Origin of the sequence: Streptomyces ferrugineus, from assembly GCF_015160855.1 — a bacterium.
GTDB lineage: Bacteria > Actinomycetota > Actinomycetes > Streptomycetales > Streptomycetaceae > Streptomyces > Streptomyces ferrugineus.
Window position 1 is genome coordinate 8,301,097 of record NZ_CP063373.1, and the last position, 57,671, is coordinate 8,358,767.

Consider the following 57,671-nt stretch of genomic DNA (forward strand, 5'->3'; position numbering starts at 1 on the left):
CAACGGCAAGCGGCTGCGGGTGCTCGACGAGGGGCTGCGGCCCGTCGCGGACGGGGAGACCGGTGAGCTGTACGCCGCCGGGGCGGGTGTCGCGCTGGGCTACCGCGGCCGGCCCGGGCTGACCGCCGAGCGGTTCGTGGCCGATCCCTACGGGCCCGCAGGCGAGCTGATGTACCGCACGGGGGACCTGGTGCGGCGGCGGGCGGACGGGGTGCTGGAGTATCTCGGGCGGGCCGATGACCAGGTGAAGATCCGCGGGTTCCGGGTGGAGCCCGGCGAGGTGGAGACGGTCCTGGCCGGGCATCCGGGGGTCGTCCGGGCGGCTGTGGTCGCGCGTCCCGACAGCACGGGTGACAAGCGGCTCGTCGCCTACGTCGTCCCAGGTGATCCGCGGCCGTCCGAGGGCGAGTTGCGCGAGCACGCCGCCCGTGTGCTGGCCGACTATCTGGTGCCGGCCGCCTTCGTGCTCCTGGACGCCCTGCCCCTCACCCCCAACGGCAAGCTGGACCGCGCCGCCCTGCCGGAGCCCGGCCCGATCACCGGCTCGCTCGCCTCGGCGTCCGCGCGGGAGCCGTCGGGCGAGGTCGAGCGGGCGCTGTGCGGGCTGTTCTCCGAGGTGCTGGGGGTGGCGTCGGTCGGTCCCGAGGACGACTTCTTCGACCTCGGCGGCAACTCGCTGATGGTGACCCGGCTGCTGGGCCGGATCCGGCTGACGCTGAGCGCGCCGATCGACGTACGGACGCTGTTCGAGTGCCGGACGCCGGCGGCGCTGGTGCCGCACGTGGCGAGGGCGGAGCGGGACGAACCGGCCGCCGCACCCGCCCCGCCGCCGGACGGGGGCGCGCTTGCCCTGTCGTACGCCCAGCGCCGCCTCTGGTTCCTCGACCGGGTCGACGCCGGTACCGCCTACACCCTCCCGGTGCTGGTGCGGCTGCGCGGCGGGATCGACGCCGAGGCCCTTCGGGCGGCCCTCGCGGACGTGGCCGCGCGGCAGACGGTGCTGCGTACCGTCTTCGAGGAGCGCGACGGTGAACCGGGGCAGCGGGTGCTGAACGGCGACGCGGCCCGGCCCCGGCTCAGGCAGGTCGACGTCGATGCCGGTGAGTTGGCGGGGGCCGTCGCCGAGGCCGCCCGGCATCGCTTCGACCTCGCGGCCGAACTCCCCCTGCACGCCGTGCTGTTCGGGGTCCGGGACCGGCCCGGTGAGCACGCCCTCCTGCTCGTGCTGCACCACATCGCGGGCGACGGCTGGTCGCTGCCCCCGCTGTTCCGGGACCTGTCGCACGCCTACGCCGCCCGGGCCTCCGGTGCCGAGCCGGGGCTGGCCCCGCTGCCCGTCCCGTACGCCGAATTCGCGCGGCGTCAGGCGGAGCGGCTCGGCTCGGCGCACGCGCCGGGGTCGCTCGCGGCGGCCCAGCTCGACTTCTGGCACAAGGCCCTCGCCGATCTCCCGCCCGGCGGGCCGCTGCTCCCCCGCCGCCCGGGGCGCCCCGCCGTGCCGGGCCGGGACGCCGCCACCGTCGTACGGCGGCTGGACGCGGCGGCGCACGCGCGGATCGTCGAAGTGGCGCGGGCACAGGGCGCGACGCTCTTCATGGCGCTGCACGCCGCTCTCGCCGCCGTGCTGGTGCGGGCGGGGGCGGGCGAGGATCTGGCGGTCGGGTCGCCGATCGCCGGGCGCGGGCACGACGGCACGGTGGACGACGTCGTCGGGTTCTTCGTCAACATGCTGGTGCTGCGCACCGACGCCTCCGGCGACCCCACCGTCCGGCAACTGCTCGCCCGCACGCGGGAGACGGCTCTGGACGCCTTCGCCCACCAGGACATGCCGTTCGAGGAGGTCGTGGAGGCGCTCAATCCCGTACGGCCGCCGGGACGGCAGCCGTTCACGGAGGTGGTGCTGGCGTTGCAGAACAACGCCCGCGCCGGCGTGGACCTGCCCGGTGCCCGGGCCGGGGTGGAGCCGTTACGCACCGGCACCGCGCGGTTCGAGCTGCTGGTCGACGTGACGGACGATCACTCCCCGTCGGGGGCGCCGGACGGCATGACGCTGGTCTTCGAGTACCGGACCTCGTGTCTGGAGCCGGAGTTCGTCCAGTGGCTGGCGGACGCGGTCGTCGAGGCGCTGTGCGCGGCGGCCGACGAGCCGGACCGTCCGCTGTCCCGGCTTCCGCTGCCCGAGCCTCCCCGGCGTGCGGACGCGGGCCGGGACACGGTCCGCGCCCCCGCCGTCGCCACCGGCACCCCGGCGGACTCCGCACTGCACCGGGAGATCGCCGCCGTCTGGTCCGACGTCCTCGGCGTCGACGGCGTCGGCCCGCACGACGACTTCTTCCGGCTCGGCGGCAACTCGCTGCGCGCGGTGCGGGTCGCGGCCCGTCTCACCGGCGCCGGGCGCACGGTGACCGCCGCCCAGCTCTTCACCTCGCCCACCGTCGCCGCCCTCGCCGCCGAGCTGGAGCGGGCACCGGCCGACACACCCGCGGCACCGGCGCCCATCCCGCGCCGGCCGCGCGTGCCCCGACAGCCCGGCCGCGAGGGCCGTACCGACACAGGTCAGAAGGAGGTGCCATGGAGCTGAGCGTGATGTTCTTCGGCGCGGACGCCCCCGGCGGGAGCGCGGCCCGCCACAGCGAGGCCTACGACGACATCCTCACCGTCGCCCGGACCGCGGACCGGCTCGGCTTTCACGCGATCTGGACGCCCGAGCGGCACTTCCAGCAGGTGGGGCAGGTGTTCCCCAGCCCGCCGGTGCTCAGCGCGGCGCTCGCGGTGGCCACCGAGCGGATCAACATCCGGGCGGGCAGCGTGATCCTGCCGCTGCACCATCCGCTGCGGATCGCGGAGGACTGGGCGGTCGTCGACAACCTCTCGCACGGCCGGATCGGCCTGTCGGCGGCGACGGGCTGGCACTCCGCCGACTTCGTACTGGCCCCCGACCACTACGAGGGCCGCCGCGAGCGGACCCTGCGGGACATCCCGCTGCTGCGCCGGCTGTGGGCGGGCGAGGCGGCCGAGTTCACCGACGGCACCGGCGCCGAGGTCACCGTCCTGCCGCAGCCCCGGCCCGTGCAGCACACCCTGCCGCTGTGGCTGACCACCTCCGGCAACCCGGCGACCTGGGAGGCCGCCGGAGGTCTGCGCACCGGCGTCCTGGGGGCGACCGTCGGGCAGAGCAGGGAGGAGCTGGCCGAGAAGATCGGCCGGTACCGGGCCGCCTGCGCCGCCGCGCCGGAGCAGGGCGGCACCGACGCGCACGGCCGGGTGACGCTGATGGCGCACACGTTCGTCGGCGCGGACGACGAGGAGGCACGGCGGCTGACGGCCGCACCGCTCAAGCGGTATCTGCAGTCGTACGTACGGCAGACCACGGCGAACCGCACGGCCGACAGGGCGACGGCGGAGCTGACCGAGGAACAGACCGCGCTGCTCGCCGAGTTCGCCTTCCACCGCTATCTGACCTGGGGCAGTCTGCTCGGCTCCGCCGAGAGCTGCCGCAAGATGCTCGCCGATCTGCGCGAGCTGGGCTGTGACGAGGTCGCCTGCTTCGTGGACTTCGGCCTCGGCCGCGACGAGATGCTGGCCGGGCTGCACCGGCTGGCCGAACTCCGGGAGGACGTGGCGTGAGCGGCGCTTCGGGCACGTCGATGGCGGACCGTTTCAGCGCGCTCAGCGGTGAGCAGCGCGTCCGCCTGATGCGGCGGCTGGTGGAGTCCGGGCAGGCGGGGCTGATCCCCGCGGTGGTGCCTCGGCGCGACGGGGACGGGCCGGTGCGGCTCAGCCCGGCGCAGGAGGACCTGTGGGTGTACGAGTCGCTGTATCCCGGCACTCCGGCGCTCAACCTGTGCTGTGCCTACCACTTCGACGACCCGGTCGACGCGGACCTGCTGGAGACGGCGCTGACGCTGGTCCGGGCGCACCACGACATCCTGCGGGCCCGTATCGAGGGCGAGCCGGGTGCGCTGAGCGTCACGTTCCCGCCCGAGGAGCGCTTCCGGCTGGAGCGGGAGGACCTGCGCGGCACCGGCACCACCATCGCCGAGGCCTTCGAGACGTTCCGGCGCCGTCCCTTCGACCTGGCCGGTGAGCCGCTGATGCGGGCCCGGTTCGTCACGGTCGACGACCGGCGGACCACGCTGATGCTGAGCCTGCACCACGTCATCGCCGACTGGTGGTCCTTCGACGTGCTCCAGGCCGAGTTCGCCGCGGCCCACGGGGCGCTGCGCTCGGGTACGGCGGGGACCGCGCTGACCCGGCCCCCCATCCAGTACGCCGATTTCGCCTCCTGGCAGGGCGAGTTGGAGGAGGCCGGGGTCTTCGAGGCGCGGCTGGCGTTCTGGCGCCGCTACCTCGCCGAGCCGCCCGGGCCGCTCACCGTGCCCGGGGCCCGCGCGGGGTCGTCCGAGGAGATCGCCCAGATCCCGTTCCGCGTCGACGCCGACACCGCCCGGGCCGTACGGGCGCTGGCCCGGGAGCGCGGCGCGTCCGTGTACGTCGTGCTGATGGCGGCCTTCGCGGTCCTGGCGCACCGCCTCACCGGCGCCGACGACATGGTGCTCGGCACCCCGACGGCCAACCGGGCCGCCAAGGGCCTGGAGCGGGTCATCGGGTACGTCATGAACGCCATCCCCACCCGCTGGCGGATCCGGACCGGCGACTCCTTCGCCGACGTACTGGCCCGGTTCGCGGCCGACTTCCCCGAGCTGATGGCCAACGCCGACGTGCCGGTGGGGCGGATCGTCTCGGCGGTCGCGCCGGACCGCAGCGCCGGGCGCTCCCCGCTGTTCCAGTGGGTGTTCATGCACCTCACCCAGCAGCGCAGCGTGGCCGCGCTGCGGGAGTTCAGCGAGCCCGAGCGGATCCACACGGGCGGCGAGCACGACCTGGTGGGCATCGTCCGGGACGCCGACGACGGGGCGATGGACGGCAGCTTCGAGATCCGTACGGCCCTCTTCGACGCGGATGCCGTGCGGCACTGGACGGACGCGTACCTGGAGCTGCTGCGGCGCTTCACCGCGGAGCCGGAGGTGCCGCTGGCCGAGGTGGGGCTGGTGCCCGAGGCCGACCGGCGCCGGGTGGCGGAGCTGAGCTCCGGCGGGCCCGCGCCCGAGCCGCTGACCCTGCCCGACCTGGTCGCCCGGCAGGCGGCCCGCACGCCTGACGCGCCGGCGCTGGAGACCGGGGCGCTGGCGCTGACCTACGCCGATCTTGTTACGCGCGTTGATCAGTTGGCCTCCGTGTTCGCCGAGTACGGGGCGGGGCCCGGTGAGGTCGTGGCCCTCGCGTTGGGGCGCACCGGCGCGATGACGCCTGCGCTGCTGGCGGTTCAGCGGACTGGTGCCGCGTACTTGCCGATCGACCCCGACTATCCGCCGGAGCGGGTTTCGATGGCGTTGGCGGATGTGGGGCCGGTGTTGGTGGTTGTGGGGGAGCGGGGGGTGCCGGTCGATACGGATGTGTCGACGTTGATGCTGAGCTCTTCGCTGGAATTGCCACGTGATGCCGTCGATCGGCTGCCGCGCCGTCGTGGCTCGTCGCGCCCACGCGGCGGTAGCCGCAAATCGACAACAGCCCCGCGCCCCTATGGGGCGCCGGCACCCGCGTACGTCATACACACCTCCGGCTCCACTGGCCGTCCCAAGGGCGTCGTCGTCCCGCACACCGGGCTTGCCGCCCTCGCCCAGGGCCTCGTGGATGCCATGGCGCTGACCCCGGACAGCAGGGTGCTGCAGCTCGGCTCGCCCGCCTTCGACATCTCCCTGGGCGAGATGTGCATGGCGTTCGGCTCGGGCGGGACGCTGGTCGTGGCGCCGGAGGGGCCGCTCACCGGGCAGGAGCTGGGTGATGTGCTCACCGGGCGGCGCATCAGTGCCGCCCTCGTGCCGCCCTCCGTGCTCGCGACCGTCCCCGCCGGGCAGTACCCGGAGCTGCGGTCGCTCGCCGTGGGCGCGGAGGTGTGTCCGCCGGAGCTGGTGGCGCGCTGGGCCGTCGGCGGGCGCCGGTTCCACAACGCGTACGGGCCCACCGAGTGCACCGTCGGCGCCACCGTCTCCGGCCCGCTGACCGGCGACGGCACCCGGCCGCCGATCGGCGCGCCGCTCCCGGGCACGCGCGCGTACGTCCTGGACGAGCGGCTGCGGCCGGTGCCGCCGGGGGTGTGCGGTGAGCTGTATCTGGCGGGGCCGGGGGTGGCGTACGGCTATCTGGGGCGGGCGGCGGCGAGTGCCGAGCGGTTCGTCGCCGATCCGTACGGGCCGCCCGGTGAGCGCATGTACCGCACCGGGGACCTGGCCCGCCGCCGGCACGACGGGCAACTCGACTACCTGGGCCGGTCCGACGACCAGGTGAAGATCCGGGGGCTGCGGATCGAGCCGGGCGAGATCGCCGCCGTGCTCACCGGGCATCCCTCGGTGGAGCGGGCGGTGGCCATCGTACGGGAGGACCGGCCGGGCCGGCCGCGGCTCGTCGCGTACGTCGTCGGCGGCGAGGGCGCCGAGCCGGTGCCGGGCGCGCTGCTGGCGTACGCCGCCGGGCGGTTGCCGGCCGCGATGGTGCCGGCCGACGTGGTGGTGCTGGACGCGCTGCCGCTGGCGCCGAACGGCAAGCTGGACCGGGCGGCGCTGCCCGCGCCGGGAGGCGGGCCGAGCGCCGGCGGGCGGGCTCCCCAGGGCTCTCGTGAGGTCGCCCTGTGCGCCCTGTTCGAGGAGGTGCTGGGCGTCGAGGAGGTGGGGGCCGACGACGACTTCTTCCGGCTGGGCGGCGACAGCATCATGGCGATCCAGCTCGCGGGGCGGGCCTCGGGGGCGGGGCTGGGCGTCACGCCGCGTGATGTCTTCACGGCCCGTACGCCCGCGGCGCTGGCGCTGACCGCGCGGGAGGTCGCCGACCTCGGCGCGGACCGCGGCACCGGGCGTTTCCCGCTCACGCCGGTCATGCGCTGGTGGCGTGAACAGGGCGGGGACGCGGCGGCGTTCACGCAGTCGATGGTGTTCCCGGTGCCGTCGGGCGCGGGCCCGGGGCGTGTCGAGGCGGCCGTGCGCGGGCTGGTCGAGCGGCACGGTGTGCTGCGGATGCGGCTGGTGGAGGGCGAGCTGGAGATTCCCGAGGCCGTCCCCGACGTGGCCGTCGAGCGGGTCGAGGTGCCCGCCGGTGCCGATCCGCGCGAACTGGCCGGCGAAGCGGCGGCTTCGGTGCGGCTCGATCCCGAGCAGGGGGAGATGCTGCGGGCCGTCTGGCTCGACCCGGGCTCCGGGCGGCCGGGACTGCTGTTGCTGACGGTGCATCACCTCGCGGTGGACGGGGTGTCCTGGCGGCTGCTGGGGCCCGAGCTGGCGGCCGGGGAGCGGCCGATCCCGGCGCCGGGCACGTCGTTCGCGGGCTGGGCGCGGCTGCTGGCCGAGGAGGCGCTGCGGCCCGAACTGGCCGATGTGCAGTCGGCCTGGTGGGAGCGGATGCTGAGCGGCCCGGACGCGCGGATCGCGGGCGGCCGGGGTGCCGGCGCGCCCCGTGCCGTGCTCACCGTCGAGCTGGCGCCCGAGGTCACCGAGGCGGTTCTGGCCGAGGTGACGGAGGCCTTCCACTGCGGCCCCGACGCGGTACTGCTGACCGCGCTGGCCGCGGCGGCGCTGCGACGCCGGGACGCCGGCACCGGCCTGCTGGTCCACCTGGAGGGCCACGGCCGCGAGGGGCTGTCCCGGCCGGCCGACGTCTCGCGCACCGTGGGCTGGTTCACCACCCAGTACCCGGTCCGGCTGGACGCGGGCGACGCGCTCGGCGCGGACTTCTGGCAGCCCGCGCGGGACGCGGCCGGCGAGGCCCTCAAGCAGGTCAAGGAACAGCTCCGGGCGGTTCCGTCGGCCGGTCTCGGCTGGGGCCTGCTGCGGTACCTCAACCCGGACACGGCCCCGAAGCTGGCCACGCTGCCCGTCCCCGACCTGCGCTTCAACTACCTGGGCCGGTTCTCGGGTGGCGACACCGCCGACGGCGAGCTGCTCGGCATGGCCGCCGAGGCGCTGCCGCTCGGGCACGCCGTGGAGGTGGACGCGGTGGTCGTGGAGCGGGACGCCGGGCGGCTGTGTCTGAGCGCCGGGTTCTCGTATGCGCGCGGGGTGCTCGACGAGGACGAGGTGTCGGAGCTGGCGCGGCTGTGGTGCGAGGCGATCGAGGTGCTGGTCGAGCACGCGCGGCGAGGCGGCACGGGCGGCCACACCAGCTCCGACTTCCCGCTGGTGGACCTGTCGCCGGACCAGCTCGCGCTGCTGGAGGACGACCTGGACCTCGGCCTCGACGACGAAGGGGACGACTGATGGGCGCCCGTATCGCGGACGTGCTGCCGCTCTCCCCCGCCCAGGAGGGCCTGCTCTTCCATGCCCTGCGCGATCCGGAGCGCCCCGACCCGTATCTGGTGCAGGCCCGCTTCCGGGCCGGCCCGGACACGGCGCCCGAGGCGTTACGGGCCGCGGTGAGCGCGCTGCTGGAACGGCACCCCAATCTGCGGGCCTGCTTTCGGCACGCGCACGTCGACCGTCCGGTGCAGGTGATCCCGCGTGCCGTGAAACCGCCGTGGACGGAGATCGACCGCACCGGGCGGACGCCGGTCGAGACGGAGGCGGAGCTGGCGCGTCTCATGGCGAAGGACCGGGAGCGCCGGTTCGACCTGGCCCGCCCGCCGCTGGTGCGGGCCACACTGGTCCGGCACGACGAGGGCGCCGAACTGCTGCTGACCTTCCATCACATCCTGCTGGACGGCTGGTCCCTGCCGTTGCTCGCGCGGGAGCTGGAGGCGCTGACGACAGGGGCCGCCGAGCTGCCGCCCGCCGTGCCGTTCAAGCAGTACCTGGTCTGGCTGCGGGGCCAGGACCAGGAGCGCGCGGAGGCCGCGTGGCGTGCGGCGCTGGGCGGGCTGACGCGGCCCGCGCCGCTGGCGCCGGAGGGCGCCGACGACGGCCCTCAGGACACCCTCGACATCGAGCTGACCCCCCGGCTGACAGCGGCGATCACCCGCCGGGCGGCGGACGCCGGTGTCACCGTCAACACCGTGGCGCAGACCGCCTGGGCCCTGGTCCTGGCCCGGCTGACCGGCGCCGACGACCTGGTCTTCGGCGCGGTCGTCTCCGGGCGGCCGCACGATCTGCCCGGCGTCGAGCGGATGGTGGGGCTGTTCATCAACACCCTGCCGGTGCGGATCGCGCTGCGCTCCGGCGAGGGCATCGACGAACTGCTGGCCCGGGTGCAGCGGGAGCAGCTCCGGCTGGCGCCGTATCATCACGTACGGCTGTCGCAGGTGCAGCGGGCGGCCGGGGCGGGCGAACTCTTCGACACGGTCCTGGCGTTCGAGAACTTCCCGCGTGCCGAGAGCGCCGCCCCGGCCGTCGAGCTGGTCGAGACGCGGGACGCGACGCACTACCCGGTGACGATCGCCGTCGTCGCCGGCGAGCGGATGCTGCTGCGGGTGAGCTGCCGCCGGGGCGTGCCGGCGGCCGCGGTCGGCGCCCGACTGGTGCACGCCTTCGAGGCGCTGACCTGCGCGAACGGCACCCCGGCCGACCGGCTCGACGTCCTCCCCGGGGAGGAGCGACGGCATCTGCTCGCCCTGGCCGACGGACCGGCCCGTCCCCTGTCCGGTGCGCCGGGCATCCCCGGGCGCTTCGCCGAGCAAGTGGCCCGTACGCCGGACGCGCCGGCCGTCGAGTCCGGCGGTGCGGTGCTGACGTACGGCGATCTGGACGCGGCCTCCGACGGGCTGGCGGGGCGGCTGCGGGAGGCGGGAGTGCGGCCCGGCGACACGGTCGCGCTGCCGCTGGCCCGGTCCGTGTCCATGGTCGTCGCGCAGCTCGCGGTGCTGAAGGCGGGCGCGTGCTGTCTGCCGCTGGATCCGACGGCTCCGGCGGAACGGCTGGCGGCGCTGGTGGGGGCGGCCGGTGCGAAGGTGGCGGTCGGGGACGCACGACTGCCGTCGCGGATACGGGTGGTGGACCCCTCCGAACCGGACTCCGCCGCGCCACCGGGCATGCCCGTGCCCGCCGAATCCGCCGCCTACGTGATGTACACCTCCGGCTCCACCGGCGAGCCCAAGGGCATCGTCACCCCGCACCGGGCCGTCGTGGAGCTCGCCGCCGACAGCCGCTTCGCGGGCGGTGCGCACCAGCGGGTCCTGCTGCACAGCCCGCACACCTTCGACGCCGCCACCTACGAGACCTGGGTGCCCCTGCTGAACGGCGGCACGGTCGTGATCGCCCCACCCGGGCCCGTCACACCCGAACTGCTCGAGCGGCTGCTGCCCGAAGCACGTGTCACGGCGCTGTGGCTGACGGCCGAACTGCTGCGCACCGTCGCGGAGATCGCGCCCGGGGCGCTGGGCGCCGTGCGCGAGGTGTGGGCGGGCGGGGACGTGCTGGCGCCCGAGGCGGTCCGGCGGGTGCGCGAGCACTGCCCCGGCACCCGGGTGGTCAACGGCTACGGGCCCACCGAGACGACGGTGTTCGCCACGGCCCACCCGGTGACGGGGGACGTCGGCGCGTCCGTGCCCGTCGGGCGGCCGCTCGACAACACCCGCGCCCATGTCCTCGACCACCTGCTGCGCCCGGTGCCGGCCGGAGCGGTGGGCGAGTTGTACATCGCCGGCACCGGTCTCGCGCACGGCTATCTCAACCGTGCGGGGCAGACCGCCGAGCGCTTCGTCGCCGACCCGTACGGGCCGCCCGGCGCCCGGATGTACCGCACGGGCGACCTGGTGCGCCGGCTGCCCGGCGGCGAGCTGGAGTTCCGGGGCCGGTCCGACGACCAGGTCAAGGTGCGCGGCTTCCGGATCGAGCCCGGCGAGGTGGAGGCCGCGCTGGCCGCGTGCCCCGGCGTGGAGCGGGCCGTGGTCGCCGCGCGCCCCGGGCCGGACGGCGGCAAGAAGCTCGTCGCGTATGTCGTGGGCGGCGACCTGGACCTCGTACGGGAGCATGCGGCGCGCACACTGCCCGCGCATCTGGTGCCGTCGGCGTGGGCCGCGCTGGACGCCGTACCGCTGACCGCGCACGGCAAGGTGGACCGGGCCGCGCTGCCCGAGCCCGGGCCCGAGCGCCCGGGCCGGGGCCACGGCCGGATCGCCCGGCCCGGGCGGGAGCAGCGGCTGTGCGCGCTGTTCGCCCGGGCGCTCGGGACGGACGCGATCGGCCCCGACGCCGACTTCTTCGCGCACGGCGGCCACTCGCTGCTCGCCCTGCGCCTGACCGCGAGCATCCAGGCGGAGCTCGGGGCCCGGGTGTCGCCCGCCGCGCTGTTCGAGGCACCGACCCCGGCCGCGCTCGCCGCCCGGCTCGCCGCCGGGCAGGCCGGAGGGGACGACGAGGACGCCTACGCACCGCTGCTCGCCCTGCGCCGCGAGGGCGACCTGCCGCCGCTGTTCTGTCTGCACCCGGGGCTGGGCCTCGGCTGGGGCTACGCGGCGCTGCTGCCGCACCTCGCCCCCGGCCGGCCGGTGTACGCGCTCCAGACACCGGCACTGCACGGCGAGCAGCTCCCCAAGACGCTGGGCGAACTGGCGGACGACTGTCTGCCGCGCATCCGGGCGGTGCGCCCGCACGGGCCGTATCTGCTGCTGGGCCGCTCCTTCGGCGGGCCCTTCGCCCATGAGCTGGCGGTGCGGCTGCGGGCGGCCGGTGAGGAGGTCGCGCTGGTCGCCGTGCTGGACGCGATGCCGAAGCCGCCCGAGGTGGCGCGGGTGCCGCTGGACCCGGCGGTCGTGGAGCAGGTGGCACTGGGCAACCTGCTGCGCAACGCGCTGCCCGGAGTGCCGGCCGGGCCCGGACCGCTGGACCGCGCCGAGGTGATCGCCCGCGTCCACGCGCACAGCGCGCTCCTCGCCGACCTCGACGAACCGCGCCTCGGCGCACTGCTCGGCGCGATGGAGCGGTACATCGAGATGGCCCGCGCCTGGCAGCCGTCGCCGTACGACGGCCGGGTGACCCTCTTCTCCGCGACCCGCGCCTCGGAGGCGAGCACCGAGGACAAGCGCACGGCCTGGCGCGCCTGCGCGGCCGGGGTGGACGTACACGAACTGGACTGCGAGCACAGCGATGTGCTCACGCCGGGGCCGGTCGGCGAGATCGCCGCGGCCGTCGAGGACGTACTACAGGGGGAACGAACCGTTGGACGCTGAAACGGACTCCACGGCCGAGGAGTACGAGTTCCCGGCCTCCGACGCGCAGAGCCGGCTGCTGGTCCTGGACCGGATGAACCCGGGCACCGCGCAGTACAACGTGCCCGCCGCCTACGCCGTGCACGGCCCGTTCGACGTGGCCGCGTTCGGCCGCGCGCTGGACAGCCTGGTCGCCCGCCACGAGTCGCTGCGCACGATGGTGCGGACGGCGCCGGACGGTACCGCCGTGCAGATCGTGGTGGCCTCGGCACGCGCCGCACTGACCGTCGAACGGGCCGTCCCCGCGAAGGACGTGGGCGACCTGCTGCGCGCCGAAGCAGCCCGCCCCTTCGACCCGGAGACCGGCCCACTGCTGCGCTGCACGGTGTACGCCCTCGACGACGGCAGCCACCGCGTCCTCCTGGTGGCCCACCATCTGGTCTGTGACGGCTGGTCGCTGGGCGTGCTGCTGCGCGAGCTGTCCGCCGCCTACGAGAACGAGACCAAGGGCCTGGCCCACACCCTTCCCGAACTGCCCCTGCAGTTCGCCGACTTCGCCGCCTGGCAGCGCGAACGCCAGGCGAACGGGGAGTACTCCCGCTCCGTGTCCCACTGGGTCGCACAACTGCGCGGCGCCCCGGAGACGGTGGCGCTGCCGCTGGACCGGCCGCGCGGGGCGGTCCGTACGGCGGCGGGCGGCACCGAACGGTTCACGCTGCCGGCCGGGGTGCGTGAGCGGATCGCCGAGACGGCCCGGGTGCGCGGCGGTACGCCGTTCATGGCGGTGTTCGCCGCGTACGCCGCGTTCGTGAGCCGGCTGTCCGGCGCCGAGGACCTGGTGATCGGATTCCCCGTCTCCGGCCGGGACCGCCCCGAGCTCCAGGACATGGTCGGCATGCTGACCAACACCCTCGCGCTGCGCGTCGACCTGTCCGGCGACCCGTCGTACCACGACCTGATCACCCGCCTGCGCACCGCGCTGCTGGACTCCCAGCCGTACCAGGACGCCCCCTTCGAGACGGTGGTGAACGAGGTCGCCCCGGCCCGCGAGATCAGTCACGACCCGGTCGTACAGGTGGTGTTCGGCTACGACGACGACACGGAGTTGACACTGAGGCTGGCTGGAGCGGAGGTGGAGCGGCTTCATGTGGGGCTGGACAGCGCCAAGTTCGACTTCCATCTCCAGGTGGAGCGCTGGGGCGAGGACCTCGCCGCGTACCTGATCTACCGCAGCGCGCTGTTCGACGCGGAGACGGTACGGCGGTGGGTGGGGTGCTTCGAGACGCTGCTGGACGGCTTGCTGGAACGACCCGGGGCACCGCTGTCGACCATCGACATGCTGCCGGCGGATGAGAGGGACAGACTGCTCGCGCAAGGGACCGCGACGCCGCCAAGGGGCGCGGGGCTGTCATCAGACCGCCTCGTACCTGACCTGATCGCGGACCGGGCCGCCGCCCAACCGGACACGACGGCCCTGGTGTACGGCGAGCTACGGCTGACGTACCGCGAACTCCTGGAGCGCGCAGACCACTTGGCGGCCCTCCTGCACAAGCGAGGCGTCCGCCGAGGAGACCGCGTCGGCCTGCTCCTCCCCCGCGGCGCCGACATGGCCATATCCGCCCTCGCGGTGCTGCGCGCGGGCGCCGCATACGTCCCACTGGACCCGGCACATCCCGCCGCCCGCCTCGCCTACATGATCACCGACTCCGGTACGTCCCTCCTGCTGACGGCGAGGGAAACGACGGCCCTGGCCGGAACCGACGTACCGGAACTCCGAGTGGACGAACACACGGAAGCCGCCCCGCCACGCGTCCCCGTGCCCTGCACCCCCGACGACCTCGCCTACGTCCTCTACACCTCCGGCTCCACCGGCGTCCCCAAGGGCGTGGCCGTCGAGCACCGAGCCCTGCGCAACCTCGCGGTGAACGTCCGCCCCGTGTTCCCGGTGACCGGGACGGACCGTGTCCTGCAGTTCGTGTCGTTCGGCTTCGACGTGGCCGTGTCCGACCTGTTCTTCCCGTGGGTCGCGGGCGCGGAGCTGCACATCGCGCAGGAGGACGAGCGGCTGGGCGAGGCGCTGCAGGCACGGCTGCGGGACTCCCGCGTCACGTACGTCTTCCTGCCGCCGTCCGCCGCGATGACGCTCCCCCGGGCACCGGGCGCGCTGCCGGAGCTGCGCACCCTCGCGGTCGGCGGCGAGGCGTGCCCGGCCGAGCTGGTCGAGCGGCTCGGCGAGGAGGGACGGCGGATCGTCAACGCGTACGGCCCCAGCGAGGCGACGGTGTACTCGACCACGGCCGAGCTGCGCCCGGGCGAGCCGGTGGTGATCGGTCACGCGGTCCCCGGCTCCCGCGCCCACGTACTGGACGGCCGGCTGCGGCCGGTCCCGGTCGGCGTGACCGGCGAACTGTATGTCGCGGGCGCCACCCTGGCCCGCGGCTACATCGGCCGGCCCGGCATGACCGCCGAACGCTTCGTCGCCGACCCCTACGGCCCGCCCGGCAGCCGTATGTACCGCACGGGCGATCTATGCCGGATCGACGCGCACGGCGTGCTGCACTACCTGGGCCGGGGCGACTCGCAGGTGAAGCTGCGCGGTTACCGGATCGAGCTGGGCGAGATCGAGGCGCTCCTCGCGGGGCACCCCGACGTCACGGTGGCCGCTGCCGCAGTGCGCGGGGAGGGCGCCGAACAGCGGCTGGTGGCCTACCTCGTCACCACCGCCGACGTGCCGGACACGGCGCTGCGCGCCGACCTGGCCGGCCGGCTCCCCGGCTACATGGTCCCGGAGGTCTTCGTACGCCTGCCGGAGCTGCCCCTGAACCGCTCGGGCAAGGTCGACCGGTCCCGGCTGCCCGAACCGCCCTCCACCCGGCCCGCGTTGAGCGAGTCGTACGCCGCTCCACGTACCGAGGCCGAGTGGCGGGTGGCCCGGGTCTGGCAGCGGGTGCTGACCCTGGACCGGGTCGGCGTCCACGACAACTTCTTCGACCTGGGCGGCAATTCGGTACGGCTGCTGGCCGTGCTCGCCGCGCTCCAGGACCACCCGGAGTACCGGGACCTCACCCTGATCGACCTGTTCCGGCATCCGACGGTCGCCGCCGCGGCGGCGCATCTCGACCGTACGGCCGAGCAGACCGCACCGCACGAGGAGGCGGCCCGGCGCGGCAGCGACCGCCGGGCGGCCGTGCACAAGCTCCGTTCCAGGAAGGGCACGACGCGATGACGACCGAGGAAGCAGCACCGCACGATCTGGAGTCCGCGGTGGCCGTCGTGGGGATGAGCGGACGCTTCCCCGGCGCCCCCGACCTCGACACGTACTGGGCCAACCTGCGCGACGGTGTCTGCTCCATCTCCACCTTCACGGAGAAGGAGCTGCTGGCCGACGGGGCGGACGAGGCGGAGGTGCGCGCTCCGGCGTACGTCCCCGCCCAGGGCCGGCTCGCCGACGCGGACCGCTTCGAGGCGGACCTCTTCGGCTTCAGCGGCAGCGAGGCGGCGGCCCTCGACCCACAGCACCGGGTGCTGCTGGAGACGGCCTGGTCCGCCCTGGAGGACGCCGGGTACGCCCCGCTGAACGCGCCCCGGCACACCGGCGTCTACGTCGGCGGCAGCCCGACCGAACACGCCCTGGCCGCCGGCACCGACCCCGCGCTCGCCGCGTCGATCGGCGCTCTTCAGGTCCGTATCCTCACCGACCGCGAGTTCCTGGCGCCCTGGATCTCCTACCGGCTGGGCCTGGACGGCCCGAGCATGACGGTCCAGACGGCCTGCTCGACCTCCCTGACGGCGGTCCATCTCGCCGTGCAGGCCCTGCTGCTGGGCGAGTGCGACACGGCGCTCGCGGGCGGCGTGTCCATCGGCAGTGTGCGCAGGCAGGGCTATGTCCACTTCCAGGGCGGGATCTTCTCTCCCGACGGCCGCTGCCGGCCCTTCGACGAGAAGGCGGCCGGCACGGTGCCGGGCAGCGGGGTGGGCGTACTGGTGCTGCGGCGGCTTCAGGACGCGCTGGCCGACGGCGACCCGGTGCGCGCGGTGATCCGGGGCACGGCGGTCACCAACGACGGTTCCGGCAAGGTCGGCTTCACCGCTCCGGGGGTGGACCAGCAGACGGCGGCGATCACGGAGGCATGGTCGGCGGCGGGTCTGGAGCCGTCGGCGGCGCAGTACGTGGAGGCGCACGGGACCGGGACGGAGCTGGGGGACCGGATCGAACTGGCGGCGGCGAGCGCGGCGTTCGCATCCGGCGCGGACACCGACATCGCGCTGGGCTCGGTGAAGTCGAACATCGGGCACGCGGACGCGGCGGCCGGGGCGGCGGCGCTGATCAAGACGATCCTGATGCTGGAGCACACGACACTGGCCCCGACGGTGGACGTCACCAGTCCGGTGGCCGCTCTCCAGGACTCACCGCTGCGCCTGGTGACCCAGGCGCGGGAATGGCCGGGCAGACCGGGCCTGCCCCGGCTGGCGGGCGTGACGTCGGTGGGCATCGGCGGCACGAACGTGCATGTGGTGGTGCAGGAGGCTCCGGAGCGCCGGTCACCCGCGAGTGCCGCGCCGCGTCCGGTCGTACTGCCGCTGTCGGCCCGCACAAAGTCACAGCTCGCGCTGGTCGCCGACCGGCTGGCGAGGCGTCTGCGCGACGCGGACGACGCCCCATGCCTGGCCGATGTCGCGCACACCCTGCGCACCGGCCGGGTCGGGATGCCCGTACGCGCCTATGTCGTGGCGGCCGGCGTACGGGAGGCGTCGGACAAGCTGACGGCCCTGGCCGAGGGCCGCCGGGACACGGTGACGGACCCGCTGGGCGAGGCATGGCTGAGGGGCGAGGAGGTGACCTGGCCGGCCCTCGACGGCGCGGTACGGCGGGTGCGGCTCCCGGCGTATCCGTTCGCGGGCGAGAGCCACGGCGCCCTGACGCTGCGCAGGCCGGCGGCGGAGGCGACCGAGCTGCCGTCATCGGCGCCGGAGGACGAACTCGACGCCAGGGTCGCCGCGTTGGTGATCGAGGCGCTGGATCTGGGCGATGCCGCCGCTCTGGAGCGGACGTACTTCGAGGCGGGCGGTGACTCGCTGACGGCCGTTCATCTCGCCGGCAGGCTGCGCGACGAGATGGGCGTCGACGTACCGATCCAGCTGTTCCTGGAGCCGGTCACCCTCAAGGAGATGACGACCCGGATCGTGGAGATGAAGCAGAACGGCGACGCGGACGGCGCTCTGGACGCGCTGCTCGCCGAGTTCGAGGCGGAGTCGTGACCGTCTTCGATGTCCGCACCCGCTGGCTCCGGGGCGTGGGCGCACCCGGCGCGAAGATCCGCCTGGTGTGCTTGCCGCACGCGGGCGGGGCGGCGAGCTCCTTCCACGCCTGGACGGCGCTGACGCCTCCGGAGGTCGAGGTCGTGTCGGTGCAGTACCCGGGCCGCCAGGACCGGCTGTCCGAGCCCTGCCCGGCCACGATGGAGGAGCTGGCGGACGCGGTCACGAACGCCCTGCTGCACGAGCTGACGGACGATCTGCCGCTGGCGCTGTTCGGCCACAGCATGGGGTCGGCGGTGGCGTACGAGGTGGCCCGCCGGCTGGCGGAGATCCCCGGCCGCACCGTCACCCGGCTGATCGTGTCGGGCCGCAGCCGGCCCCGCACGGCGCGGGAGCTGGCGCCGCGCCCGGCCCCGGCCGACGCGGAGATCCTGGACTACGTCCGGGTGCTGGATCCGGGGGGCGCGGCGGTCTACGAGCATCCCGCGCTGCGGGAGGTGATCATGCCGTCCCTGCGGGCGGACTTCGGGATCCTGGCCAGGTACCGGCCGACTCGACTGCACCGGCTGGACGTTCCCGTGACGGCGTGCGGGGGCGACCGCGATCCCGCGTGCGCGGTGGCGGGCCTGTCCCAGTGGGCGGACGTCACGACGCAGGGGCTGGAGATCCGGGCCTTCGAGGGGAACCACTTCTATCTCAACCCGAGGAGGGAGGAGTTGGTCGAGTTCGTCGTGGGGCGTGTGCTGTGAGGCGGTTCTCATTCCGCATGTGCCGGACTTGAGATGGGCATGTTTGCCTTTCAACGACCCGAGGAGGCATGCCGAGATGAGCGAGGCACCCCCCAGGCCCCGCAGGGTCGTCGTCACCGGGCTTGGGGCGGTCACGCCGCTGGGTGTCGGGGTCGGGGAGCTGTGGCGGGGGCTGCTCGACGGGCGGCACGGGATACGGGAGCTGGCCGGGGAGGAGTTCGCCGGGCTGCCGGTGCGGGTCGCCGGGGTCGTGCCCGTGGACCCCGCCGGGCTGCTGCCCCGGCCGATGGCGCGGCGGATGAACCGGGCCGCGCAGTTCGGGGTGCTGGCGGCGCGGGAGGCGTGGGTCGATGCCGGGTTCACGGCGGGCGGGACCCGGGAGAGCGGGGTCGATCCGGCGCGGGTGGGGGTGAGCCTCGGGGCCATACTCGGTGACGCGTCCGTGCTGGTGGGCGGGGACCGCAGGCTGCGGGAGAAGGGGCCGCGGGCCGTCTCGCCGCTCACCACTCCGATGACGGTGCCCTCGCAGGCCGCCTCCCAGGTCTCCCTCGACCTGCACATCACCGGCGAGGCCCGGACCGTGACGAGCGCGTGCGCGTCGGGGACGGAGGCGATAGGGCAGGCGATCGACCGCATACGGTACGGGCGGATCGACGTGGCGCTCGCGGGCGGCGCCGAAGCGGTCGTCACGCCGGCGATCATGGCGTCCTTCGCGGCGATGCGGGCGCTGGCCGGCGGGGACGCGGCGTCGGGCCTCTCCCCCTCCCGCCCGTTCGCCAAGGACCGGGCCGGGTTCGTCAACGGGGAGGGCGCCGGGATCCTCGTCCTGGAGGCCGAGGAGCACGCGCGAGCCCGGGGTGCGCGGATCTACTGCGAGGCCGCGGGCTGGGGACTGTCGGCCGACGCCCACCACATGGCGGCGCCCGACCCGTCCGGGCACGGCATCGCGCTGGCGGTGCGGCGGGCCCTGCGGGATGCCGGGGCCGGTGTCCCGGACGTCGTCCACGTCAACGCCCACGCCACGGCGACGACCGAGGGCGATCTCGCGGAGGCGGGCGCGCTGCAGGCGGTGCTCGGGGACCGGGCGGTGCCGGTCACCGCGCTCAAGGGACACCTGGGGCATCTCCAGGGCGCGGCGGGCGGGGTGGAGGCCGTGGCCGCCGCGCTGACGCTGCGGCACGGGGTGATACCGCCGACCGCGGGGTGCCTCGAGGTCGACGACGCGATCGGGCTGGACGTGGTGACGGGGGCGGCGCGGGCGCTGCCGGAGGACGGGGACGTGGTGCTGAGCAATTCCTTCGGGTTCGGGGGGCACAACGCGGTGCTGGCGCTGCGGCGGGTGGGGTGATCCGGTGGGCGTTCGGTGCGGTGCGGTGGGTTCGGCACCGCCGGGATGCGCCGTGAGGGCCGAGCGCCACTGCGGCGGGCATGGGGGCAGTGGCGGAGAACGGTGAGGCCGAGCCACAGCGGTCGGTCGTTCACGGAGTCCCGGAGCCGGCTGCCCGCGCCCCCGCGACACCGGTCGTCGGCGCCCGTCACGCCGTACGTTTGCGTGAGGCCGTCTTCTTCGCCGCCGTCTTCTTCTGCGCCGTCTTCTTCTGCGCCGTCTTCTTCGTGGCCGTCGACTTCTTCGCCGTGCTCTTCGCGGCCGTCTTCTTCGTGCCCTGGGCCGACTTCGCCGTCGACTTCCTGGCCGGCGCCGCGGTCTTCTTCGCCGCCGTCCTCTTCGTGGCCGTGGACTTCTTGCCCGTCGGCTGCTTCGGGGCCGCTCTGGCCGACTTGCGCTGGGGCAGGCGTCTGACCTCGGCCTCCTCCGGTTCCTCGCCGCGGGATTCCTTGGCCGCGCGGACGCTGCTCTCCAGGGCCGCCATGAGGTCGAGGACCTTGCCGCCGGCGGCGGGCTCGGGGGCGGCCGGCGGGGCCTCGCCGGCGGCCTTCGCGGCGATGACCTCCTCGACGGCCTCGCGGTACTCGTCGTGCAGGTCCTCCAGCTCGACCTCGCCGAGGGTGTCCATCAGGGCGTCCGCGAGATCGAGCTCCTTGTCGCGGACGGTGACGTCGGCGTCGGGGGCGACGCCCTCGGGGGCGCGGACCTCGTCGGGCCAGAGCAGGCCGTGCATGGCGATGGCGTCGCCGACGACCCGGAGCATGCCCAGCCGCTCCCGGCCGCGCAGCGCGAACTTGGCGATGGCGACCTTGTTGCTGCGCTTGAGCGCCTCGCGCAGCAGGGTGTACGGCTTGGCGGCCGGGGCGCCGCTCGCGGCGAGGTAGTACGCGGCGTCCATCTGGAGCGGGTCGATCCGGTCGCCCGGCACGAAGGCCACGATCTCGATCGTCTTCGCCGTGGGGATGGGGAGCTGGGCCAGGTCCTCGTCGGTGATCGGGATGATCGAGCCGTCCGCGTCCTCGTACCCCTTGCCGATCTCGGCCTGGCTGACCTCGCGGTCCTCCACTTCGCAGAACTTGCGGTAGCGGATCCGGCCGCCGTCCTCGGTGTGGATCTGGCGGAAGGAGATCGAGTGGCTCTCGGTCGCGTTCACCACCTTGATCGGGATGCTGACCAGGCCGAAGGAGATGGCGCCGTTCCATATGGATCGCACGTTCAGCACCTTTCGAGGCGGTTCCGGCCGATTTCATGTGATTCTCATCGTATGACGCCGATCACAGAGGTGGAGGGACGGCGCCTGGCACTCAGCAACCTGGAGAAGGTGCTGTATCCGGCGACCGGGTTCACCAAGGGCGAGGTGCTGCACTACTACGCGACCATCGCCGACGTACTGCTGCCGCAGCTGCGTGACCGTCCGGTGTCCTTTCTGCGCTACCCGGACGGGCCGGACGGACAGGTGTTCTTCACCAAGAACGTGCCGCCGGGTACGCCCGAGTGGGTCACCGCGGCCGAGGTGCCCCGTTCCGAGGGGCCGGCGCGGATGGTGCTGGTGCAGGATCTGCCGTCGCTGATGTGGGCGGCCAACCTGGTCACGGAGTTCCACACGCCGCAGTGGCTGATCGGGGCGCCGGGCGAGGCGGACCGGCTGGTCTTCGACCTGGACCCCGGGGTGCCGGCGAGCGTGGTGGAGTGCTGCGAGGTCGCGCTGTGGCTGCGCGAGCGGCTGGCGGCGGACGGCATCGAGGCGTACGCGAAGACCTCCGGCTCGAAGGGCCTGCATCTCACGGCGGCCATCCGGCCCGTCCCGTCCGAGCGGGCGACGGAGTACGCCAAGGAACTCGCCGTGGAGGCCGAGCGGGCGATGCCCCGGCTCGTGATCCACCGGATGACGAGAAGCCTGCGCCCCGGAAAGGTCTTCGTCGACTGGAGCCAGAACGCCGCCCGCAAGACGACGGCGACCCCCTACACCCTGCGGGCCCGCCCCGAGCCGACGGTGTCGGCCCCGGTCACCTGGGAGGAGGTGGAGAACTGCCGCTCCCCCAACAGCCTGACCTTCCTCGCCCCGGACCTCGCCCCACGCCTACAGGACTACGGCGACCTGTTGGCCCCGCTCCTCGCCCCGGACCAGGCAGGCGCGCTGCCCTGACCCACCCCCGGGGACGGCCACCCCAGCCGACCCGCGCACTCAGCCGGCGGTACCCCAGACCCTCCGGTCCCGCGCCATGGCATGCAGCGCCTCCACATCCGCCGGCTTCAGCACCCCGCCCGTGCGGGCCAGCCCCTGCACCTCCGTGTCCTTCAGGACCCGTACCTCCCTGAGCGGCGGGGACGTGATCGTCACGTCGGCCGGGGCGACGAGGGCGAGGACGGGGTGGACCTCGGCGGTCAGGGCGTAGGAGGCGCGGTCGGCGTCGGCGCGGACGCGGCGCAGCAGGGGGCGGCCGTCGCGGCGGCCGAGGGAGACCAACGGGTCGGCGACGGTGACCCGCTGCTTACGGGCGTACAGGGTGTGCAGCGCGAACAGCCCGCCCGGCCCGATCACCAGATGGTGGATGCGGTCGCCGCCGGGCAGCGGCACCGAGTGCAGCGTGTGCCAGCCCGCGCCGTCCAGCCGGTCCAGGGCCTCGCCGACCGTCTGCTCCGCCGCCAGCGCCCGTCGCCGGGGGTCGGGCCGCAGCCGGTGCGCGGGGCCGGGGTCCCGGTCCAGGGAGATCAGCAGCGCCTCGCCGGGGCGGTTGGGCGCGAGGTCGTCGTCGGGATGCAGGGTCAGCCGGGCCAGCTCGGCGGGTGTGGGCACCGGGGGCGGGCCCACCGTCACCGGGCCGGTCACGAAGGGGCCGAGCGCCTCCAGCACCTCCTCCCTGCGCTCGTCGCTGAGCAGGTTGATCCGGCCCGCCTCACGGTCGTACCAGGCGAGGTTGTGCCCGTCCCGCCGGCAGACGTAGAGCCGTTCCTGGCCGTGCCGCCAGGTCGGTACGACGCGCAGTCCGCTCATGCACCATCACCCCACTGACCATGGGAACAGGCGGGGTGCTGCGGGGGCAAGAACCCGGTTACCTTTGAGAGCAGTTGGGCAGACCCCCCGCGAGGGGTGGTTGGGGAGGCGCCGTTGCGTACCCGCAGGAAGCAACCCGACGTACCTGCTCCGGACAGCCCGTGGAGCGAGGTCGTGCCCGGCCTGTGGATGGGCGGGCACGAGTTCCGGGGCCGGACGGGGCAACTGGAGTTCGCCGTCGTACGGGACGAGTTCGATCTCGTGCAGACGCTGCTGCGCCTGCCCGGGCACGGGCCCGATCCCGGCGTCGAGCACCATGTGTGGCCGATCCCGGACGGGCCGCTGGACGGCACCCAGCTCGCCGGGGTGATCCGGCTGGCGGAGGCGGCGTGCGAGGCGCTGGACGGGGGCCGCAGGGTGCTCGTCCGCTGCTATCACGGGTACAACCGCTCGGGCCTGGTGGTCGCCCACGCCCTGGTCCGCCGGAGCCACTCCGTCGAGCAGGCGATCCGGCTGATACGCTCCCGCCGCTCTCCGTGGGCCCTGCACAACGACCTGTTCGTCGACTACCTCCGGGCCGGGCTGTCGACCGCGCGGCTCCTCGAGGAACTCGCCGAGTGACTTCGCCCGTCCGCCCACCGGGTGCGCAAAAAGGACTTCCGTACGAATAGGGTGTACGGGCCGACCACCAGCCAGACCCCGGGAGAACCGTGCCCCGCCGCCGCCTCACGCGCACCACCGCGCTCGGTGCCCTCGTCGCACTGCTGCTGGCGGCCGCGACGGCCTGCGGTGACGCCGGGGGACTCCAGGGCGCGGGCCCGACGGAGACCGCGGTCAGCCCGGACAAGCTGTGGCCGAAGCTGACGCCGGCGTCCCGGCCCGCCTATGAGATCGGCGAGGTGGTCCGGGAGGTCGTGAAGGGCGTCACCATCCCCCCGGGCGGCATCCGCGACGTGGACCCGGTGACGGTCGTGCGCAAGGAGATGGCCAGGAGCCCCGGGGACTACGAGGGCGACGCCGCGCAGTACCGCGAGACCGGCCGTCTGATGGACCGGTGCGGCGACGGCGCCGGACACGGACAGTGCCCGGTGCTCCAGCCGTACTACCGGGACCTGACCGGCGACGGGCGCCCCGAGCTGACGCTGGGCTTCCGGCTGCTGCCCGGCCGGACGACCGCGGTGCGCGTCTACACCGTGGAGAAGCAGCGGCTGATGCAGGTGATGAGCTGGGACGACGCCATCAGCGGCGTCGAGCTGGCCGGGCGGTCGGTGATCATACGCTCGCCGTCCGAGGTGGCCGGCTACGAGTACCGGCTCCAGTGGACGTGGGACGCGGACCAGAAGGCGATGCTGCTGACCCACGACGAGATGCTGCGCACCGGATCACGCAAGAAGACGCACCAGCCGTCGCCCTCGCCCTCCGTCTCCCCCTTCCCCTCCGCGAGCACGCCATGAGGCTCGCGCTGCCCCAGTGGGCGGGCACGCTCGCCGTGAAGGCGGCCGTCTTCATCACGGTGATGTGCTGTGCGCTCGCCGCGCTGCTCGGCATCCTCGTGCATGTCTCGGTGACCAACCAGACCGTCGGCCAGGCCCGCGACCGCGCGCTGTCCCGGCTGACGGACGCGACGGCGGCGTTCGAGGCCGGGGATCCGATCGGGCGCGGCGTCGGCCTGGATCCGCCGGAGCTGCCCGGGGCACTGCGGGATCTGGCGCGGGCCGGGGACCGGGGCACGATGGTCGCCGACCACCACGGCCGTCCCACGATGTGGGCGGCGGGCCCGGCCGACCATGAGCGGGTCCTCGCGGTCGAGGTGGACTACTCGCAGCAGGCCCGCACCATCGAGGGCCTCGACCGGGCGATCCTGTGGTCGTCGGGGCTGGCCATCGGCGTGACGGTGCTGGTGGGCGCGTTCGCGGTGACGCGGGTGACGCGCCGGCTGCACGCCACGGCCCGGGTGGCCCGGCGGATCAGCGGGGGCGACCTGGACGCCCGGGTGGACGACCCCCGTACGAACGACGCAACCCGGCCGCAGGACGAGGTGGCCGCGGTCGCCGCCGCGCTGGACTCGATGGCGTCGTCGCTGCAGAGCAAGCTGCTGGCCGAGCAGCGGTTCACGGCGGACGTGGCGCACGAACTGCGCACTCCGCTGACCGGGCTGCACGCGGCGGCCGAGCTGCTGCCGCCGGGGCGGCCCACGGAGCTGGTGCGGGACCGGGTGGCCGCGTTGCGCACGCTGACCGAGGACCTGCTGGAGATCTCGCGGCTGGACAGCGGGCGGGAGCGGTCGGAGCCGGACAGCGAGCCGCTCGGGGCACTGGCCGAGCGGGTGGTGCGGGCGTCCGGGACCGAGACCGAGGTCGTCGTCCTGCGGGACGTCGTGGTGGAGACCGACCGGCGGCGGCTGGAGCGGGTGCTGGGCAACCTGGTGGCCAACGCGCACAAGCACGGGCGCACACCGGTGTCCCTGACCGTGGACGGGCCGGTGGTCACCGTACGCGATCACGGTGACGGCTATCCCGACTACCTCGTCGCGCACGGACCCCAGCGGTTCCGTACGGAGGGCGGCGCCAAGGGGCACGGCCTGGGGCTGACCATCGCGCTGGGGCAGGCGGAGGTGCTGGGGGCGCGGTTGTCGTTCTCGAACGCCGTGGACGGTGGAGCCGTCGCGCGACTGACCCTGCGATAGGGACGGGGCGCTTCCCCTATGGCCCATTAGGACGCGCGAAGTACCCATATGGCCCCTAATGTGGCGGTTAGTCAGGTTCGTTCCGCTGTCCTGGAGGTGGTCCACATGGCTCTGCGCTCCCGCTTCGCCATATCCATATCCGCCGGCATACTCGCCGCCGCGGCCGCCGTCACGCCCGCCGTCGCCGATGACGGAGGTGGGGACTGGGGCGGCGGCCACGACCAGGAGTTCACACCCGGCCGCGTCACCGCGAGCACCCTGCTGCTGCGCAGTGCGCCCAACCGGGGCAGCCAGGTGATCCGGACCGTCCACCGGGGGGACCGCGTCAGGATCTTCTGCAAGACCAAGGGGCAGAGCGTGCAGGGCAACCGGCACTGGTACCTCCTCGCCGACGGCACCTGGGCCTGGGGATCGGCCCGGTACATCGAGACCCGGCACTCGCCGCGCTGGTGCTGAACCACAAGGCGCGCAAGACAGACTATTTGGGTAGGTTCCGGACATGACCAAGGCCGGAACCACCCTGGTGGCAGCGGACGCTCCCGCTCCCGCCGCACCACTCCCCCGGCGCCGTGGCATCGAACTGGCCCTCATCGTCGTGGCCGTCCTGCTCTCCGTGTACGGCTACTGCGCGGTCGGCCTCGCCCGCAGCGGCACCGTCCCGCCCGGCGCCGCCGGCTACGGCGCCGGGCTCGGCGTACTCGCGCTGGTAGCGCATCTGGCCGTACGCCTGCGCGCCCCCTGCGCGGACCCCCTTCTGCTGCCGATCGGCGTGCTGCTCAACGGCATCGGCCTCGTCCTGATCTACCGGCTCGACCTGGAGACACCGGGCGACCGGGCGGCGCCCACCCAACTCGTGTGGTCCACGCTAGGAGTGGCGCTGTTCATCGTGGTGGTCCTCCTCCTGCGCGACCACCGTGTGCTCCAGCGGTACTCCTACGTCTGTGTGGTCGCCGCGCTCGTCCTGCTCACCCTGCCGATCTTCTTCCCGTCGGTGAACGGCGCCCGCATCTGGATCCGGGTCGCCGGATTCTCCATCCAGCCCGGCGAGTTCGCGAAGGTGCTGCTCGCGGTGTTCTTCGCGGCGTATCTGGCCGCCAACCGCAGCGCGCTGGCGTACACGGGCCGGCGCGTCCTCGGCATCGACCGGCTCCAACTGCCCACCGGTCGCGTGCTCGGCCCGATCGTCGCGATCTGGCTGCTGAGCGTGGGCGTCCTCGTCCTGGAACGCGACCTCGGCACCTCGCTGCTGTTCTTCGGCCTGTTCGTGGTCCTGCTGTACGTCGCCACCGGCCGCACCGGCTGGATCGCCGTCGGCCTGCTGCTGGCGGCGCTCGGCGCGGTGGCCGTCGGGGAGTTGGAGCCGCATGTGCACGGCCGGGTCGAGGACTGGCAGCACCCGTTCGCCTCGATCGAGGCGGGCGAGGGCCCCAACCAGCTGTCCCAGTCGCTGTTCGCCTTCGCGGCCGGCGGCCTGACCGGCACGGGGCTGGGCCTCGGCCACTCGATCCTGATCGGCTTCGCGGCCAAGTCGGACTTCATCCTGGCGACGGCCGGCGAGGAGCTGGGCCTGGCGGGCCTGTCCGCCCTCTTCATCCTCTACGGCCTGCTGGTGGAGCGCGGCTACCGGGCCGGCCTCGCCCTGCGCGACTCCTTCGGCCGGCTGCTCGCGGTGGGGCTGGCCTCGATCGTGGCGCTCCAGGTGTTCGTGATCGCGGGCGGGGTGACCGGCCTGATCCCGCTGACCGGCATGGCGATGCCGTTCCTGGCACAGGGCGGCTCCTCGGTGGTCACCAACTGGGCGATCGTGGCGCTGCTGATCCGGGTGAGCGACAGGGCGCGCAGCCGGCTCGGCGTGCCCAAGGGCGAGGAGAGTGCCGCACCGACACCACAGGACAAGCACATGGAGACCGCCCGATGACCCGGCACATCCGGCACGCCGCCTTCTTCTGCGCCCTGCTGCTGGTCGCGCTGCTGGTCAACGCCACCCGCATCCAGCTGTTCGAGGCCCCGTCCTACGATGACAACATCGCCAACCGCCGCACCACGATCGCCCGTTACGGCCAGCCGCGCGGCGACATCCTGGTCGACGGCGAACCGGTCACCGGCTCCCACGACACCGGCGAGCACCTGCGCTACGAGCGGACGTACACCAACGGCCCGATGTACGCGCCCGTCACCGGCTTCGCCTCGCAGGAGTACGGCACGACGCTCCTGGAGCACGCCGAGGACGGCGTCCTCGCGGGCACGGACCCGCTGCTGTCGCCGTTCGCGCTGTGGAACGGCGTCGCCCGCGACCGCTACCCCGGCGGCGACGTCGTCACCACGCTGCGCAGGGCCGCGCAGGAGGCGGCGTACGAGGGGCTGGCCGGCCGCAAGGGCGCGGTGGCGGCGATCGAACCGTCGACGGGCCGCGTCCTGGCCCTGGTCTCGGCCCCGTCCTACGACCCGTCGGCGCTGTCCGGGAACGGCGCGTCGGTGACCCGTTCCTGGTCGTCCCTGAACCGCGACGCCGACAAGCCGATACTCAACCGGGCCGTGCGCAAGACGTATCCGCCGGGTTCGACCTTCAAGGTGGTCACGGCGGCCGCGGCGCTGGACGCGGGCGTGGTCGAGGACCTGGACGACAAGACCGACTCCCCGGACCCGTACACCCTGCCGGGCACCCGGACCTCGCTGACCAACGAGTCCGAGGGCTGCGAGAACGCCCCGCTGCGCAAGGCGTTCGAGTGGTCGTGCAACACGGTGTTCGCGCGCCTGGGCGTCCAGGTGGGGGTGGACCGCATGGCGGCGACGGCGGGCGCCTTCGGCTTCAACGACGCCGACCTGAGGATCCCGTTCTCGGTCGCCGAGAGCACCTTCGACACCAAGGTCGACAAGGCGCAGCTCGCCCTGTCGTCGATCGGGCAGTACAACACGCGTGCGACCCCGCTGCAGATGGCGATGGTCGCGGCGGCCGTGGCGAACGGCGGCCAGGTGCGCTCGCCGTATCTGGTGGAGCGCACGACCCGGGAGGGCGGCGCCACGGTGGCGACGGCCGGGTCCCGCCCGAGCCGGCAGGCGATGCGCCCGTCGACCGCGAGGCTCATGAAGGAAATGATGGTGGACGTGGTGCGGGAGGGCACCGGCACCAACGCCTGGATCCCCGGCGCGACGGTGGGCGGCAAGACCGGCACGGCCCAGCACGGCCTGGGCAACTCCGGTACGCCGTACGCCTGGTTCGTCTCCTGGGCCAAGGGCGACCGCGACCTGGAGCCCAAGGTGGCGGTCGCGGTGGTGGTGGAGGACGCGGCCGCGGACCGGGGCGAGATCAGCGGGGGCGGGGACGCCGCGCCGATCGCCCGCGCGGTGATGGAGGCGGTGCTGAAGTCACCGGCGCGGAAGGGAGGTTGACGAGGGCAACCACGACCACGCTCTGAGCCGGACGGATTCGTCTGGCGGCTGAAGGACGACTCCGGCGACGCGACGGACGTGAGCGTCTTCGGCGACGAGTGGCTGATCATCAACCTGACGGTGTGGCGGGACACGAACGCCCTTACCGCGTACATGTACCAGGGCCGTCACCGCGAGATGCTGGGTCCCCGCGGGCCACCGCCCCACGGTGGCCGAGGCCGAGTCCCGTCTCCTCCACCTGCGCACCAACGGCCCGACGCCGTACGCCTTCACCCTGCGCACGTCGTACCCGCCGCAGGGGGCGGAGCCCGTACTGGGCGAGGTGCCGGAGGGACTGGGCTGCTCGGCGTAGGACAACCGGCCATCAGCCTTCCGCACCCCCCTCGATCGCCTGCTCCACCTCCGCCACTCGCTCCCGCTCCTCCGCCGCGAACCGCTCGGCGTCGAGCTTCTCGGCGATCTCCTCGTCCTGAGCCATCAGCAGATCCAGATTGGAGTCGCCCATCTCGAACACCCCCATGTCGACATAGGCCTGCTGAAGCCGCTTGCCCCACAGCCCGATGTCCTTCACACAAGGGACGATGCGCGAGAAGAGCAGCCGCCGGAACAACTGCAGAAACTCGGACCGCTCGCTGATCTCCTCCGCCTCGGCCCTCGGAATGCCGAAGTTCTCCAGAACCTCGACCCCCCGCAGCCGGTCCCGCATCAGATAGCAGCCCTCGATGACGAACTCCTCCCGCTCACGGAGTTCGGCATCGGTCAACTGCTTGTAGTAGTCCCTGAGCGCCATCCGCCCGAAGGCCACGTGCCGCGCCTCGTCCTGCATCACATAGGCCAGGATCTGCTTGGGCAGCGGCTTGTTGGTGGTGTCCCGGATCATGCCGAACGCGGCCAGCGCGAGCCCCTCGATCAGCACCTGCATACCGAGGTACGGCATGTCCCACCGGCTGTCGCGCAGCGTGTCACCCAGCAACGACTGCAGATTGTCGTTGATCGGATAGACCATCCCGATCTTCTCGTGCAGAAAACGCCCGTAGATCTCCGCGTGCCGCGCCTCGTCCATCGTCTGCGTCGCCGAATAGAACTTCGCGTCCATATCCGGAACCGACTCCACGATCCGCGCCGCACAGATCATCGCGCCCTGCTCACCGTGCAGAAACTGGCTGAACTGCCAGGACGCGTAGTGCCGCCGCAGCTCGCCCCGCTCCCGTTCGCTCATCCTCGCCCAGTACGGCGTCCCGTAGAGCGCCATCGCCTCCTCCGGCGTACCGAGCGCGTCGAACGGATCGACCTCCAGATCCCAGTCGATCCTTCTCTGCCCGTCCCACTGCTTGTCCTTGCCCTTCTGGTACAGCGCCAGCAGCCGGTCGCGCCCGTCGTCGTACTCCCAGCTGAAGCGGGCCGCGCCGGCCGCGGGCACCTGCCAGAGAGGTTCTCCCGGATCGCCTGCGTACAGGTCCTGTGTCGGCATGCCCCGCAGGCTCACACGTAGTAGACGCGGGGTCAACAAGTCTTGCGCAAGGGATTGACGACCTTGCTGACAGGCAGTCTCATAAGCACATGACGACGCTGACGGAAGCCGACGCGCTCACCGGCCTGCGCGATGCCCTCGGCCTGCTCAAGGACCGCGAACAGGTGGCCGAACGCCTCCTGGCCTCCTCCGCGAAGCACAGCTTCGACCCGGACAAGGAGCTGGACTGGGACGCGCCCTTCGAGGAGGGCAAGTGGTTCTGGCCCCCGGAGCTGGTCTCGCTCTACGACACGCCCCTGTGGAAGCGCATGAGCGAGGAGCAGCGCATCCTGCTCTCCCAGCACGAGGCCGCCGCCCTCGCCTCCCTGGGCATCTGGTTCGAGATCATCCTCATGCAGCTCCTGGTGCGCCACATCTACGACAAATCAGCGACAAGCGCCCATGTCCGCTACGCACTCACCGAGATCGAGGACGAGTGCCGCCACTCCAAGATGTTCGCCCGGCTGATCTCCCACGGCGACACCCCCTGGTACCCCGTCGGCCGCGTCCACCAGAACCTCGGCCGCCTGTTCAAGACAATCTCCACCACCCCCGGCTCCTTCACGGCCACCCTCCTCGGCGAGGAGGTCCTCGACTGGATGCAGCGCCTGACCTTCCCCGACGAACGGATCCAGCCCCTCATCCGCGGCGTCACCCGCATCCACGTGGTCGAGGAGGCCCGCCACGTCCGCTACGCCCGCGAGGAACTGCGCCGCCAGATGGTGACGGCCCCGAGGTGGTCCCAGGAATTCACCCGCGTCACCTCCGGCGAGTTCGCCCGCGTCTTCTCCGTGGCCTTCGTCAACCCCGAGGTCTACACGAACGTAGGGCTGGACAAGCGCGAGGCGATGGCGCAGGTCAAGGCCAGTGCCCACCGCCGCGAGGTCATGCAGACAGGGGCCAGGCGCCTCACCGACTTCCTGGACGACATAGGCGTGCTGCGCGGAGTGGGCCGCCGCCTGTGGAGGTCGTCGGGCCTGCTCGCGTAGCTCGGCCGCGAACCCCCACGGACCGGCACTCGCGTACGGCGGGGAGGGGACGTGCCGGGGGGTGTCCGCCCGCAGCGGCGGGCGTCAACGCAGGGCACCCCTTTGAGACACCGAGCCGCCCGACCGAGGACGGACACCCCCCGGCGCGGCCCCGCCCCCAACACAACCGTTGGCGCCACGCGCACCCCCACCGCACCCGCGCAGGCCGCCGCAGGCATCCCACGGGAGCAACCCCCCGACTACGCTGCTGGTCATGACGCCCTCGGCCGCCACCCCCGCCTACCGTCGCCTCAGCGTCGAGGAGCGCCGCACCCAGCTCCTCAACGCCGCCCTCACCCTCTTCGCCCACCGCACCCCCGAGGATGTGTCCCTGGACGACGTGGCGGAGGCGGCCGGCGTCTCCCGCCCCCTGGTGTACCGCTACTTCCCCGGCGGCAAGCAGCAGCTCTACGAGGCCGCCCTGCGCTCCGCCGCCGAGGAACTCCGGCACTGCTTCGACGAACCCCGCGACGGCCCCCTCCTCCCCCGCCTCGCCCGCGCCCTCGACCGCTACCTCACCTTCGTCGACGAGCACGACACCGGATTCAGCGCCCTGCTCCAGGGCGGCAGCGTCGTGGAGACCTCCCGCACCACGGCCATAGTGGACGGAGTGCGCCGCGCCGCGGCCGAGCACATCCTCAGCCACCTGGACGTCACCGACCCCGGCCGCCACCTCCGTATGACCGTCCGGATGTGGATCACGGCGGTCGAGGCGGCCTCCCTGATCTGGCTGGACGAGGGCAAGCAGCCTCCGAGGGACGACCTACGGGACTGGCTGGTCGAACAGTTCGAGGCCACGCTCGCCGTCACGGCGGCCCGAGACCCCCAGACGGCCGCCCTGGCCCAGCGGCTCACGGCCGACGAGTGACACTGTTGCGGTGAAGAGCGAAGACACCCCCTTCGAGGGCGGCCCCATGGACGGCCGCGTCCTGCCGGTCCTGCTGGGCATCACCGGCCACCCGCCCAAGACGTACCGCATCCCGGTCCCCGACCCGCACGGCGGCCCGCCCACGGTCCTCGTCTACCGCCGCGTCCCCCGCAAGCAGGGCCCCCGCACCGGCCTCACCCAGCGCTGGAAGTACGAGTACGACCCCGAGGGCAGGCACGCCCGCCGCCTGAACTGGCCGTGGTCCAAACCGGACACCACGCCGGACGCCACGCCGCCTGGCAAGCCGCACGACCCGGACGAGTGACGCGACTGCGCCGAACCGCGCACACCTACCGCGCGAACCCGCCCCCTCCGACACATGCTCACGATGCGGAGCAAAGCGCCCCGCATCGGAGGTGATGACATGTCAGGAAGGCTTCTGCGTCTGGCGTGTACGGCGGCAGCCGCCACACTCCTCGCGCCCGCCCCCGCGACGGCGGCCCCCACGGCGCCCGCGGTCCCCGTTCCCCTCAAACCCCAAAGCCGGTCCACGGCAGAGCTGCTGACAGACCTTCAGCGCCTGTACCGACAGGCCGAACAGGCCACGGAGACCTACAACGCCACCGAGGAGAAGCTGAAGAAGCAGCGCACCGAGGTGACCCGCCTGGACACCGCCCTGACCCGCGCCCGGCTCTCCCTGCACGACAGCCGCGGTGCCGCCGGCCGCCTGGCCCGCCAGCAGTACCAGAACTCCACCGACATCTCGCCGTACGTACGCCTGCTCCTGGCCCAGGACCCCCAGCACGCCCTCGACCAGGGCCATGTCATCGGCCGACTGGCACGCGAGCGCGCGGCGACGGTCGGCCGTCTGACCGGCACCGAACGCAAGGCCGCCGAGCTGGCCCGCAAGGCCCGCAAGGCCCTGGACACCCAACTCGCCCTCGCGGAACGCCAGAAGAAGAACCGGGACGCCGTACACCAGCGCCTCAAGGGGGTGGAGGAACTCCTCGCCTCCCTGACCGCCGAACAGCTCACCGCGCTGGCCGAACTGGAGAAGAAGGACACCGCGAAGGCCCAGCGGGCGTTCCTGGCCTCGGGCGCCCTCGCACACGACGACCACAAGCCGTCCCGCGAGAGCGCCCGGGCGATCCGCTACGCCAAGAGACAGCTCGGGAAGCCGTACAAGTGGGGTGCGGAGGGCCCGAAGTCCTACGACTGCTCAGGGCTGACGTCCAAGGCCTGGGCCCACGCGGGCACCCGCATCCCCCGTACCAGCCAGGAGCAGTGGGCGAAGCTCAAGCGCGTTCCGCTCACCGAACTGCGCCCCGGCGACCTGGTCGTCTACTTCCCGGACGCCACCCACGTGGCCCTGTACCTGGGCAAGGGCAAGGTGGTCCAGGCCCCGCGGACCGGAGAGAAGATCAAGATCTCCCCGATCGCGTCGAACCCGGTCCTGGGGGCCGTACGCCCGGAGGTCAGGCCCCGGAAACCTCAGCGAGATACGCCGCGGTCTTCTCGGGCTCATAAAAGAAGTTCTCGAAGTCAGCAGGATCGTTGAAGCCGTTCGCGAAGCGATCGGCCACGGGCGGCAGCTGACCGGCCGCCCCGATCAGGCCCAGGATGTGCTCCGGCGGCGGCGCCAGCATGGCGTTGGTCCACTTGGTGACATGCTGCGCGGTGGCCCAGTACCGGTCGAACGTGGCCCGCATCCAGTCCTCGTCGAACTCCTTGTCCCCGTGCTCCAGGATCGAGGCGAGGTAGGCGGCCGCGCACTTGGCGGCCGAGTTGGAGCCCTGGCCGGTGATGGGGTCGTTGGCCACGACGACGTCCGCCACGCCCAGCACGAGACCGCCGCCGGGCAGCCGCCCCACCGGGTTGCGCACCGTCGGCGCGTACCGCCCGCTGAGCACACCGCCGGCGTCGGTGAGCTCGACCTCCCTCGCCCGGGCGTACTCCCACGGCGTGTACTTCTCCATGAGTCCCAGGGTCAGCGAGAGGTGCTCCGCCGGGTCCTTCACCCCGTCGAAGACGTCGAGCGGGCCGCCGGGTATGCCCTCCCAGAACAGGATGTCGGCGCGCCCGGAGGTGGTCAGACACGGCATGACGAACAGCTCGCCGACGCCGGGGACGAGATTGCAGCGGACGGCCTCGGTGTCCGGGTGCTCCGGACGCGGGCCCATTCCGTGGACGTACGACACGGCCAGCGCCCGCTGCGGCTCGCTGTACGGGGAACGCTCCGGGTCCCGGCCGAACATCTGGACCAGCTCACCCTTGCCCGCCGACACCAGCACCAGGTCGTAGGTACGCGAGAAGTAGTCGAGGTCGCCGACCGCCGCGCCGTGGATGACGAGCTGTCCGCCGCGCTGGGCGAACGTCTCCATCCAGCCGGCCATCTTCACCCGCTGGTCCACGGACTGCGCGAACCCGTCGAGGTGGCCCAGCCAGTCGATGGCGCGCGCCGCGGGGCCCTCGCCCCAGGAGCCGGGGCCCGCCACCGAGACGCCGAGCCCCTCGATCTTCGGGGCCTGGGACTCCCAGAAGTTCAGCTGGAGATCGCGCTCGTGCTGCAGGGCGGTGTGGAACATGCACTGCGTGGACATGACCCGGCCGGTGCGGATCTCGTCCGCCGTCCGGTTGGACATCAGGGTGACCTCGTACCCGTTCGACTGGAGTCCGAGGGCGAGCTGGAGTCCGGACTGGCCGGCTCCGACGACGAGTATCTTCCGCATGCGGGGGTGTTCTCCTACTCGGGGGTGACGTCCAGTGCGTGGCCGACGAGGGACAGCAGGGTCTCGATCACCGAGATCCGCCGCCGCGCATCCATGATCATTACAGGTATGTGCGCGGGGATCGTCAACGCCTCTCGCACGTCCTCCGGTTCGAAGCGCTCACTGCCGTCGAAGTGGTTGACCGCGACCACGTAGGGCAGCCCACAGCTCTCGAAGTAGTCCAGCGCGGGAAAGCTGTCCTTCAGCCGCCGGGTGTCCGCGAGGACGACCGCACCGATCGCGCCCCGCACGATGTCGTCCCACATGAACCAGAACCGCTGCTGGCCCGGCGTGCCGAACAGATAGAGCACCAGGTCGTCGTCGAGCGTGATGCGGCCGAAGTCCATGGCCACGGTGGTGGTCAGCTTGCCGGGCGTCGAGGTGAGGTCGTCGGTGTCCTCGCTCGCCTCGGTCATCAGCGCCTCGGTCTGCAGGGGCGTGATCTCCGAGACGGCGGTGACCAGCGTGGTCTTGCCGACCCCGAAGCCACCCGCCACCACTATCTTCGTGGCGATGGGCGCCCGGGTGCGGTCCGTCTGCCAGGACTTCAGGTCCTCGTTGGTGTCTTCAGAGACGACGGAGTCCACTCAGCACCCTTTCGAGCAGAGCGCGGTCCGGACGGCCGGTGCCGTGACCGGTGCCGGTGCCGTACACACGGATCTTTCCCTGGTCCGCGAGGTCGCTGAGCAGCACGCGGACCACACCGAGCGGCATCTTCAGCAGCGCGGCGATCTCGGCCACCGTGCGCATACGGCGGCACAGTTCGACGATGGCCCGCATCTCCGGCATCACCCGGGTGGTGAGGGAACCATTCGTCAGTTCCTTGCGCTCCTCGGGGGCCGCCAGCGCTGCCGTGCTGCCGACGATCGTCTCGACGAGCAGGACGTGGCCGAAGCGGGTACGGCCGCCGGTGAGCGAGTAGGGGCGTACGCGGGCGGGCCTGCGGTCGCCGCCGCGGACGGGGAGCTGGGGCCTGTTCTGCGGTTTCTTCGGGGCGTTGCTCATCGGGTACTCCCTGCCGACGCGGCCTCGAGGGACTTCCGTAGCTCGCTGCGGAGCTCTGGGGTGAGGACGTGGCCGGCGCGGCCGACGAAGAGCGCCATATGGTACGCCACGACGCTCATGTCGCAGTCCGCGGAGCCGTGCACACCGAGCAGCGAGCCGTCGCTGATGGACATCACGAACAGGCTGCCCTCGTCCATCGCGACCATCGTGTGCTTCACGCCGCCGAACTCCATCAGCCTGGCGGCGCCGATGGTGAGGCTGCCGATGCCGGAGACGACGGTGGCGAGGTCGGCGGAGGAGCCGCGGGGTCCGGTGGGCCGGTCGCCCTTCGGCTCGCGGGCTTCCTCGTTGCGTGCCTGATCGGAGGAGAGGAGGAGCAGGCCGTCGGAGGAGACGACGGCGACCGACTGGATGCCCGGCACCTCCTCGACCAGATTCGTCAGCAACCAGTGCAGGTTGCGGGCTTCACTGCTCAGTCCGAAGGTACTGGGCGCGGTCAACTGCTTGCCTCCTCGACTGTGCCCCCCGTGGCTGCTTCGGATTCCGTGCTCGGTGTCTGGTTCTGGCCGGTCTGCTCGGCGATCTCCGCCTGTACGTCGCGGTGGCCGGCCTCCGCGCCGCGACGGAAGCCGCCGAGCCTTCTGCGGAGGGCTTCGGCGTCCACGCCGGTGGTCTGCCGGCGCGGGGCCTGGGCGGGTGCGGTGATCTTCGGGGTGCGCTTGGGCAGGCCCTTGTCGGTGAGCTGCTCCTCGTCCGGGGCACGGGTGTGCTCCGCCTCGGCTTCGCCTTCGGCGGGACTGTTCCCACCCGCACCGCCCGTGCGACTTTCGTCGTCGGGTGCGGGTGGCCCCTGTGGGGCGTCCCCGCCGTCGGCGGCCGCGGGTCCGTCGCTCGACTGCGCCGGAATCGCGGCCATCGGCTTCGCCGGGATTTCCACCGGCGGCTGCGTCGGGGTCTCCGTCGGTTGCGCCGGGGCCTCCGTCGTCGGCTGCGCCGGGGCTCCCACCGACGGCTGCGCCGGGACCTCCGTCCTCGGCTGCACCGGGGCCCCCACCTCCGGCTGCGCCGGGACCTCCGTCCTCGGCTGCACCGGGGCCCCCACCTCCGGCTGCGCCGAGGCCTCCGTCCTCGGCTGCACCGGGGCCCCCACCGACGGCTGTGCCGAGGCTTCCGTCGACGGCTGCGTCGGGGCCTCCGTCGTCGGCTGGGTCGGGAGTAGCAGTTCCATGGTCGTCTCGGCGGGATGCTCGCGCTCCTGCTCCGGCTCGGCCCCGGTCTCCTCCACGGCCTTCTCCGCCAGCTCCACCAGCGGGTCGGCGTTCTTCGCGCGGCCGCGCAGGACGTTGGAGTTGGCCTCCGCGTCGGCGCCGGGCAGGGAGAAGGCGTGGTGCGGGGCGTCCGCGGGGACCGCTGCGGTGGGGGCCGGTGCCAACAGGCCCTTGGGCAGGACCGCGACCGCGGCGATGCCGCCCTGCTTCTGATCGCGGAGCTGGACGCGGATGCCGTGGCGGTGGGCGAGACGGGCGACGACGTAGAGGCCGAGGCCCAGACCGTCGTCGCCCTCCTGGTCGTAGGAGGCCTCGGGGTCGAAGTCGGCGAGGCGGGCGTTGAGGCGGGTCAGGCGCTCGCCGGTCATCCCGATGCCCTCGTCCTGCACGGAGAGCATCACCTCGCCGTTCTCCAGCAGCCAGCCGGAGACCTCGACGGGCAGGTCGGGCGGGGAGAACGACGTCGCGTTCTCCATCAGCTCGGCCAGGAGGTGGGAGAGGTCGTCGGCCGCGAAGCCCGCCACCTGCGCGTGCGGCGGCAACGCGGCGATGCGCACGCGCTCGTACCGCTCGATCTCGCTGACCGCCGCGCGGACGACGTCGACGAGCGGGACCGGTCCCGCGTGCTGCTGGACATGCTCGGTGCCGGCCAGCACGAGGAGGTTCTCGCTGTGGCGGCGCATGACCGTGGCGAAGTGGTCGAGCTTGAAGAGGGTCGCGAGGCGCTCGGGGTCCTGTTCGCGCTCTTCCAGGGCCTCGATGACACCGAGCTGCCGCTCGACCAGGCCCAGGGTGCGCAGGGCGAGGTTGACGAAGGTGCTGCCGATGCTGTCGCGCAGTCGCTCCAGCTGGGCGGCGGACTCGGCGAGTTCGGTGCGCAGCCCCTCGCGGGCGTCGGCCATCTTCTGGCGCTGCCCGACCAGGTGCTTGCGGTCGGACTCCAGGGTGGTGATGCGCTCGTGGAGGGCGACGGCGTGGGCGTGCAGGGCGTTGACGGAGTCCACGACCTGGGCGAACTCGTCCTTGCGGCCGGTGAACCTGACGGGCTCCTCGGCCGCCGGGTCCTCGGCCCGGGCGAGCCGCGCGGAACCGAGGCGGAGGACGGCGAGGGGGCGGGTGAGGCTGCGGGCCATGCCGGTGGCGACGCCGACGGCGAGCAGCATCAGGGCGCCGAGGATCGCGATGCGGATCTCCAGCGCGGTGACGTCGTCGTCGCGGAGCTGCTCCAGGGCCTTGGTGCGGCGGTCGTAGAGGGCGGACTCGGCGCCGCGCATCAGGTCGACGCGGGCGGAGAGGGCGGCCTCGGCGCGCTCGGTGTCGGTGGCCAGGTCCCGGTCGGAGAGCGTGGCCTGGTCGGTGAGGGAGGTCAGGTACCGCTCGGCGGTGTCGACCTCGGGGCCGGTGACCGTGGAGTCGTAGGAGGTCCGCGCGGACTTGGGCGCGGTGTCGCGGAAGTCGGCGAGTGCGGCGTCGGAGCGCACCCGGGCCTGCTGGGCGGCGGCGCTGAGCGCGGCGCGCTGCTTGGCGTCGGCGTCCGAGGAGGTCTCCTGGGTCGACGCGATGCCGGTGATCGGGTCGATGACGGTCTCGGTGGTGGTCGGCACGCTGAGCGCGGCGAGCAGCAGCCCGCGGGCGGCGGCGGCCTGCTGGACGGCGGTGTCCAGCTCGGCCAGCGCGTGGGCGCCGGCGCCCGCGCGGGGCGGCAGCTGCTCGGCCAGCCGCTCGGCGAGCCGGTGCAGTTCGGTGATGGCGGCGGAGTAGGCGTCGTGCGACTGCAGCGCCGTGCTCTTGCCGGTGAGCGCCGCCCTGCGCAGGGCGGCGATGCCGTCGAGGTCGTCGCGCAGCGAGGCGGGGGTGTCGGTGTCGGCGCGCAGTTCCTCGACCTGTCGGTCGACGCGGGTGCTGCGCTGTTCGCTGGGCGCCTTGGACCTGGGGCGGCCGGCGGCGACGTAGGAGGTGACCTCGTCGCGCTCGTCGGCCAGGGAGTGGGCGAGGGTGAGCGCGTTCTCGGTCTGTTCGGCGAGGGTCACCAACTGCTGCGCGTCGTGCAGTTGCCCGGAGGCGGCGACGACCGAGGGGACACCGGCGCCCGCGATGGCGGCGGCGACCACCGCCACGGCCACGATCAGCCGGTTGCGTACGTGGGTCGGGCGCCCCTTGCCCGCGGGTGTGGTGTCGGGGGCGGTGCCGGGAGTGGGCTGGGCGCCCCCTGCGGAGGCCGTCTTCTTGCCTGAGCGACGTGGCCGCATCTTCTGCACCGGTGCTCGCATTCCTGACTCGTGATACCCATGGTCCGGATGACGCCCCGTCAACTTCCGTCGACGGTACGCACACCCCTCCCCCAAGCTCTCGACTTGGCTCGAGCAGGGGGTGCCCTCACCGGTCCCCGACCCTCCCAGTGCCGGTGGGCAACGGTCGCGCATCACCCGACCCGCCACCCGAAGGAGTGAACCCCGGAGGGGAGTTGGCGGGCAAGTTCCTCCGGCGCCCGCACATGCCTTGCGCGGCGGGCCGGTTGGACGTCTGCGGCGGGCGATGGCAATATTCGCCGCCACGCCCGTCCGGAGCCTGCCATTCCACCTCAAATCAGGCGCCTGACCTGCGCGGCCGTACCGATTGGGCGACCGATGCGGCCCCTTCGCGAACTGTGTGAAGGGCTCGTGCAGACTGGCCGGATGCGAACAGAGCTTGTTTCGGAGCCCGGCGATCCGGCCCGCCCCAACGAGGACTTCGCCGGTGTCGGCCTTCCCGCCTCGGGACAGGGCGGCGCGCTGGTGGTCCTGGACGGAGTGACCCCACCGAGGGGCGAGACGGGCTGTCTGCATTCCGTCCACTGGTTCACCGCGCGACTCGGCGGAGCCCTGACCGAACTGACCGTTTCACTCCCCGATGTTCCCCTCTCCGAAGCCCTGGCCCGCGCCATCTCGCGTACCGCTGACGCACACCGGGAAACCTGTGACCTTTCTCACCCACGCACCCCACAGGCAACGGTGGTCCTGGCGCGCTGGTCGGCGCGGTCGGTGGAGTACCTGATCCTCTCGGACTCGACCCTGCTGGCGGAGTCGCCGGACGGCACGGTCACGCCCTACCTGGACGACCGGCTGTCCCGCCTCCCCCGCGCCTCCCTGGCCACGGACGCCGTGATCGACGCCCACGTCCGCAACAAGGAGGGCGGCTTCTTCACGGCGGCCGCGGATCCGTCGGTGGCGGCACGGGCGGTGACGGGGGTGCTGCCGCGCGCCGAGGTGCGGACGCTGACCGCTCTGACGGACGGGGCGACCCGGTGGGTGGAGAAGTTCCGGGAGGGCGACTGGGCCGACTGCTTCACCTTCGTACGCAAGGAGGGCGCGCGGGCGCTGGTGGACCGGGTACGGGAGCTGGAGCTGGCCGACGCGCGGGAGCGGACGTATCTGCGGCGCGGCAAGACGCACGACGATGCGACGGTCGTGCACGTGGAGCTGTGAGCCCAGGCCTGCGGCGGAAGCGGCGTCGTCCGCGCGGGGGACCTCCATCGCCGCCGCCCGGGTTCAGGCGTGGCTCTCGGCGGTGCCGGACGGTCGTACCGGACGCACTCGGACTTTCGCCCGGCAGCCGCCGTCTCCGACACGGGCCCTGAGCCTCTCGCGGGGGCGGCTACTTCTCCATCTCTCGGTTGAGCTGGTTCAGCAGTCGGGCCAGCTCTGCCACCTCGCGCCGGTCCCAGTTCGACATCTGCTCGACGTAGCGGGCCCGTCGGGCCTCCCGGACCTTGGCGACCCGCCGGCGGCCCTCCTGCGTGAGGTGGACCAGCCACGCCCGGCCGTCGGCGGGGTCCGGCTCGCGGGCGACCAGGCCGAGGTCCTCCAGGGCACGCAGCTGGCGGGACATGGTGGCCTTGCCGACGCCGATGTAGGCGGCGAGTTCGGTGGCCCGCAGGCGCCCGGCGTCGTCCAGACGGACCAGCAGGCCGTACGCCGCGGACTCCAGGTCCGGATGGACCTCGCGGGCCATCTCGCCCTGCTTGGCCCGGGCGCGGCGCAACAGCACGGTCAACTCGCGTTCGAGATCGAGGAACTCGGGCTGGTCCAGACCACCACCGGACATCCCGGACCCGCCCCGCCGTCCGTCGCCGTTTCCGTCTTCGTGCACGTCAGCTCTGCCTCGATTTCCCGGTCCGTGAAAGTTTCCGCCGACCACCGTCATTGCCGCAGCTTCGCCAGTATTTCGCAGGCGTAGACCAACGGCAGCCCCCGGACCCCCTTTCACCTGCCCTTCCGGCTGCCCGGCTTCTCTATCAGAAACCGCGCCTGGCATGCCCACGCCCCAGCCTGGACACCCTCTCGTCACAGGACACGCACATTCCCCCACCGAGCGTCACCGCGCCTTCGGAGGCACGCTATGCCCGTGCACAGACCCGAACACCTCCGCCCCCGCCGCCGACCCCTGCTCACCGCCCTCCCGCTCCTCGTCGTCCTGATACTCGCCACCCAGCCCGCCCCCGCGTCCGCCGACGACACCCCGCCGCGCGGCTCGGCCTACATGGGCATGGGCGTCATGGCCCACGACGGCGAGGACGGCCTCCCCGTCTCCGACCTGGCAGCTCAGACGGAAGGCGTCGACGTCTCCAGCCACCAGGGCGACGTCGCCTGGCAGACCCTGTGGGACAGCGGGGTGAAGTGGGCCTATGTGAAGGCCACCGAGGGGACGTACTACACCAACCCGTCCTTCACCCAGCAGTACAACGGCTCCTACGACGTCGGCATGATCCGCGGCGCGTACCACTTCGCGACGCCGGACACCACCGATGGAGCAACCCAGGCGGACTATTTCGTCGACCACGGCGGCGGCTGGTCCCGCGACGGCAAGACGCTGCCCGGCGCCCTCGACATCGAGTGGAACCCGTACGGGGACGCCTGCTACGGCAAGTCGCCGAGCGCGATGGTCACCTGGATCCGCGACTTCCTGAACCGGTACAAGGCCCGCACCGGCCGCGCCCCGGTCATCTACACGGCCACGAACTGGTGGAAGCAGTGCACCGGCAACCACAGCGGCTTCGCCACCACCAACCCGCTGTGGGTCGCCAGGTACGCGGCACAGGTGGGGGAACTGCCGGCCGGCTGGAGCTACTACACGATGTGGCAGTACACGTCCTCCGGACCGACCGTCGGCGACCACAACAAGTTCAACGGCGCCCTCGACAGGGTCGTGGCGCTCGCCAACGGCTAGCGACAGCCAGCACGGCGAGGGCCCGGGCCTCCCTCACGGGACCCGGGCCCTGCCTCTCCGGACGCGTCCGTCACGCCGCGACCGGAACCTCGGGCGCCGCGCCGTCGGTGGCCGGCGTCAGCGCCAGTTCCAGGACCTGGCGGACGTCGGTCACGGCGTGGACGTCGAGCTTGTCCAGCACCTCGGCCGGGACGTCGTCCAGGTCGGGCTCGTTGCGCTTCGGGATGACCACCGTGGTCACCCCGGCGCGGTGCGCGGCGAGCAGCTTCTGCTTCACGCCGCCGATCGGCAGGACCCGGCCGGTCAGCGACACCTCGCCGGTCATCGCCACGTCCGTGCGCACCAGCCGCCCGCTCAGCAGCGACGCCAGTGCCGTCGTCATCGTGACGCCGGCGCTCGGGCCGTCCTTCGGCACCGCGCCCGCCGGGAAGTGGATGTGCACGCCCCGGTCCTTCAGGTCGGCGACCGGCAGCTCCAGTTCGGCGCCGTGCGAGCGCAGGAAGGACAGGGCGATCTGCGCGCTCTCCTTCATCACGTCACCCAGCTGCCCGGTCAGCGTCAGCCCTGCCGCGCCGGTCTCCGGGTCGGCCAGCGACGCCTCCACGAACAGCACGTCACCGCCCGCTCCCGTGACCGCGAGCCCCGTCGCCACGCCGGGCACCGCCGTACGGCGCTCCGCCGGGTCCTGGGCGGACTCGGGCACGTGGTGCGGCCGGCCGATCAGGCCCCGCAGGTCGCCCTCGCCGATCGTGAACGGCAGTTCCCGGTCGCCCAGTTCGTGCTGGGCCGCCACCTTGCGCAGCAGCCGCGCGATGGACCGCTCGAGGTTGCGCACGCCCGCCTCGCGCGTGTACTCGCCGGCGAGCCTGCGCAGCGCGCCGTCGTCGATGGCGACCTCGTCCGTCTTCAGTCCCGCCCGCTCCAGCTGGCGCGGGAGCAGGTGGTCACGGGCGATGACGATCTTCTCGTCCTCGGTGTAGCCGTCGAGCCGGACCAGTTCCATCCGGTCGAGCAGGGCCTCGGGGATGGCCTCCAGAACGTTGGCCGTGGCCAGGAAGACCACGTCCGACAGGTCCAGTTCCACCTCCAGGTAGTGGTCCCGGAAGGTGTGGTTCTGGGCCGGGTCGAGCACCTCCAGCAGAGCGGCCGCCGGGTCGCCCCGGAAGTCGGAGCCCACCTTGTCGATCTCGTCCAGCAGGACGACCGGGTTCATCGAGCCGGCCTCCTTGATGGCACGCACGATCCGGCCGGGCAGCGCGCCGACGTACGTACGCCGGTGACCGCGGATCTCGGCCTCGTCGCGGACGCCGCCGAGGGCGACCCGGACGAACTTGCGCCCCATCGCGTGCGCGACGGACTCCCCGAGCGAGGTCTTGCCGACGCCGGGCGGGCCGACGAGCGCGAGCACGGCACCGCCGCGCCGCCCGCCTACGACACCGAGGCCGCGGTCGGTACGGCGCTTGCGCACCGCCAGGTACTCGGTGATCCGCTCCTTCACGTCCTCCAGACCGGCGTGCTCGGCGTCCAGCACGCCCTTCGCGCCCTGGATGTCGTAGGCGTCCTCGGTCCGCTCGCTCCAGGGCAGTTCGAGCACCGTGTCCAGCCAGGTGCGGATCCACGATCCCTCGGGCGACTGGTCGCTGGACCGCTCCAGCTTGTCGACCTCCTTGAGCGCGGCCTCGCGGACCTTCTCGGGCAGGTCGGCGGCCTCGACCCGGGCGCGGTAGTCGTCCGACTCCTCGCCGTCCTGCTCGCCGTTCAGCTCGCGCAGCTCCTTGCGTACGGCTTCGAGCTGACGGCGCAGCAGGAACTCGCGCTGCTGCTTGTCGACGCCTTCCTGGACGTCCTTGGCGATGGTCTCGGCGACGTCCTGCTCGGCGAGGTGGTCACGCAGCTGCTGGGTGGCGAGCTTCAGCCGGGCCACCGGGTCGGCGGTCTCCAGCAGCTCGACCTTCTGATCGGTGGTCAGGAAGGGCGAGTACCCGGAGTTGTCGGCGAGCTGGGACACATCGTCGATGGCCTGCACGCGATCGACGACCTGCCAGGCGCCGCGCTTGCGCAGCCAGGCGGTGGCGAGGGCCTTGTACTCCTTCACCAGCTCGCCGACCTGTCCGGGCAGCGGCTCGGGCACGCTCTCGTCGATCCGGGTCCCCTCGACCCACAGTGCGGCACCCGGCCCGGTCGTCCCGGCGCCGATCCGCACCCGACCGCGCCCGCGGATCAGGGCCCCGGGGTCGCCGTCGGCCAGCCGGCCGACCTGCTCGACGGTGCCGAGCACACCGGTGCCCGGGTACGTCCCGTCGATGCGCGGCACCAACAGCACCCTGGGCTTTCCGGGTGTGGCCCGGGCGGCGGCCTGGGCGGCCTCCACCGCGGCGCGTACATCGGCGTCGTTCAAGTCCAGCGGGACCACCATCCCGGGCAGCACGACGTCGTCGTCGAGCGGCAGCACGGGCAGGGTGAGCGATGTGGACGTTGAAGCCATGATCTCCCCTTAGGCAGTCAAGTTGAGTTATGCCGACTCAATGCTTGAGGGAGCCCTGATGTTCCCCGCCATCCGTTCGCTGTCAGCGATCAGCTCCTCGACAGCCGGTGACCTCGGCTTTTGTGCCAGCGCCGCACCATCGGCCACAGACCCACCCCGACGATCAGGGCGAACAGATGCCCCCAGTTGGTCAGCGGGTCCGTGAGGTTCAGCAGGTCCTGGATCAGCAGCCCCCCGAACAGCGCCGGCACCGACCACCGCAGCCACGGCCGCAGCAGCCCGGCCAGCGCGCCGACGCTCGCCGCGACGCCGAAGCTGACGCCGTAGTCGAGTCGGTGCAGCGAACTGCCGGGAAGGTGGCCGGCCAGCACCGCGAGCCCCACCGGAACCTCGGTCGCGAGGGTGGCCAGGACATGCCCGGCCAGGAAGACGACGGCCGTGCGCGCACCGCCGACGCGCCGCTCCAGCGCGGTGAGCACGAGCAGGAAGCAGAGGGTGTACGGCGCCGTGATCCCGCCCGCCGTCCACAGCGCACTGGCGAGCAGCACCAGCATCGGCGTGCGCACGAGGTGGGCCACATCGGTGCTGGAGCCCTGGTGCAGGGCGTGGACGAGGACCGGGTCGGCGTAGGCGGCGAACAGGGAGGTGACGGCCAGTACGGCGCCGAAGGCGAAGGTGAACGGGGTGCCGGTCGGGGTGGGAAGCAGGCGCCAGGGCCGGAGGGACCGGACTCGCGCCGCCGGGGCCTCACCCTCGGCGACCTCGGCGACCTCGACGACGCCCGGCGCCGCACCGACGGCACCCGGCAGCGGCCCGCGCTGCCGCGGCATCCCGTCCAGCAGCTTGGGCGCCTCCGCCGTCACAGTCCGTTTCAAGGTGAGGCGCTCCTTCCGATCACCCCACCCTTGGACCGCCACCCACCCATGTCTGTGATCAGCGCCACACCTGGGCCGATTCTCAGCAACCTCTCAAGAACCACTCGCGTCTTACGGGGTTCGCACCCCGTCAACCCGGAGCGCCCCGGGTAATTCCCCCGGCCGGGCCAACCGGAGCTGCGAGGATGACCCGATGCCCACTTCGTACGACATCCCCGAAGTCCTGGACCGTCGCGAGGGCCCGCACGGCGAGATCGTGTTGCGGCGGCACGGTGAACTGCTCCAGATCATCGCGAACGGCTGTTTCCTGATGGACACCTCCGACGGGCGCTCGGAGCGGCTGCTGGTCGACGCCGCGCTCGGCGCGCTGGACGGGCGTTCCGGGCCTCGGCTGCTGATCGGCGGGCTGGGCGTGGGGTTCTCGCTCGCACACGCCGCCGGCGATCCGCGCCCGGGACGGATCACCGTGGTCGAGCGCGAGAGCGCGATTATCGGCTGGCATCTCGACGGCCCCTTGGCGGAGTTCTCCGCCCGCGCCCTCGCCGACCCGCGCACCGAGATTCTGGAAACTGATCTGGTGGCGTACGTACATGAGACTTCCGCCACGTATGACGCCTTGTGTCTCGACATTGACAACGGCCCCGGATGGACCGTCACCGAGGGCAACGACAGCCTCTACTCACCGAGCGGACTGGCAGCGTGCGCACGGGTGTTGAGGCCCGGCGGGGTGCTGGCGGTATGGTCGGCCCAGCCCTCTCCGGAATTCGAAGAAACCTTGTGTAATGCCGGATTCCAGCAGGTGCGTACCGAAGAGATCCCCGTTGCCCGGGGCGTTCCGGACGTCGTACACCTCGCCGTCCGACCTGGATAGCCCTGGCGCGGTGACTCCCCGTACTCTGCTTCCCTGACGCGGATCATTCAAGCGTCAATCGCAAGCATGCGCAGGCATAGCCAGTCAGAGGAATCACCCCACGGATTCCGGAAAGCAACTTTGGGGCGGGCGATGGAGCAGACACACACCTCCCACAACGGCACGGCGGCGACCCCGGGCGCACAGCGCCGGGTCCTGGTGGTCGAGGACGATCCGACCATCGTGGACGCCATCGCGGCCCGCCTGCGCGCCGAGGGTTTCCTCGTGCAGACGGCGGGCGACGGTCCGGCGGCCGTCGACACGGCCGAGGCCTGGCAGCCGGACCTGCTGATCCTCGACATCATGCTGCCGGGCTTCGACGGCCTGGAAGTGTGCCGTCGGGTGCAGGCCCAGCGGCCGGTGCCGGTGCTGATGCTGACCGCGCGCGACGACGAGACCGACATGCTGGTCGGGCTCGGCGTCGGCGCCGACGACTACATGACCAAGCCGTTCTCGATGCGGGAGCTGGCGGCACGCGTGCATGTGCTGCTGCGCCGCGTCGAGCGCGCCGCGCTGGCCGCCACGACCCCGCGCTCGGGCATCCTGCGGCTCGGCGAGCTGGAGATCGACCACGCGCAGCGCCGGGTGCGGGTCCGCAGTGAGGACGTCCACCTCACGCCGACCGAGTTCGACCTCCTGGTGTGCCTGGCGAACACCCCGCGCGCGGTCCTCTCGCGCGAGCAGCTGCTCGCCGAGGTGTGGGACTGGGCGGACGCCTCCGGCACCCGCACGGTCGACAGCCACATCAAGGCGCTGCGCCGGAAGATCGGCGCCGAGCGGATCCGTACCGTGCACGGCGTGGGCTACGCCCTGGAGACACCGACGCCATGAGCGACGGGCCGGCCCCGCGGGGCGGCCCCGGGGAGCCCTGGGGCGGAGTGAGTCCGTTCTCGATCAAGACCAAGCTGGGCGCGCTGGTCGTCATCGCGGTGCTGATCACCACCGGCCTGTCGATGATCGCGGTGCGCACCCAGACGGAGCTGCGCTTCATCACGGTCTTCTCGATGATCGCCACCCTGCTCATCACGCAGTTCGTGGCGCACTCGCTCACCGCGCCGCTGGACGAGATGAACGCGGTGGCCCGGTCCATCTCGCAGGGCGACTACACGCGCCGGGTGCGTGAGAACCGCCGCGACGAGCTGGGCGACCTGGCCGAGACGATCAATCTGATGGCCGACGAGCTGGAGGCCCAGGACCAGCAGCGCAAGGAACTTGTGGCAAATGTCTCCCACGAGCTGCGCACCCCGATCGCGGGCCTGCGGGCCGTCCTGGAGAACGTCGTCGACGGCATCGCCGAGGCCGACCCCGAGACGATGCGCACGGCCCTGAAGCAGACCGAGCGCCTCGGCCGGCTCGTGGAGACCCTCCTCGACCTGTCCCGGCTGGACAACGGCGTCGTACCGCTGCGCATGCGGCGCTTCGAGGTCTGGCCGTACCTGTCCGGCGTGCTCAAGGAGGCCAACATGGTCGCCGGGGCGCGCGCGGGCATGGCGTCGGGATCCGGCAGCCACACCCGCACCGACGTCCATCTGCACCTCGACGTCTCCCCGCCGGAGCTGACCGCGCACGCCGACCCCGAGCGCATCCACCAGGTCGTCGCCAACCTCATCGACAACGCGATCAAGCACAGCCCCCCGCACGGCCGCGTGACGGTCAAGGCGCGGCGCGGGCCCTACCCTCAGTCGCTGGAGCTGGAGGTCCTGGACGAGGGCCCGGGTATCCCGAGGTCGGAGTGGCACAAGGTCTTCGAACGCTTCAACCGGGGCGCCGTCCGCCGCCCGCACGGGCCGGGCAGCGACGGCGGTACGGGGCTGGGGCTGGCCATCGCGCGCTGGGCCGTGGATCTGCACGGCGGTCGGATCGGGGTGGCCGAATCCGATCGGGGTTGCCGGATTCTTGTCACCCTCCCAGGGCAGTCTTCCGTTCAAAGTTGACGTAAAGTTCGAAGCGGAGCCACAAGATCCACGTCGGTCCTGGCTGACGGACACGTGTGATCAGGTCCAGACCTGCGCTTTCGGTGCGCCCGGTCGGGCTCACCCCATCCCATCTGAAGCGGAACCTCGCTTGTTTCCCGCCATTTCCCGGCACGAAACACGCTTTCTGATGTGACTTACGCGACGATGACCTTGCTCGGCCTGACCTTCCCGGCCATGGAGGCGTAGCCTTTATTCCCGCTGTCCATCACCTTGTGAAGCGGAAGAGGGCGGTTGCCGCCGTGTCGCCACAGTCCCCCAGTAACGCATCGAGCATCTCGACCGACACCGACCAAGCGGGCAAGAACCCCGCTGCCGCGTTCGGTCCGAACGAGTGGCTCGTCGACGAGATCTATCAGCAGTACCTCCAGGACCCGAATTCGGTAGACCGCGCCTGGTGGGACTTCTTCGCCGACTACAAGCCGGGAGCGGCCGCCGCCTCGGCTCCGGCGGGCACTGCGGCCGCGGGGGCCGCAGAGACCACCACGGCCCCCAAGCCCGCGGCGGCCCCGGCTCCGGCCGCCCCGTCGGCGCCGGCCCCCGCGGCCCCGAAGCCGGCCGCCGCCGCGCCCGCCGCGCCGGCCGCCGCTCCGGCGAAGCCCGCCGCCGCGAAGCCCGCCCAGCCGAAGAAGGCCGAGCCCGCCGCCGCGGCGGACGGTCCGGAGCTGGTGACGCTGCGCGGCCCGGCCGCCGCGGTCGCGAAGAACATGAACGCCTCGCTGGAGCTGCCCACGGCCACGTCCGTGCGCGCGGTCCCGGTGAAGCTGCTGTTCGACAACCGCATCGTCATCAACAACCACCTCAAGCGCGCCCGGGGCGGGAAGATCTCCTTCACGCACCTGATCGGCTACGCGATGGTGCAGGCCATCAAGGCCATGCCGTCGATGAACTACGCCTTCGGCGAGAAGGACGGCAAGCCGACGCTGATCAAGCCGGCGCACGTCAACCTCGGCCTGGCCATCGACCTGGTGAAGCCCAACGGCGACCGCCAGCTCGTCGTGGCCGCCATCAAGAAGGCCGAGACGCTGAACTTCTTCGAGTTCTGGCAGGCCTACGAGGACATCGTCCGCCGCGCCCGCGACGGCAAGCTGACGATGGACGACTTCACCGGCGTCACGGTCTCCCTGACCAACCCCGGCGGCCTCGGCACCGTCCACTCGGTCCCGCGCCTCATGCCCGGCCAGTCGGTCATCATGGGCGTCGGCTCCATGGACTACCCGGCGGAGTTCCAGGGCACGAGCCAGGACACCCTGAACAAGCTCGGCATCTCCAAGGTCATGACGCTCACGTCGACGTACGACCACCGAGTGATCCAGGGCGCCGCGTCCGGCGAGTTCCTGCGCCAGGTCGCCAACCTGCTGCTCGGCGAGGGCGAGTTCTACGACGAGATCTTCAAGGCGCTGCGCATCCCCTACGAGCCGGTCCGCTGGCTCAAGGACATCGACGCCAGCCACGACGACGACGTCACCAAGGCCGCCCGGGTCTTCGAGCTGATCCACTCCTACCGGGTCCGCGGCCATGTCATGGCCGACACCGACCCGCTGGAGTACCGCCAGCGCAAGCACCCCGACCTGGACATCACCGAGCACGGCCTCACCCTGTGGGACCTGGAGCGCGAGTTCGCCGTCGGCGGCTTCTCCGGCAAGTCCCTGATGAAGCTGCGCGACATCCTCGGCGTCCTGCGCGACTCGTACTGCCGCACCACCGGCATCGAGTTCATGCACATCCAGGACCCGAAGCAGCGCAAGTGGATCCAGGACCGCGTGGAGCGCGGCCACACCAAGCCCGAGCGCGAGGAGCAGCTGCGCATCCTGCGCCGGCTGAACGCGGCGGAGGCCTTCGAGACCTTCCTGCAGACCAAGTACGTCGGCCAGAAGCGCTTCTCCCTGGAGGGCGGCGAGTCCGTCATCCCGCTGCTCGACGCGGTGCTGGACTCGGCCGCCGAGTCCCGCCTGGACGAGGTCGTCATCGGCATGGCCCACCGCGGCCGCCTGAACGTGCTCGCCAACATCGTCGGCAAGTCGTACGCCCAGATCTTCCGCGAGTTCGAGGGCAACCTCGACCCGAAGTCGATGCACGGCTCCGGCGACGTGAAGTACCACCTGGGCGCCGAGGGCACCTTCACCGGCCTGGACGGCGAGCAGATCAAGGTCTCCCTGGTCGCGAACCCCTCCCACCTGGAGGCGGTCGACCCGGTCCTGGAGGGCGTCGCGCGCGCCAAGCAGGACGTCATCGGCAAGGGCGGCACCGACTTCACGGTCCTGCCCGTGGCGATCCACGGCGACGCGGCCTTCGCGGGCCAGGGCGTGGTGGCCGAGACCCTGAACATGTCGCAGCTGCGCGGCTACCGCACCGGCGGCACCGTCCACATCGTGATCAACAACCAGGTCGGCTTCACGGCGGCTCCCGAGTCGTCGCGCTCCTCGATGTACGCCACCGACGTGGCCCGCATGATCGAGGCGCCGATCTTCCACGTGAACGGCGACGACCCCGAGGCGGTCGTCCGCGTCGCCCGTCTGGCCTTCGAGTTCCGCCAGGCGTTCAACAAGGACGTCGTGATCGACCTCATCTGCTACCGCCGCCGCGGTCACAACGAGTCGGACAACCCGGCCTTCACCCAGCCGCTGATGTACGACCTGATCGACAAGAAGCGCTCGGTGCGCAAGCTCTACACCGAGTCCCTCATCGGTCGCGGCGACATCACCCTGGAAGAGGCCGAGCAGGCGCTGCAGGACTACCAGGGCCAGCTGGAGAAGGTCTTCACGGAGGTCCGCGAGGCCACCGCGCAGTCGGCCACCGCCGAGCCCGCCGACCCGCAGGCCGAGTTCCCGGTCGCCGTCGGCACGGCGGTCACCACGGAGACCGTCAAGCGGATCGCGGAGTCCCAGGTCAACATCCCCGACCACATCACCGTCCACCCGCGTCTGCTGCCGCAGCTGCAGCGCCGGGCGTCGATGGTCGAGGACGGCACCATCGACTGGGGCATGGGCGAGACCCTCGCGGTCGGCTCCCTGCTCCTCGAGGGTGTCCCGGTCCGGCTGGCCGGCCAGGACTCGCAGCGCGGTACGTTCGGCCAGCGCCACGCGGTCATCATCGACAACCGCACGGGCGACGAGTTCACCCCGCTGATGTACCTCTCCGAGGACCAGGCGCGGCTGAACGTCTACAACTCCCTGCTGTCCGAGTACGCCGCGATGGGCTTCGAGTACGGCTACTCGCTGGCCCGCCCGAACGCGCTCGTGATGTGGGAGGCCCAGTTCGGCGACTTCGTCAACGGCGCCCAGACGGTCGTGGACGAGTTCATCTCGTCGGCCGAGCAGAAGTGGGCCCAGACCTCCGGCGTCGTGCTGCTGCTGCCGCACGGCTACGAGGGCCAGGGCCCGGACCACTCCTCGGCCCGCCCGGAGCGGTTCCTGCAGCTGTGCGCGCAGAACAACATGACGGTCGCCATGCCGACGTCGCCGTCGAACTACTTCCACCTCCTGCGGTGGCAGGTGCACAACCCGCACCACAAGCCGCTGGTCGTCTTCACGCCGAAGTCGATGCTGCGTCTGAAGGCCGCGGCGTCGAAGGCGGAGGAGTTCACGACGGGCCAGTTCCAGCCGGTCATCGGGGACGCCGCGGTCGACCCGGCCGCCGTCAAGAAGGTCGTCTTCACCGCCGGCAAGGTCTACTACGACCTGGAGGCCGAGCGGAAGAAGCGCGGCGTCACGGACACGGCGATCATCCGCATCGAGCGCCTGTACCCGCTGCCGGGTGCCGAACTCCAGGCGGAGATCAAGAAGTACCCGAACGCCGAGAAGTACCTGTGGGCCCAGGAGGAGCCGGCGAACCAGGGCTTCTGGCCGTTCATCGCGCTCAACCTGATCGACCACCTGGACCTGGCGGTCGGCGCCGACGTGCCGCACGGCGAGCGCCTGCGCCGCATCTCCCGTCCGCACTCCTCGTCCCCGGCCGTCGGTTCCGCCAAGCGGCACCAGGCCGAGCAGGAGCAGCTGGTGCGTGAGGTGTTCGAGGCCTGAGCCCTCGGCCCGGTTCCGACCGGAAGGCCCGGCTCCCCAGTCCCTGTGACTGGGGAGCCGGGCCTTCCGGCATGTGCCTTCAACTCGCCCGCCACACCAGTAAATTGAGAGGGGACACACGGAACCCGCCCGGCCGGCGGCCGGGTTGTGACACACGGGGGCGCGAATGGCCGAGTTGCTGCGGATCGCCATGGGCGACGAGGACGGCGAGGGACAGCTGGTCGTCGAGGTCGAGGACGACGAGCCCGGCATGGTCCGCGCCTCCCGCGTCGGCGACCGTATGCGCGAGGCGTCCGTCTCCCTGGAAGAGGCCCTGGCCCCCATCCGACGCGCCGCCGAGACGACCCTGCGCACCTTCCAGGCGGCCCGGCCCACCACGGTGGAGCTGGAGTTCGGCGTGAAGCTCAACGCCAGCGCCGGTGCGGTGCTGACCAAGGCCGGGGTCGAGGGCCATATCGTCGTCAGGCTCGGCTGGGAGCAGAAGGACACCGACGCGTGAACTTCACGCGCTGGTCGGTCCGCGTCGGCGACCCCGACGGCACGATCTGCGGTGCGGGTGTCTATCTCGGCCGGGACCTGGTCCTCACCTGCGCCCATGTCGTGACCGACGCCCTGCGCGTCGGCCCCGCGGACGCCCCGGTCGGACATGTGCTCGTCGAGTTCCCCGGTACGGCGTCCCCCGGCCCGGTCGCCGCTGCCGTCACCGAGGGCGGCTGGTGGCCCGTGGGCGCTCGCCAGGAGGGCGACGCGGCCGTACTGCGCCTGACGGCACCCGCCCCGGCCGGGGCGGCGCCGGCGCCGCTCAGCGCGAACTGGCGGCGCGGCGAGACGGTCTGGGCCTACGGCTACCCCCGGCACCGGGACCTGTCGGCCGGGGTGCACGCCTCGGCCACCGTCACCGGGGAGACGATGGGCACGGGCTGGATCCAGCTCAACGACCGCCACGGCAACGGCGTCGAGATCCAGCAGGGCTTCAGCGGCGGCGGGGTGTGCGACGCGGACGGCGGGCAGGTCTTCGGCATCGTCGTCCTCGCGTTACGGGCCGAGCGGATGTCCTGGCTGCTGCCGGTCGAGCTCATCGCCGAGCGGCTGCCGCCCGTGCGCGAGGCGCTGGCGGCCGCCGCGATTCCCGGGCAGCGGGCCGCGGAGCCGGAGCTGGAGCTGGACGGCCTCGGCACCTCCTACGAACTGCCCGCCGACATCCGCGACTTCACCGGCCGGGCCCGCGAGATCGCCGAACTGACCGAGCGGATCAGGGAGAACACGGTGGGCCCCGCGATCCACTCGATCGCGGGCATGGGCGGCCTCGGCAAGACCAAGCTGGCCGTCCACCTGGCCCACAAGCTCGCGCCGGACTATCCCGACGGTCAGCTCCTACTCGACCTGGAGGCGCACAAGGCGGGCGCCGAGCACCGCCCGCTGACCACCGAGCACGCCCTGCTGGCCCTGCTCCAGGCCACCTTGGGCAAGCCCCAGAACATCGGCGACGTCACCCGCCTGGGCCGCATGTGGCGCGACGTGCTGCGCCGCCGCCGTCTGATCGTCGTCCTGGACAACGCCGCTTCCCACGAGCAGATCGCCGCGCTGCTCCCCGAGCACCCCGGTTCGCTGATCCTCGTCACGAGCCGTCGCAGACTGGACGAGCTGGGGGTGGAAGGAGCGGTGCCGATGGCGCTGGAGGAGTTCGACGAGGAGACCTCGGTACGGCTGTTCACGGCCGTCGTGGGCGAGGCGCGGGCCGGCACCGACCCCGGGGCGGTGCGCGACATCGTCCGGCTGTGCGGCTACCTTCCGCTGGCCATCCGGGTCAAGGCGGCGCTGGCGAAGGGCCGCCAGCGCCGGTACCCGCTCGCCCGGATCCGGGACGAGATGGCGAGGGAGACGGACCGGCTGAAGGGGCTGCGGGTCGGGGATCTGTCCATCAACGCCGTGTTCAGCACCTCGTACGGCCATCTGGGCGCTCACGAGCGGGAGTTGTTCCGCCGGCTGGGCCTGCATCCGCCGGGCAGCGTGAGCCTGGAGGCCGCGGCGGCGCTGGTGGACGACGCCGGTGCGGCCGACGACGCCATCGACGCGCTGATCACGGAGAGCCTGGTGGACGACGAGGGCGGGCGGCTGCGCCTGCACGACCTGCTGCGGGAGTTCGCACGGGAGCGGCTGGCCGCCGACGAGCCGGGGTGGGAACGGCACCGGGAGGTCGCCGAACGCCTGCTGGACTTCTATCTGGCGGCGGCACTGGCGGCGCAGCGCACGCTGGTCCCGGCGCGGCCCGTGGCCGACAGCCCCGATCCGGAACACGCCCGGCTCCCCGACGTCTGCGACCGGAAGGCGGCGCTGGCCTGGTTCCGGGCGGAGCGGGAGAACCTGCTGCGGTGCGCCGCGCTCGCGGAGGAGTTCGGGCTGACGTCGTACGTGTGGCGCATTCCGCGGGCCATGGGCCACTTCCTGGCGCTGGCCTCGGAGACGGATGTGGCGATCAAGGCGTACCAGGCGGGGCTGACGGCGGCGCGGGGGCGGGACCGGCGGGCCGAGGCGGATCTGAACGCGCTGCTGGGCGAGGCGTACCGGGTGGCGGGGCGGCAGGACGACGCGCTCCGGGCGCTGAGTGCGGCGCGGGAGTTCTACGAGGGGGCGGGGGAGCGGGTCGCGGCGGCGGACATGCTCAGCCGCAGCGGTTACGTCCGGCACAACCTCGGCGACCGGGACGGCGCCGTGGACGACTGCGAGCGGGCGCGGTCCGAGTTCATCGAGATGGCGGACCTGTTCGGGGCGGCGGAGGCCCTGTACACGCTCGGCATGCTCTGCCGGCTGCGCGGCGACCACAGCCAGGCGCTGGTGAGACTCTCGGCGGCGCTGGACCTCTTCGACCGCATCGACTACTCACTGGGCCACGCGCGCTGCCTCAATCTGATGGGGGTCGTCCTCCGGCTGAGCGACGACCGGCACCTGGAGGCCATCCCGATCCTGGAGCGGGCCGAGGAACTCTACGAGGCGGCCGGCGACATCCGCGGCCTCGCGCACACGATCAACAACCGGGCCTCCGCGCTGGGCATCGCGGGCCGGATCGACGAGGCGGTCTCCGCCAACGAGCGGGCCCTGGAACTCCTGCGCCGCACCCGCAGCTTCGCCTACCCCGACGCGCTGCTGGTCGCCGCCGACCTGCGCAGCAGACAGGGCGACCACGGCACGGCGGAGCGGCGGCTCCGGGAGGCCCTGGCCTACTACCAGCCCGCGCAGGCCAGGTTCGGCCAGGCCCGGGCGCACCTACTGCTCTCGGCGGCCCTGCTGGGCCAGGGCCGGGCCGAGGAGGCCCTCGTCCAGGCCCGAGAGTCGCTCACCCTCTACACCGAGCTGGAGACCGGGAACGGCGTACGGCAGGCGAAGGCGGCCGAGGCGGCCTGTCTGGCCGCCCTGCCGGCTGCCGGCTAGCGCAGCGCCTCCGCCAGCCGGGCCAACGACCGTACGGTGGAGCGCACTTCGAGGAGGTACTTGGTCGCGCTGAACTGCTGAGCGGCCATCCCGGCCAGCACCCCCGGCTCATTGCCGACGGTGTCCACCTCCACCCCGAACGGCAGCTTCAGCATCCGTACGGCGGCCGCGTGCTGGGCCGGCACATAGATGGCCGTGGTCACCAGCAGCAGCCGCTCGCCCGGCGTCAGCGCGGCGACGTGCTTGGCGAAGAACTCATAGCTGTCCGGCGTGTCCGCGCGGCGCCGCTCCGGCTCGCTGGACGGCGCGGCCACGACCTGGACGGGCATCCCGTCGGCCGTGCGGTAGTGGCGCACTCCCCAGGTGCCGCCCGGGAGGTCGGACTCCTCGCCCTCCACGGACTCCGGCGCGCCCAGCCCGAAGGCCTTGCGGGTCCCGAAGTCCATCGCCTCGTACTCCTCGGTGAGTTCGGGTGCGCCCGCCTGGGCCGCGAGTTCGAACTCGTCGCCCACGAAGGGCCGGTGGCCGCCGAGGGCGGTGACCGAGCCCGCGCTCACCCGGCCGCTCTCGACCAGATGGGCGGCGTACGCGGTGCGCACCAGGCAGGCGCGGATGAGGCCGCCGAGCATGAGGACGTGGTCGTAGCGGTCGAAGCGCAGCCGGGTGCCGCCGCACATGCCGAGCGCCGCGGCCGCCGCCAGCACCAGCTCCTCCTGGTCGGGCCGCATCGGCAGCTCGTCGGCCTGGTTGCGCTCGCGGCCCCGGCGGGTGTCCCAGCGGTCGGTGAACGCGTCGAGGCGCGCCAGCCGCTCGGTGACGTCGCCCTTCTCGGCGGCCAGGTCGTGGGCCAGCTCACGGTCCTGCTCGGTCACGGAGAACGCCTCGACCAGGGCGTGCACCGGCACGGAGGCCAGCCAGCCGTCGATGTCCCCGGCCGGGTCAAGCCCCGTTCCGACAAGGGGTACTTGGTCGAAGTGCGTGCCCATGAAGATCCGTCTCCGTATGGATAGACAACCTCTCGCCGCCCAGTGTTCCACGGGCCGGACGCGGGCCTCGCGCGGGCGGCGAGAGCCCGGCACGCGGGTGTGGCGGGCAGGACATATCCTCACTGCATGTACTTCACCGACCGAGGCATCGAAGAACTGGAGAAGCGGCGCGGCGAGGAGGAGATCACCTTCGAGTGGCTTGCCGAGCAGCTGCGCACCTTCGTCGACCTGAACCCGGACTTCGAGGTGCCGGTGGAGCGGCTGGCGACGTGGCTGGCGCGGCTGGACGACGAGGACGACGACGTGTAGCCGGCCGGCGGGAGATCGGACGGCCCTCCCCCGCCGAGCGGGACGTTCCCGGGCGCCCTGGTAGGGGGCGCCCTTCGTGCTGTACGGCGGTCTTCGCCGCCGTCAGTCCAGCGGCCGCACCGTGCTGTGCGCCGCCAGCCCCAGCGCCCCGTGGGCCAGCAGCATCACGCCCGCGACGATCCAGCCGCCGCTGCGGCGCCGCAGCCCCCAGGCCGTGAGGGGGAGGCCGGCCGCGATCTGGGCCAGGGCGAGGGCCCTGGGGCCGCCGGCCCAGGGCAGCAGGGCGCCGAGGCGGCCGCCCTCGACGGCGTCGAGTTCCGCGCGGAAGGCGTCGCGCCAGCCCGACCATTCGATGAGGCGGATGTGCGGCTGGTCGCGGGCGGCGTCCTGGAGGCGGTCGGCGCTCTCGCCGGGCACGAGGCCGTCGGGCAGGGACA

General features: G+C 72.6%; 40 protein-coding genes and 2 pseudogenes (2 of these 42 only partly in view). 29 read left to right on the top strand and 13 right to left on the bottom strand.

The window, feature by feature from the left end; genetic code table 11:
• The 8 genes and pseudogenes from IM697_RS36915 to IM697_RS36950 form a co-directional block, all read left to right on the top strand.
• On the top strand, positions 1-2,581 hold the 3' portion of the coding sequence (locus IM697_RS36915) for a non-ribosomal peptide synthetase (protein ID WP_194040691.1). 938 nt of this gene lie to the left of the window's left edge; the window shows 2,581 of its 3,519 coding nt (coding positions 939-3,519); the start codon falls outside the window, past its left edge; it ends in the stop codon at positions 2,579-2,581.
• Positions 2,572-3,627: a MupA/Atu3671 family FMN-dependent luciferase-like monooxygenase gene (locus IM697_RS36920; protein WP_194040693.1), complete on the top strand. Its 1,056-nt coding sequence runs from the start codon at positions 2,572-2,574 to the stop codon at positions 3,625-3,627. Before IM697_RS36915 ends, IM697_RS36920 begins: the two co-directional genes overlap by 10 nt.
• Positions 3,624-8,306 (top strand): non-ribosomal peptide synthetase, encoded by a 4,683-nt coding sequence (locus tag IM697_RS36925; RefSeq protein WP_194040695.1) that lies wholly within the window; start codon positions 3,624-3,626, stop codon positions 8,304-8,306. Before IM697_RS36920 ends, IM697_RS36925 begins: the two co-directional genes overlap by 4 nt.
• Positions 8,306-12,148, top strand: coding sequence for a non-ribosomal peptide synthetase (locus IM697_RS36930; protein ID WP_194040697.1), 3,843 nt, complete (start codon positions 8,306-8,308; stop codon positions 12,146-12,148). The genes IM697_RS36925 and IM697_RS36930 overlap by 1 nt, the downstream gene beginning before the upstream one ends.
• A complete protein-coding gene (locus tag IM697_RS36935; protein WP_194040699.1) occupies positions 12,138-15,353 on the top strand; it encodes a non-ribosomal peptide synthetase in 3,216 nt (1,071 codons plus the stop codon). Before IM697_RS36930 ends, IM697_RS36935 begins: the two co-directional genes overlap by 11 nt.
• Positions 15,350-17,386 carry a beta-ketoacyl synthase N-terminal-like domain-containing protein gene (locus IM697_RS36940; protein WP_194040701.1) on the top strand — a complete coding sequence of 679 codons (2,037 nt, stop codon included), beginning with the start codon at positions 15,350-15,352 and terminating at the stop codon, positions 17,384-17,386. Before IM697_RS36935 ends, IM697_RS36940 begins: the two co-directional genes overlap by 4 nt.
• The gene (locus IM697_RS36945) at positions 17,383-18,135 is read left to right on the top strand and encodes a thioesterase II family protein (protein ID WP_194040703.1); all 753 of its coding nucleotides are present in this window, start codon (positions 17,383-17,385) and stop codon (positions 18,133-18,135) included. The genes IM697_RS36940 and IM697_RS36945 overlap by 4 nt, the downstream gene beginning before the upstream one ends.
• Positions 18,136-18,232: 97 nt before the next feature.
• Positions 18,233-19,483: pseudogene (locus IM697_RS36950) on the top strand (beta-ketoacyl-[acyl-carrier-protein] synthase family protein); the annotation flags it as partial.
• Positions 19,484-19,670: 187 nt separating this feature from the next.
• Here IM697_RS36950 and ku read toward each other — a convergent pair.
• The gene (ku, locus tag IM697_RS36955; protein ID WP_194040707.1) at positions 19,671-20,735 is read right to left on the bottom strand and encodes a non-homologous end joining protein Ku; all 1,065 of its coding nucleotides are present in this window, start codon (positions 20,733-20,735) and stop codon (positions 19,671-19,673) included.
• 51 nt (positions 20,736-20,786) lie between these two features.
• On the opposite strand from ku, the gene ligD reads away from it, so the two are divergent.
• A complete protein-coding gene (ligD, locus tag IM697_RS36960) occupies positions 20,787-21,668 on the top strand; it encodes a non-homologous end-joining DNA ligase (protein ID WP_194040709.1) in 882 nt (293 codons plus the stop codon).
• Positions 21,669-21,707: 39 nt separating this feature from the next.
• Here the strand turns inward: ligD and IM697_RS36965 are convergent, their stop codons facing one another.
• Positions 21,708-22,517: a nuclease-related domain-containing protein gene (locus IM697_RS36965; protein WP_194040711.1), complete on the bottom strand. Its 810-nt coding sequence runs from the start codon at positions 22,515-22,517 to the stop codon at positions 21,708-21,710.
• 114 nt (positions 22,518-22,631) lie between these two features.
• On the opposite strand from IM697_RS36965, the gene IM697_RS36970 reads away from it, so the two are divergent.
• The 7 genes and pseudogenes from IM697_RS36970 (at position 22,632) to IM697_RS37000 (ending at position 28,945) form a co-directional block, all read left to right on the top strand.
• Positions 22,632-23,138 (top strand): protein-tyrosine phosphatase family protein, encoded by a 507-nt coding sequence (locus IM697_RS36970; protein ID WP_194040713.1) that lies wholly within the window; start codon positions 22,632-22,634, stop codon positions 23,136-23,138.
• An 89-nt stretch (positions 23,139-23,227) separates the two neighbouring features.
• Positions 23,228-23,971, top strand: a complete 744-nt coding sequence (locus tag IM697_RS36975) for a hypothetical protein (RefSeq protein WP_194040715.1) — start codon at positions 23,228-23,230, stop codon at positions 23,969-23,971.
• Complete coding sequence (locus IM697_RS36980) at positions 23,968-25,203, top strand: sensor histidine kinase (RefSeq protein WP_194040717.1); 1,236 nt, start codon at positions 23,968-23,970, stop codon at positions 25,201-25,203. Before IM697_RS36975 ends, IM697_RS36980 begins: the two co-directional genes overlap by 4 nt.
• 105 nt (positions 25,204-25,308) lie before the next feature.
• A complete protein-coding gene (locus IM697_RS36985; RefSeq protein WP_194040719.1) occupies positions 25,309-25,659 on the top strand; it encodes an SH3 domain-containing protein in 351 nt (116 codons plus the stop codon).
• A 43-nt stretch (positions 25,660-25,702) separates the two neighbouring features.
• Positions 25,703-27,121, top strand: a complete 1,419-nt coding sequence (locus IM697_RS36990) for an FtsW/RodA/SpoVE family cell cycle protein (RefSeq protein WP_194040721.1) — start codon at positions 25,703-25,705, stop codon at positions 27,119-27,121.
• On the top strand, positions 27,118-28,593 hold the full coding sequence (locus IM697_RS36995; protein ID WP_194040723.1) for a penicillin-binding transpeptidase domain-containing protein: 1,476 nt from the start codon (positions 27,118-27,120) through the stop codon (positions 28,591-28,593). The genes IM697_RS36990 and IM697_RS36995 overlap by 4 nt, the downstream gene beginning before the upstream one ends.
• 78 nt (positions 28,594-28,671) lie before the next feature.
• Positions 28,672-28,945, top strand: a pseudogene (locus tag IM697_RS37000) (DUF3291 domain-containing protein).
• Between the two features lie 12 nt (positions 28,946-28,957).
• On the opposite strand, the gene IM697_RS37005 reads toward IM697_RS37000, so the two are convergent.
• Positions 28,958-30,064 carry a ferritin-like domain-containing protein gene (locus IM697_RS37005; RefSeq protein WP_194040725.1) on the bottom strand — a complete coding sequence of 369 codons (1,107 nt, stop codon included), beginning with the start codon at positions 30,062-30,064 and terminating at the stop codon, positions 28,958-28,960.
• Between the two features lie 89 nt (positions 30,065-30,153).
• Here IM697_RS37005 and IM697_RS37010 point away from each other — a divergent pair, with 89 nt between their 5' ends.
• From IM697_RS37010 to IM697_RS37025, 4 genes are all read left to right on the top strand, one after another.
• A complete protein-coding gene (locus tag IM697_RS37010) occupies positions 30,154-31,092 on the top strand; it encodes an AurF N-oxygenase family protein (protein ID WP_194040727.1) in 939 nt (312 codons plus the stop codon).
• 253 nt (positions 31,093-31,345) lie between these two features.
• A complete protein-coding gene (locus IM697_RS37015) occupies positions 31,346-31,999 on the top strand; it encodes a TetR/AcrR family transcriptional regulator (protein WP_194040729.1) in 654 nt (217 codons plus the stop codon).
• Between the two features lie 10 nt (positions 32,000-32,009).
• Positions 32,010-32,324 carry a hypothetical protein gene (locus tag IM697_RS37020; protein ID WP_194040731.1) on the top strand — a complete coding sequence of 105 codons (315 nt, stop codon included), beginning with the start codon at positions 32,010-32,012 and terminating at the stop codon, positions 32,322-32,324.
• Between the two features lie 99 nt (positions 32,325-32,423).
• Positions 32,424-33,557, top strand: a complete 1,134-nt coding sequence (locus tag IM697_RS37025; protein WP_194040733.1) for a C40 family peptidase — start codon at positions 32,424-32,426, stop codon at positions 33,555-33,557.
• On the opposite strand, the gene IM697_RS37030 is transcribed toward IM697_RS37025, so the two are convergent.
• Genes IM697_RS37030 through IM697_RS37050 form a run of 5 tightly spaced genes read right to left on the bottom strand, consistent with a single transcriptional unit; the run spans position 33,475 to position 39,298 of the window.
• Positions 33,475-34,728 (bottom strand): styrene monooxygenase/indole monooxygenase family protein, encoded by a 1,254-nt coding sequence (locus IM697_RS37030; RefSeq protein WP_194040735.1) that lies wholly within the window; start codon positions 34,726-34,728, stop codon positions 33,475-33,477. The genes IM697_RS37025 and IM697_RS37030 overlap by 83 nt on opposite strands.
• Positions 34,729-34,742: 14 nt before the next feature.
• A complete protein-coding gene (locus IM697_RS37035; protein ID WP_194040737.1) occupies positions 34,743-35,354 on the bottom strand; it encodes a GTP-binding protein in 612 nt (203 codons plus the stop codon).
• The gene (locus IM697_RS37040) at positions 35,335-35,772 is read right to left on the bottom strand and encodes a DUF742 domain-containing protein (RefSeq protein WP_194040739.1); all 438 of its coding nucleotides are present in this window, start codon (positions 35,770-35,772) and stop codon (positions 35,335-35,337) included. The genes IM697_RS37035 and IM697_RS37040 overlap by 20 nt, the downstream gene beginning before the upstream one ends.
• The gene (locus IM697_RS37045; RefSeq protein WP_194040741.1) at positions 35,769-36,272 is read right to left on the bottom strand and encodes a roadblock/LC7 domain-containing protein; all 504 of its coding nucleotides are present in this window, start codon (positions 36,270-36,272) and stop codon (positions 35,769-35,771) included. Before IM697_RS37045 ends, IM697_RS37040 begins: the two co-directional genes overlap by 4 nt.
• A complete protein-coding gene (locus IM697_RS37050) occupies positions 36,269-39,298 on the bottom strand; it encodes a nitrate- and nitrite sensing domain-containing protein (protein ID WP_228044313.1) in 3,030 nt (1,009 codons plus the stop codon). The genes IM697_RS37045 and IM697_RS37050 overlap by 4 nt, the downstream gene beginning before the upstream one ends.
• Before the next feature lie 417 nt (positions 39,299-39,715).
• On the opposite strand from IM697_RS37050, the gene IM697_RS37055 reads away from it, so the two are divergent.
• Positions 39,716-40,504: a protein phosphatase 2C domain-containing protein gene (locus IM697_RS37055; RefSeq protein WP_194040745.1), complete on the top strand. Its 789-nt coding sequence runs from the start codon at positions 39,716-39,718 to the stop codon at positions 40,502-40,504.
• Between the two features lie 169 nt (positions 40,505-40,673).
• On the opposite strand, the gene IM697_RS37060 is transcribed toward IM697_RS37055, so the two are convergent.
• Positions 40,674-41,168, bottom strand: a complete 495-nt coding sequence (locus tag IM697_RS37060) for a MarR family winged helix-turn-helix transcriptional regulator (RefSeq protein ID WP_194040747.1) — start codon at positions 41,166-41,168, stop codon at positions 40,674-40,676.
• A gap of 249 nt (positions 41,169-41,417) precedes the next feature.
• Here IM697_RS37060 and IM697_RS37065 point away from each other — a divergent pair, with 249 nt between their 5' ends.
• The gene (locus IM697_RS37065) at positions 41,418-42,245 is read left to right on the top strand and encodes a lysozyme (protein WP_194040749.1); all 828 of its coding nucleotides are present in this window, start codon (positions 41,418-41,420) and stop codon (positions 42,243-42,245) included.
• A gap of 70 nt (positions 42,246-42,315) precedes the next feature.
• On the opposite strand, the gene lon is transcribed toward IM697_RS37065, so the two are convergent.
• On the bottom strand, positions 42,316-44,730 hold the full coding sequence (lon, locus tag IM697_RS37070; protein ID WP_194040751.1) for an endopeptidase La: 2,415 nt from the start codon (positions 44,728-44,730) through the stop codon (positions 42,316-42,318).
• 89 nt (positions 44,731-44,819) lie between these two features.
• Positions 44,820-45,605 (bottom strand): rhomboid-like protein, encoded by a 786-nt coding sequence (locus IM697_RS37075; protein ID WP_194040753.1) that lies wholly within the window; start codon positions 45,603-45,605, stop codon positions 44,820-44,822.
• 193 nt (positions 45,606-45,798) lie between these two features.
• On the opposite strand from IM697_RS37075, the gene IM697_RS37080 reads away from it, so the two are divergent.
• From IM697_RS37080 to IM697_RS37105, 6 genes are all read left to right on the top strand, one after another.
• Positions 45,799-46,476, top strand: a complete 678-nt coding sequence (locus IM697_RS37080; RefSeq protein WP_194040755.1) for a spermidine synthase family protein — start codon at positions 45,799-45,801, stop codon at positions 46,474-46,476.
• A 132-nt stretch (positions 46,477-46,608) separates the two neighbouring features.
• On the top strand, positions 46,609-47,346 hold the full coding sequence (locus IM697_RS37085) for a response regulator transcription factor (protein ID WP_003997964.1): 738 nt from the start codon (positions 46,609-46,611) through the stop codon (positions 47,344-47,346).
• Complete coding sequence (locus tag IM697_RS37090) at positions 47,343-48,449, top strand: HAMP domain-containing sensor histidine kinase (protein WP_194040757.1); 1,107 nt, start codon at positions 47,343-47,345, stop codon at positions 48,447-48,449. The genes IM697_RS37085 and IM697_RS37090 overlap by 4 nt, the downstream gene beginning before the upstream one ends.
• A gap of 281 nt (positions 48,450-48,730) precedes the next feature.
• Positions 48,731-52,510 carry a multifunctional oxoglutarate decarboxylase/oxoglutarate dehydrogenase thiamine pyrophosphate-binding subunit/dihydrolipoyllysine-residue succinyltransferase subunit gene (locus tag IM697_RS37095; RefSeq protein ID WP_194040759.1) on the top strand — a complete coding sequence of 1,260 codons (3,780 nt, stop codon included), beginning with the start codon at positions 48,731-48,733 and terminating at the stop codon, positions 52,508-52,510.
• Between the two features lie 166 nt (positions 52,511-52,676).
• Positions 52,677-53,009, top strand: coding sequence for a CU044_2847 family protein (locus tag IM697_RS37100; RefSeq protein WP_228044314.1), 333 nt, complete (start codon positions 52,677-52,679; stop codon positions 53,007-53,009).
• A complete protein-coding gene (locus IM697_RS37105) occupies positions 53,006-55,939 on the top strand; it encodes a tetratricopeptide repeat protein (RefSeq protein ID WP_194040761.1) in 2,934 nt (977 codons plus the stop codon). The genes IM697_RS37100 and IM697_RS37105 overlap by 4 nt, the downstream gene beginning before the upstream one ends.
• On the opposite strand, the gene IM697_RS37110 is transcribed toward IM697_RS37105, so the two are convergent.
• Positions 55,936-56,925, bottom strand: coding sequence for a hypothetical protein (locus IM697_RS37110; RefSeq protein ID WP_194040763.1), 990 nt, complete (start codon positions 56,923-56,925; stop codon positions 55,936-55,938). The genes IM697_RS37105 and IM697_RS37110 overlap by 4 nt on opposite strands.
• Before the next feature lie 126 nt (positions 56,926-57,051).
• Between IM697_RS37110 and IM697_RS37115 the strand changes: the two genes are divergently transcribed.
• A complete protein-coding gene (locus IM697_RS37115) occupies positions 57,052-57,234 on the top strand; it encodes a DUF6104 family protein (RefSeq protein ID WP_003997970.1) in 183 nt (60 codons plus the stop codon).
• A 102-nt stretch (positions 57,235-57,336) separates the two neighbouring features.
• Here the strand turns inward: IM697_RS37115 and IM697_RS37120 are convergent, their stop codons facing one another.
• On the bottom strand, positions 57,337-57,671 hold the end of the coding sequence (locus IM697_RS37120) for a hypothetical protein (protein WP_194040765.1). The gene runs 508 nt beyond the window's last position; the window shows 335 of its 843 coding nt (coding positions 509-843); its start codon lies off the right edge, out of view — the gene reads right to left on this strand; it ends in the stop codon at positions 57,337-57,339.

What these genes read in the sequence shown, in the direction of transcription:
- IM697_RS36920 (WP_194040693.1), top strand. Translation starts at nt 2,572, where the DNA reads ATGGAGCTGAGCGTGATGTTCTTCGGCGCGGACGCCCCCGGCGGGAGC.
- IM697_RS36930 (WP_194040697.1), top strand. Translation starts at nt 8,306, where the DNA reads ATGGGCGCCCGTATCGCGGACGTGCTGCCGCTCTCCCCCGCCCAGGAG.
- IM697_RS36940 (WP_194040701.1), top strand. Translation starts at nt 15,350, where the DNA reads ATGACGACCGAGGAAGCAGCACCGCACGATCTGGAGTCCGCGGTGGCC.
- ligD (WP_194040709.1), top strand. Translation starts at nt 20,787, where the DNA reads ATGACGCCGATCACAGAGGTGGAGGGACGGCGCCTGGCACTCAGCAAC.
- IM697_RS36965 (WP_194040711.1), bottom strand. Translation starts at nt 22,517, where the DNA reads ATGAGCGGACTGCGCGTCGTACCGACCTGGCGGCACGGCCAGGAACGG.
- IM697_RS36980 (WP_194040717.1), top strand. Translation starts at nt 23,968, where the DNA reads ATGAGGCTCGCGCTGCCCCAGTGGGCGGGCACGCTCGCCGTGAAGGCG.
- IM697_RS36985 (WP_194040719.1), top strand. Translation starts at nt 25,309, where the DNA reads ATGGCTCTGCGCTCCCGCTTCGCCATATCCATATCCGCCGGCATACTC.
- IM697_RS36990 (WP_194040721.1), top strand. Translation starts at nt 25,703, where the DNA reads ATGACCAAGGCCGGAACCACCCTGGTGGCAGCGGACGCTCCCGCTCCC.
- IM697_RS36995 (WP_194040723.1), top strand. Translation starts at nt 27,118, where the DNA reads ATGACCCGGCACATCCGGCACGCCGCCTTCTTCTGCGCCCTGCTGCTG.
- IM697_RS37005 (WP_194040725.1), bottom strand. Translation starts at nt 30,064, where the DNA reads ATGCCGACACAGGACCTGTACGCAGGCGATCCGGGAGAACCTCTCTGG.
- IM697_RS37010 (WP_194040727.1), top strand. Translation starts at nt 30,154, where the DNA reads ATGACGACGCTGACGGAAGCCGACGCGCTCACCGGCCTGCGCGATGCC.
- IM697_RS37015 (WP_194040729.1), top strand. Translation starts at nt 31,346, where the DNA reads ATGACGCCCTCGGCCGCCACCCCCGCCTACCGTCGCCTCAGCGTCGAG.
- IM697_RS37025 (WP_194040733.1), top strand. Translation starts at nt 32,424, where the DNA reads ATGTCAGGAAGGCTTCTGCGTCTGGCGTGTACGGCGGCAGCCGCCACA.
- IM697_RS37030 (WP_194040735.1), bottom strand. Translation starts at nt 34,728, where the DNA reads ATGCGGAAGATACTCGTCGTCGGAGCCGGCCAGTCCGGACTCCAGCTC.
- IM697_RS37040 (WP_194040739.1), bottom strand. Translation starts at nt 35,772, where the DNA reads ATGAGCAACGCCCCGAAGAAACCGCAGAACAGGCCCCAGCTCCCCGTC.
- IM697_RS37055 (WP_194040745.1), top strand. Translation starts at nt 39,716, where the DNA reads ATGCGAACAGAGCTTGTTTCGGAGCCCGGCGATCCGGCCCGCCCCAAC.
- IM697_RS37065 (WP_194040749.1), top strand. Translation starts at nt 41,418, where the DNA reads ATGCCCGTGCACAGACCCGAACACCTCCGCCCCCGCCGCCGACCCCTG.
- lon (WP_194040751.1), bottom strand. Translation starts at nt 44,730, where the DNA reads ATGGCTTCAACGTCCACATCGCTCACCCTGCCCGTGCTGCCGCTCGAC.
- IM697_RS37080 (WP_194040755.1), top strand. Translation starts at nt 45,799, where the DNA reads ATGCCCACTTCGTACGACATCCCCGAAGTCCTGGACCGTCGCGAGGGC.
- IM697_RS37085 (WP_003997964.1), top strand. Translation starts at nt 46,609, where the DNA reads ATGGAGCAGACACACACCTCCCACAACGGCACGGCGGCGACCCCGGGC.
- IM697_RS37090 (WP_194040757.1), top strand. Translation starts at nt 47,343, where the DNA reads ATGAGCGACGGGCCGGCCCCGCGGGGCGGCCCCGGGGAGCCCTGGGGC.
- IM697_RS37100 (WP_228044314.1), top strand. Translation starts at nt 52,677, where the DNA reads ATGGCCGAGTTGCTGCGGATCGCCATGGGCGACGAGGACGGCGAGGGA.
- IM697_RS37110 (WP_194040763.1), bottom strand. Translation starts at nt 56,925, where the DNA reads ATGGGCACGCACTTCGACCAAGTACCCCTTGTCGGAACGGGGCTTGAC.
- IM697_RS37115 (WP_003997970.1), top strand. Translation starts at nt 57,052, where the DNA reads ATGTACTTCACCGACCGAGGCATCGAAGAACTGGAGAAGCGGCGCGGC.